The sequence below is a fragment of the Alteromonas sp. W364 genome, assembly GCF_031846205.1.
Classification (GTDB): domain Bacteria; phylum Pseudomonadota; class Gammaproteobacteria; order Enterobacterales; family Alteromonadaceae; genus Glaciecola; species Glaciecola blandensis.
This window is the reverse complement of sequence record NZ_JAVRID010000007.1, coordinates 57672-115342: the sequence shown is the minus strand read 5'-3', so window position 1 is coordinate 115342 and position 57671 is coordinate 57672. Positions and strand designations below refer to the sequence as shown.

Genomic DNA, 57671 nt, shown 5'->3' with positions numbered 1-57671 from the left:
TCGCAAGTGCTCAGCGAAAACCTTCGCGTCCGTTAAAAAAGGAGCGTGTGAAGCATGCTTAAAAATGAGCGTTTGGCTGTTTGGCTGCAAGTGTTGAATTTGATTGATTGCAGAATGTGGAACAAGACTATCGAGGCGACCATAAAGTCGTAAAGTGGGTACAACAATTCGCCCTATATCTTGGCGTAAGTCAGCATGTTGTAATATTTCTAGCCCCGCAGCAAGTGCACTAGGATGAGGCGTAGGCAATGAATCAATAGATGCTGAAATTTGCTTTATCAGCGCCTTAGCATTTTCTACACCCATCATTTGGATCGCTAAAAATCGTGATAGCGTTTTATGGTGATTAAGTGATAACTGTTCCGTAAACATCGATAATACTTCGGGCTTAATACCAGGCCAAGCGTCAGCCATTTGAAACTTAGGAGTCGATGCAATAGTAATTAAAGCCAGCATATTAGGGTGTTGATTCATAGCCAAATACTGAGCGACCAAACCTCCTAGAGACCAGCCAATCAGAACACTGTTTTCAGGAATTTGCGAACCAACACTATCAGCTAAGGTGCTGAGTTCGTAGGGCGAAGGAATGATATCGTGTTGCGCGCCGTGGCCGGGTAAATCTAAGCAGAGATAATCGAATACTACATGAGAGACTGATTCGCTCTCTTCATCGAGAGTTCGCAATGCCTCAATTAATTGCGAAAACACGCCAGAGTTCATTCCCCAACCGTGAATAAAAACAAGAGTGATAACCGTACTTTTGGCCGGCGCGGCAGTGCTCATTTCAGTGGTAACCTTTTACGATAAACAGAATACGTTGGCGCGAAAGTATATGGGTAGTTGGCAAAAAGGACTAGTACAAGGTTTAAAAAAAGCAGGCCTAGGCTATCGCAGACTAGCGTTATCTTTGTCACATCGACATTGTTACTTGTGCCGTCAGTCGAGTAAGGACCTAATTTGTGGCTATTGTGAACATTTCATCTCCCCACTGACTACTCACGACAATTTGCTCACAAGTCCGGATATCCTTAAATACTTAGATACCCCGCAATATGATTATCTTTATGCTATCGGAGACTATGTTTGGCCATTTGACTTCATGGTCAGAGATTTGAAATTTAACAATAAACCAGTAGCTGGCAGGGCATTGGCTTCACTATTTTACCAGCGCGTTTTCATGCTCAAAATAATGGCGGTAAACAATGTGTGTGAAGCGCCGGAGAAATCAGACACAAGTATGTTACCTGAAATATTAATACCTGTACCCTTATCGCTCAGGCGCTACTGGCAACGAGGCTATAATCAATCACAAGTGTTAGCGGACTGGCTTACCACGCACACACATATTCCAAACGCGCCCTTACTTCGCCGAGTGCGACACACCAAAGCACAAGCAAATTTGCAGAAGCAAGACCGCATAGATAATGTTGATCAGGCTTTTGAGTGCCGCCTCAATGGTGATTACAAGCACATTGCAATTATCGATGATGTGTTAACGACAGGGGCAACGATGAATTCCGCTGCACAGGCGGTGCTCAAACAAAATCCACATATGACAATATCGGTCTGGTGTATGGCGGTGACTTTAGTGAGCTAGATAAAGTAGCTGAGCCACAAAGTATTAAATATTGATACCTTAAGTTTTATATCAAAAGCCTTGAATCAATTTTATTGCGTTTAATGCAACGTACTTTAGTATGTTGAACACATATACAACAATTGCCGCAGGCATTAGTTTGGAACTACAAGACACTAAACGAAAGGCATTGAGCGTCCTTATTGAGCAAAACCAGCTCAATGCTCAAAATATCGAAGAAGCGAAATCGGCGATCGAGTTCAATCCATCCACCAGCGAGTGGAAAAGCTTTATTGATCACTTATTACTGTGGGCTGGCGTGCTGGCACTTTCCTGCGGACTGATATTTTTCATTGCAGCTAATTGGCAAGACATCGGTCGTTTCGCAAAGTTTGCGATCGTTGAAGGATTCATCATTATCAGTGTGCTGGCGTATTTGCGGTATCAAAACAATCCATTGATAGCAAACGGGGCACTCTTCTGCAGTATGTTAGCGGTTGGCGCTTTGATGGCCTTGTTCGGTCAAACCTATCAAACGGGTGCCGATCCATGGCAGTTATTCTTCAATTGGGCTTTGGTTGTCACCCCTTGGGTGTTAGTGAGTCGCTTTGCGCCTATTTGGATGTTATGGCTTGCCTTACTCAATGTAGCCTTAGTTCTCTTTTTAACACTTTACTACTCCGACACATTTATTTTAAATGTGATGTGGGCAGCCAGCCTTGGCAGTTTGATTGCTTGGCACTTCGCAGCACAGAAATTGGCTTTTCTTAATAAAGCTTGGGCTATAGGACTACTCGCAGTATATGGCACTTACATTGCCACTTTTGGTGCTGCCGATGCGATATTTGGGGCTTATGTATCAGACGATACTAAGGGTCTCCAATTCGTAGCATGGTTAGCGTGGCTTGGCGTAATTGCTTATTTATTTTACATGCAACAACGTCAGATCTTTGTGCTCGCCTGTGCCTGCTTCAGCATTGTATTTGTGCTTAATATGGTGGTCTTCCGACTTCTCGATAATAATGCATATGAACTCGCCTTATTCATATGTGCAGGGTTAACCATTGGTGGCGGGGCTATGTCGACCTTCTGGTTGAAAAAGCTACACGAAGAAATGAAAGCTGAGGAGACAAGTCATGCTTAGTATAAATCATTGGTTTGAAACACTCAGCACCGCTGGTGTTTGTGCTATGCCACAGCCTGATAAAAGTGAAAAAGAGACGCCTTGGTATATTAGTGCGCTGATGGGCTTTTGCGGCTGGTTGGCATCGCTATTTCTACTAGGGTTCATGGCACTGGCTTTAGGCGCTATGATTGAAAGTGGTATCGCGTCGTCGATTCTTGGCTTAGCGCTCCTTGGTGGTGCCTTCACACTTCAGAAAAACGCGAACTCTGAGTTTTTATCGCAGTTCAGCCTAGCCATTAGTGTTGCCGGTCAAGGTCTGTTAGCAGTCGCAATATTTATTCATCTTGAATTCGATATACAAGCACAGTGGATAGTCTTTGCTTTCATTCAAATGGGTGTTGCACTGATCATGCCTAATCGCATAAACCGCTTCATGTCCGCTCTGTTCTCAGTAATTTGCATATCGATCGCACTACATGAGTCCGGAGTAGCCAGTTTGTTCACGCCATTAATGATGCTCTTAGTCGCTTATCTCTGGTTAAATGAATTTACATTGAGCTCAAAGTTAGCCGCTACTCGCGCCATCACTTACGGTTTAACCATCGGCCTAGTTATTACAAAGGTAAGTTTTGGATACTTTAACTTCGACGAAAATAACGAGCTTGTCATTCTGAGCGGCGTGGGTGCTTGGTTAGAAGAAAGCCTATCTATCGCTGTATTGTTATTTGTATTACATCAGTTGTACACAAAACAAAACCTAAAAATAACAAGCAAAGTGGCTATAAGCCATATTCTGCTGCTCATCACGGTTTGCGTTTTAACGTTTTATGCCAACGGACTCGCCTTAAGCATAATGCTTTTGTTATTGGCCTTTGGTTCAAGAAATCATTTCCTTCTAGCTATTGGCGTTGTAGCGGCTTTGTTTAACTTGTCAGCCTATTACTATTGGCTAGATATTAGCTTATTCAATAAGTCTCTTGTATTAATGGGTGTTGGGGCTGCTTGTCTGGTATTACTTTATGTCAGTAAAAAAACGCAGTACTCACCAACACAAGCCATAGGAGAAAGTCATGATTAAGGAAAGTATGAAGAAATATATTGTTGGTGCAGCGACTCTTATCATTTTATTACTGATCAACTTTTCTATTTGGCAAAAGCAAACCCACATCACTGAGGGCGAAGTCATTAACATCGAATTGGCACCGGTGGATCCACGCTCATTGATGCAGGGAGACTACATGACTTTACGCTTCGATATCGCACGTCAGATTAGAGCTTCATATGATGAATCAAGCCAGACTGAGAAAGATGATTCTGACAACCAAGCTTCCCAGCCACTTTTACCAGAAACAGCTTACGTGATTGTCCAACTTGACGAGAATAAGGTTGCGAGCTTCGTTTCTATTGAAGCAGACAACGCGGAATCTATTCCCTTAGGTCCTCAACAGAGAAAACTGCAATATCGCGTGCGACAAAATAAAGTTAAGTTCGCCACAAATGGTTTCTTTTTTGCTGAAGGGGATGAACCAATATATCGAGATGCTCGGTATGGGCAATTTAGGGTAAACAATAAAGGGGAAGTATTGCTGACTGGATTATTGGATAAGGACTTGGTTCTTTTAGGTGCTGAAATGTTGTAAGAAAAAAGTAGCAGCCCAAACAAGTTGGGCACTGCTACTGAGAGTGTGTAGTTATATCGAGAATATAATTTAGTTAATCAAAGGCGCCATAAAGATACTGTTCGCCATCAGTTTGTTGGTGCCATCCCAATATCCTCTGAAATGAATGTTATCAACGAAACTAATAACAGAACCTCTTCCAGTACGCTTAACGATAATCGCCGGTGTGCTGCCAATCATTTTTTGCAACTCGTCGGCAGTGTAGCCAGCAACCAATGGCTCTTTCAAGTAGGTCGCGACTTCGTCAAACGGGTTGTCGCCTTGAGAAACAATCATGTTATTGGTTTTAAACAAGGGTAATGTTGACTCTTCATAACCAAACATTAATGGGTGAGATAAATCGACGTCAGCTCTGTAAACAGATCCTGCAATCAGCTTTTTAGCTGCTAATGCGCTTTGATCACCAAATCCTAAGTCGTCAGTATCAAAAGCATCGTCGATATCAGCTCTGGAGAATACTTCGTTATCAATCCATTTGTTCTGACTAAACCATCGTACCGCTGACTTCTGGCCAATCAACACACCGCCTTTTTGTACCCACTGTTTCATATTCTCAACGGTCTTTTCATTCACTGATGAATATGAGCCCGACGCGAAAATAATGTGCGTATAGTCAGAGATATCACGCCCATTCAGGTCTGACAAATCAAGTAAGGTTGCTGGTAAACCTAAACGCGTATCTAGGTAATGCCAAATTTCGCCTACTTCATACTGAGACGTACCTTTACCACCAATCAAAAGGACCTTCGGTAAGTTGACTGGCGCAAAACGTCGGCTACCTAAATCGATGCCTTTCGAGGTGAGACCCGATGCGACATTGTAGACAGCCAAGTTGAGAGCACTAGCTTGTTCGCTCAACATTTTTATAAGGTCGGTAGGTTGTTTCAAAGCAGCAGGAATAAGTATCGCTCCACGGCTAAAATCACGTTCAGAGACCTTTCCATTTGCAGACACTTGCGCTGTAAAATCGGCACCTGCCACTCGAACTTGAACATCATTGCTCAATAAAAATTGAAGCAATTTTGGTGCTTCGTAATCGTGCCATTCGAAGGCATAAGCGTAAGCATCTGCTTCAATACCGGTAGACACCGCACTTTTCACATATTCATTACTTGTAGACAATTTGCGAGCTTCAGACCGATTCAACGATGCGTAGTTCAAATTAAAAGCTAATGGTAAATTCCAGTTTGAAACGTCATAGAATGTGTTGTCTGCAAAGCGCTGACGCTCCGAAAATAATGAACGCAACAAGCGGTATTGGGCTTGTTTCGCCGGCACATAAATCGCGTTATTGGCAGCTAGCTCAAGACCTTTCACTTTAGTGCTTTTGCTGACATATTTGAAATCAATCTGATGCGACGCCAAAATCGATGCGACACGCTCGAAACGACTTTCATCTTTATTTCCTTGGATAACAAAACCTTCAATCTTGTCATCTTTCATCAGGTCTTTAGTATCAGCATAGAACTGTTTCTGATACGCCAATATCGCCTTTTTATTTGCTAGGGCGCCCTTAAAGGTAGATAAGGAGGTAGTGACTTGGTTTTGGATAGTATCTGGGAAACTCAACAAGCCATTGATGGAATCTTGCAAATGTCCTCGGCTACTCGCTTGCTCAAACAAAATACCGATGCTGCCATGAGCATCTGGGTAAGTTGAGCCTTTACCATAATAAAAATCATCAAAGCTTTCTTGGGTAAAATAGAGTTGCTTATCATTGTCTAAAGCTTTGGCATGGAAATCGCCCAAAGCTGCCGTTAGCGTTACATTGGTGTCTGGCGTCCAAGGGTTTTTACGCGATGCAATTCCCGGCTGGAAGAAGTAAGTACTGTCTGTACCCATTTCATGGAAATCCGTCAGAATATGAGGTCTCCATGAATGAAACTCGCGAATTCTTGCTTTGCTTTCTGGGTGAGTAAGTAGCAACCAATCACGGTTTAAATCGAACCAATAGTGGTTGGTTCTGCCCGACGGCCAATGTTCTCTATGCTCTCTGTGCAACTTGTCACTCACGAGTGTCTTGCCTTTATGTGAGTTTGCCCACTGAGCAAAACGTGACAGGCCATCAGGATTCAATGAAGGATCAAGCAAAACCACATTTTCATTCAACAGGGTATTGACTTCGTCTCCGTTCGAGGCCGCTAGATAATAAAGCACAAGCATAGAAGCATTTGCACCTGAAGGTTCGTTGCCGTGAACGCTATAACCCATATTGATAATTAAAGGGGCATCTTGTGGTACCGATTCACCGTTCTCAATTTGTTGAATATGCTGCTGACGAATCGCATCTATATTACTGTGATTACTTGGGCTGGTGATCGTCAATAACAATAAAGGCCGATGCTCATGCGTTCTACCTATCTCTTTCACTGTCACTCGGTCAGACGCCTCTGCAACAGCATACATGTAGTTCACTAGTTGGTCATGGCGCACGTGCCACGTTCCTACAGGGTAGCCTAGAATATCGGCAGGCAAAGGAATGGACTTATCGTAGTTTTGATTTTGAGGTAAATAGTCCAAGTCGCTGATTTTTGCAGTTGCACTGCTTACTGCGAACAAACTACAAAATAAGCTCATTGTGATTAAAGCAACAAATTGCCTGCGAATTCGGCTAGAAATGCCGTGTAGGTTCAACATAAAGTGTCCTTTGGTTTCGATTTGCCCGACAGTTTTACAACTTGTGTGCAAAAAATCAAATACTTGACTGTTTTACTCAAGTAATTTTGTTATTATACCGCCATTATCGTTTCGCTATTATAGCACCAATGTATAGAGGTCATCATGATCACCATATCTGAATCAGCACAAAGCCACTTTGGCAAACTACTTTCACAACAAGGTGAAGGCACTAACATTCGTGTCTTCGTTGTTAATCCAGGTACCTCCACTGCCGAGTGCGGCGTTTCTTATTGCCCACCTGATGCAGTTGAAGAGAGCGATATTACGCTACCATTTAACGGTTTCAACGCCGTTGTAGATCAAGAAAGCGCCCCGTATTTAGAAGAAGCGGAAATCGACTTTGTTACCGATCAAATGGGTTCACAGCTAACTCTAAAAGCACCTAACGCAAAAGCTAAAAAACTTTCTGACGACGCCAGCTTAGTCGAAAGAATTAACTACATGATTGAGACTGATATTAATCCAGGCCTTGCCAGTCACGGCGGCCAAGTAATGTTAGTTGAAGTTACCGAAGACGGTACAGCTGTGCTACAATTTGGTGGTGGTTGCAATGGTTGTTCCATGGTCGATGTAACCCTCAAAGACGGTATTGAGAAGCAAATGCTAGCGCAGTTTGAAGGCGAAATTACTGCAGTAAAAGACGCAACGGAGCATGAAGCTGGCGAACATTCTTACTACTAGAGTTTAATTGAACGAGTCTCTGACTCGTTCTATGATACGAGCTAATACTCGTCTAGGTAGGTTGTGAATGAGCAGTTTGATCGACAAAATAACTACCGAGCCCTTGCGCCACTGGCAGCGGTTCATTAAAGGTTTTTGTGTATTTATGGTGGGTGTCGCTATTTGGTATTCAGATATGGGCATAAGCTATTTCAATATCTTTGACGGCATTTCAGACACATTTATAAATAGCACGAAAATTGTCGCTTTAGTATTTCTCACTATTGGGGCTTGTATGTCTATTTATGGCTATGTACAAATCCTCATCTGCCGATTACTTCCAAGCCGGGTGGCAAAACAAAGCGAAGAAGCCTGAATAACTAATAGCTGCAGATACTCTGCAGCTGCTAGATCCACAAACGCTCATCTGGCTTCCGAAGCAAGTAGCCATACCACAAGCCTAAGATCAGGCCTCTAGAAGCAAGAAAGCTCAGTAACGCTAGCCACAAACCATAGTTCTCCATACCAGCGTACGCATCACTTCCCTGTATTAGCGTCGATACCATCCACCAGACTGCGAAAAAACCAACCGCCGCACTCAATATCATACTGTCACGCATTGCTCGACCGTGAGTTAAACCGACAAACACACCATCAAACAAGAAGCACCAATGAGCTATCAAGGGCAAGGCTATCATCAAGCCTAGATAAGACTTGGCATTTTCACGTAGGCTAAGTTGGTCAGTGAGAAGGTTGATGATATCAGACCCGAAAAGCCAGAATACAATGGCATACACCAGCGAAAAAATACTGGACCAAAACAACCCTGTATTCACCTGTCGTTTTAACATACTTAAATTGCGTCGGCCTTTTTGTTCACCAACAAGGGCTTCAACCGCATTCGCGACACCATCTAAACCCAAGGCGATGAGCGCGAAGAACTGCATTAGAATCGCATTTGTAGCAGCAGTTTGGGTACCCAAAGTAGCACCTGTGAACGTGACAAAGGCCAAGGTGAATTGCAACGCAAGGTTTCGAAATAAAATATTAGTATTGAGGTTTAACAAAGCTTTCAACGCCGAAAACTTCAACCATGCTGCCTGATATAAGTTCAGATTGACAATCCGCAATGCGGCATACAGTGAACAAGCCAACAAAGAATATTCTGCCAATACCGTTGCTGCTGCGACTCCTTCAATGCCCCAACCGAAACCAAAGACAAACAGAACGCTAAAAACAATATTAATCAAGTTAACTACCACCTGTAATAACAATATGGTGCGAGTCTTTTGTTGACCAATTAACCAACCCACTAAAGCCAAGTTAATTAATGCGGCAGGTGCGCCCCATACGCGCACTGAAAAGTAAGCTTGTGTACTCAGTGTAAACTCATCGCTTGATTGAGCGAAATAGAGCCCAGCGCTTAAAATCGGCGACTGCAATACGACAAATATCAGGCCTAGAACCAAACCCAAGGTGATTCCCTGTATCAGTACTTTTAAGCGGGCTTCGTCAGCTTTATCTTGACCACCTGCGCTTTGCGCACTTAAGCCAGTTACCGACATTTTAATAAAGCCACAAATCCAATACAGTTGTGTGAGAATTAATGTGCCAATTGACGCACCAGCTAAATAAGCAGCCTCATTCATATGCCCCAAAATCGCTGTATCAACTAAACCTAAGAGCGGCGTAGTTATATTGGCTAAGATTAGAGGAACTGCCAGTATTAATAATTGCCAAGGATGTGAACGGTTTGCATTGTCCTGCGCTACCTTGCTTTGCCCATTTGGCTTAACGTTTTTTGGCATGTCCGTTTATGTTACCTATGAAGTATGTTCTTCGTGAAGAGGAATTAGATGCTATAATTGCACAGAACTAGGGCCAGCAAAAGGAGCGCTAAGATGATTTCAACACGCATACAATCAACAGCTTCAGAATCTATGATTCTGAGCATTATACTGTCCTTTATCTTATTTGTTTGTGCATTTCCCGCCTTTAGTCTTAGTCAAAATACTCAAACCAATCAAACTCATCAAAATCGTAGCTTTGTGATTCTTCAATACCACCATGTGAGCAAAGACACTCCACGAGTCACTTCTATCGCGCCTGCGGAACTAGAAGAACACATGAGCTACCTTGCAGAAAACAATACCGTCATCAGCTTGCAGAAGGCCTTGGACTTACTGAAAAAAGGTGAAGTAATACCTAATAAAGCTGTTGTTATTACCTTTGACGATGGCTATAAAAATATTTTAGAGAATGGTCACCCGATATTAAAAAAGTATGGCTTTCCCTACACAATCTTTATCAATCCATCGCAAATTGGTACCGGTTCTCAGCTTAGCTGGGAAGACCTTGAAACGATGAAAAGCGAGGGTGTTACTTTTGCTAATCACACGCTAGACCATCTTCACTTATTAGATCGTTATGCCAATGAAAGTGATGAACAGTGGCTAGCTAGAATAAAACGCAATATCGAGATGGCTGAGCAGCTACTGACTGAAAAGCTGGGTTATTCTTTGAAGTGGTTAGCTTACCCTTTCGGTGAATTCGACACCAAGGTAAAAGCGCTTCTTAAAGACATGGGTTATATTGGCTTTGGGCAGCAGTCGGGCGCCGTTGGACCATATAGCGACTTACAAGCTCTACCGCGATACCCAGCAGCGGGCAGATACGCGAACTTAGAAACACTCAAGACAAAAATTAACAGCTTAGCCATGCCCGTCACCGATGTGCGTCCGCAACGTTACGTAATGTTGATAGAAGAGCAGCTTGGTACCGTCGAGATAGATGTTAAGTTCGACGACATTTTATTAGCCCGCGTTGCATGCTATTTCAGAGGTGAAACCTTACCTATCAAGGAAACGAAAACCGGCTTTAGTATTAATGTAAAAGCGAAGTTTTACCCTGGCCGCACTCGCATTAACTGCACAGCACCAAGCTTGCGCGATCCATCTCGCTTCTACTGGTATTCGTTGCCTTACTTTACAGCGCAGGATAACGGTACTTATTTGGATTGATAGGTAAGAAGCCCACTGACAAACAGTGGGCTAATTAAGCTTCTATTTTTGTTTCTCACTAACTACAGGCTGGCCATATTTGGGTGAGCGAGGACCATACAACAAACCATTATAGCTTTCCGCATTCAACAAACGTGCGTTTGCAATTGCAGCGATATCAAAACCACGATCGACAACTGTTTCGATAATTTGGTTCACCGCAGCTTCAACAAGCATGCCGATCAATCCACCACCACTGTTACCTCTCGTCTCAGCGCTAGAAGCAGTAGCTGCATTCTGCCAGAGGACTGCTCCAGAGCGTAAATCCACTAATTTTGCAGATACTGTAACGACAGTGTCACTCGATACGATGACGTAGCTGGTCCCGTAATTTTCGATAGTCATATACAGTGCAGTATCAGCACCAAAGATTTCATATAGTTTTTGATACGGAACCGCGTGCACATCATTTGCTACAGTCAAGCCATTGTTCTTAAAGGTTTCATTCACAATGGCAATTGGGAAAGTATAAAAACCAGATTCAGAAATAGGTGCGGCAACTTGTGACATTACGCTGTAGCCAGCGACGACTTCTTGTGAATTGTTAATTGGCGGAAGAACAACAACCGATTTTGGATCTGCAAGTCGAAACTCTGAATAGTCATACGCTGGGGGCGGACTTACACAGCCTGATAAAATAGCTGTACCAATGACCATAATCGCTAAATATAATGTCTTCATTTTGCATCACTTCCTTGTAATTGAGCCAATAGATAATCGAGATATTTGCTTGATTCTGGAAACAAAGATTTTTCGATTTCAAATTGTTCAATACCACCAGAGGTATTGCCTGACTCAAAATACAACATACCTAAATGCGCGTGGAAACCTGGCGCTAGAGGTAAACCTGTCGAACTAGCGTTTTGCATCGTTTGTTCCATAAGTAAAATTTGTTCACTGATACTTAAATCATCAGCTTTTAAATAAGAATAAACAGCCTCAGCTTGTTCACCGTGATAATATAAAGGCTTAGGCGCCGTTACGCAGGCACTGAGCGATGCAGCAGTTGTTAACAATAACAACAGTCGTTGAATTTGTTTCATTTTTACAGGCTCCAATTCCCAGATTCTAATCCATTCACTAGGTTATTGACCGCCTCTCTGACTGCCAAATCTAATACTTTTCCGTTTAAGGTTGAGTCGTAACCAGCTGTGCTACCAAAGCCGATAACTTCTCGCTCTGATAAGCTATATTCACCCGCACCTTGCACTGAATAAACAAGCTCAGAAGTTGTCACATCAACAATATTAAGAGTGATTTTAGCATATGCAATTTGCGATTTTCCCTTGCCTAACAGACCAAACAGTTGCTTGTCACCTATATCCTTTCGGCCAAACTCAGTTACATCACCAGTAACCACAAACTTTGCACCTGAAAGATTTTGCGTGGCGCCAGTCAGTTTTGATTCTGATGCTAATAAAGCCATGTTGTCTCTGTCTAAAACTACAAAGCGATTTGTCTGTTGAAGGTGACCCATCAATGTCGTCTTAGCTTGACTGCCCAGTCGATCGGTTCCAGATGAAAAAATGCCATTTTGAAAGCTAGAACGATTAACAAATGTACCAACAACAATTTTGTTTTTCACGCCACTATAACTAGTGTTGTAACTAGCGACTTTAGGCGTTTCAATCACTTGAGAACTGGTTGATGCACAGCCAGAGGTAACAATAGATATTGCGACAGCCGCACAAACTAGTACTGTTTGTTTTATATATTTATATTCCACGATATTTCCTTGTGTTGTTTTTGAAAATTTCAAAATTCAGTATTCCAGTCGAAAGTCTAGAAGCTAGTATTAAATAAAGCAATCAAAACTAGCTAAAAGGAAGATATGAATTGAAGGCGTGGTGATAAGATAAGGGCTTAACTTTACGCTGCTTCAGCGATAAGCTCGTTGATGATCGCAAAAGCTTGTTCCACTTGAATACTATCCAAACAAGATATGTACATTTTGCTGTTGTCAGAATTTTTCCGTTTTTATAGATAATATCAAGATCGTATCTGCCGCTTTCATACCTCAACAAGCAACTAGATAAAGCGTTAAAACTTAGATCTTGTGCCTTTGGCATTTTTAACACCTTAGCCTCAAGATCAAACAGTAAATATGTTGGGTTAGTCCCTATTTTCCAAGCTTGATACACGAGAAAAGAAATGCCCAGAGGGATAGAAGCTATAGCGAAGATCAATAGTATCCCATCTCGTTTGCTTCCACTAAAAAGCGATTGATTAGCTTGTACTATTAAGCCAACGATGATAACAAATAAGGCAAAATAGATATTTCTCAACAGCGTTTTTTTAAACAACTTTACCTGCTTCGGATTAAAACTCTCGATGTTCAAAATCTCAAAACCCTAGCCATATTAGTTATCCTTCTTATTGATTCAGATATATATTGAATAGATCAGAATGCTCGGTTACTCTTTCTGACCTCGCCGTAAATCGTTTTTAGTATAGCGCTCTTGTTGTCATTAGCAATTGGCTGAGGCATAGACAGGATCTTCTCGGCAAGAATGAATAGCGTAAATTGCAATGTTGTGGAATTTGCCTTAACACGAGTTCGGCAATAGGAGAATTAACCAAAGTGATGTCAGTTTTTCGCACGGTTATCATCTTTATCATTATCTCAAGTGCAATGCTTGCGGGTGAAGTGAGCGCGCATACAAATGAAATAAACACTGATATTAAGCTCGTTAATGAGCAACTCCACCTTTTCTCTGATGCGTCTAGTGAAATGACGATTAACGAAGCAATAATAGCGTTTCAGAAGCAACAATTTTCGCATAATAGCGAGACTCAAGTCAGCTTTGGATTTACTCAAGATACACTATGGGCAGTACTGCCAGTCATTAACACTAGCAAAAATGATGACAGCCTAGTCATTAAAATTGATAACGCTTGGTTGGATGAAGTTGATGTTTATTATGTTCACAATAAGCAAATACTTCAAGAGGCGGCTATTGGAGATTCTGTACCGTTCACTAAACGGCCAATTTCACGACGTATGCCAGCGGTAGCATATGACTTCCCTCCAGGGCAAACAGACGTATATTTTCGCGTTCATTCAAAAGATCCTTTAACGCTTCCTATTTATATTGGTTCGGAACAAAGCCATGTTGGCACAGCATCAATAAACGCCTATTTCTATGGTGCACTTTATGGCATTTTGGGCATTCTGTTTATTTATAACATTGCCTTATTCAGTTATTTAAAAGAATTAAAATACCTATTGTATTCACTTTACTTGCTGGCATTCACAGCTTTTAACTACACTTATACAGGGCATGGGTTTTGGATATTGTGGCCAGAGTCTGTCGGGTTACAGCAGCTTCTTATGCCAACCTTGATGTTTGCCTATTTGTTTTCTGGCGTGCTTTTCACATTGGAATTTCTGAATACTCGCACCTATTTACCATCACTGTATGCATTTAGGTATAAACTTTATGGTGCCCTTTTGATACTGGCGCTTGGCCTCTTGATAATAGATGACCGCTCCATTGCAATAATGGCTCAGTTAATCATCTTAACGACATTATCGATCTGGATGCTGGTTATTGGCTATTATTCCTATAAAAGCGGCAACCCATTGGCAATGTTTTTCGTGCCTGCGGTGATTATGGGTACCGGTGGAGCAACCATCTCCAGCCTTGCTACTTGGGGAGTCATTCCTTATTCACAGTGGGCATTCCGAGGCATTGAAATTGGTATGCTTTTAGAAATGTCACTATTATCAATCTCTCTAGGGTTTAACTTTAAGTTGGCTCAAGAAGCCAGGAAGAGCGCTGAAATTAACGCTCGGCTTGACCAACTGACAAATCTTTACAATCGACGTGCCTTTTCCGATTTAGTTCACCCTTTATGGGAATTAGGTAAACGTAACAAAACACCTATGGCAATTATTCTCATCGACTTAGATTGGTTTAAGCGAATTAACGATGAATATGGCCACGCTACTGGCGATGAAGTTCTTGAAGAGGTTGGTAAAGAGCTAAAGAAACGATTGCGAGAGTCCGATATTCCATTGCGCTGGGGAGGCGAAGAATTTCTCATCTTCTTGCCCAACACAAACACCCGTGAGGCTCATCAACTTGCAGACAAACTGCGCGAACATTTCGATTCAAAGAATATAACGCCAGAGCATAAAGTTACATTGAGTATTGGTGTCGTTAGTGCACTTCCACATTCGGTTGAACTCGACAAACTAATCGGTCTTGCAGATGAAGCTTTGTATCAAGCCAAGCAGAACGGCCGCAACTGTGTAGTTTCATTAGACTAGATTCTGGACACATTGCTAACGCCTTGAGTTTCATGCTGCAAGTAAACCAAATATCTAAGCTTGAATAGGCAACTCCAAACGTAAAAAACACTGCTCAGTGGGCAGAAAATGATTTTCTTTTACAACATTGAAACCCGCATTCAGGTAACAGTTTAGTGCTGCCGTATTACCTTTTTCAACATCTAGCACCAACGCTAACTTTTTCATCTTCTGTGCTTTGCGTTTTGCAAAAGCAATAAGGGAAGTGGCTAAGCCAAGATTTCTAGCACTCGGAATAATGGCTAAGTGCCCTAAGCATAGCTGATCTTTAGTTGGGCTTGTAAAACAGAGGTCTAGTGCTTCTCGATTGATCAGTAGGTGGCCAAGTTGCTTGACATCGAAAAAGCCCTTCAACGCCTCTAAGGTCTGATATTGAAATACGTCAGACATAGGTGAATACCATGTTGTGCATGCACCTAGCAGCACATCAGACTCGTGATTATTTGCATCACTCACTCCCCAATGTCTACTTGCGCTAAATTGGCCATCGGCTCGGGCGCAAGCATAGCGAAGGAATGATAGGCAGTGTTCTTCACCACCGAACAGGTAGCTAAGCAGGATGGGCTCAGATTGAAAAACCAATGCAGCAAGCTGTTCAGCTTCCGCTGGCTTGCAGGGTTGAATAATAAAATCGCAATCAGCCATTGTTAAGTAACAAGGGAACGTCTACTTTCAGTTCTTCCATGTCACTGATGGCGAGTTGGCCAGGTTCCATTTTTGGCTTAAAGCGTCCAACCACGTTGCCGTCAGGATTTATGACCACAATAGATGCACTATGATCGACAAGATAATTTGGATTGTCAGTGCTTTCGCTCATTGAATACATCATTCCCATACTTCTTACCAAGGGAAAAAGTTGGTCGTGAGATCCCGTACTTGCAAGAAAATCAGGATTAAAATAGTTAACGTATTCATTTAACCTTTCAACAGTATCGCGTTTGGGATCAACGGATAGAAACCATATTTGTAGAGAAGTAGACGTCACATTTTCTTGTAATTCAGGATATATTTTATTCACTTCAGCCAAGGTGACAGGACAAATGTCTGGGCAGAAGGTATACCCCACAAATGCTAAGGTCCAAGAGCCCTTTAAGTCGCTATTGGTCATCTTTTCATTTGTGTGACTGGTAAGCTCGAAGTCGGCTAGCGCTCTGGCTTGAGGATACCAACTCATATGTTGAGTTTGCTCGCTCAGCGGCTTTTCCATGCTGGAAGGCGGCGCGATAGTAATCGCTAAATAAATACCGAGAATTAACGACAGGACAGCAACAATGCCAACCAATTTATTTTGGTTCATGAGAATAGTATCCAACACATAATGAAAAGAGGCCTACTCAGTAGACCTAAATATTTAATAGAAGTTTACAAAGGAATGTAGTGATCAGCTAGTAATACCACAAATAAAATCATTAGATGTAAAATGGAAAACTTAAATGTGTCCATTGCAGTAGACGCTTCAGGTCTATATTTCAGCTTAATCGCGAAATACATAAAACCAGCGTTGAGAATAGTAGAGCCAATCAAATAGATGAGCCCGCTCATATCCACTAAATAAGGTAATGCACACACTAAGCAGAGCAAGACCGTATAGAGTAATACACACGTTTTAGTGAATTCGATTCCATGAGTAACAGGCAACATGGGTATCTCTGCTTTTGCATAGTCTTTTTCGCGATGAATAGCCAAAGCCCAGAAATGGGGTGGCGTCCAAGTGAAAACAATCAACACCAACAAGAGTGCATACGCGTGTATCTCACCGGTAACGGCTACCCAACCCAAAAGCGGAGGAGCGGCTCCAGCTAAGCCACCTATGACAATATTTTGTGGCGTTGCACGTTTTAAATAAGACGTATAAATCACTGCATAACCGACTAAACTAGCCAAAGTTAACCAAGCTGTTAGCATATTTACAAATGCAGCTAAGCTCACAAAGCCGATCGCACCAATCACGAAGGCAAACACTAAAGCTCGTTGGGGAGATACTTTCCCTTTCGCCACTGGGCGATTAAAAGTACGTGCCATCACACTATCAATTTTATGGTCAACAACATGATTAATAACAGCTGCTGAAGACGACAATAAACCAATGCCCAACATGCCAAAGATTAAGACCTGCAAGTCTATCCAAGTTGATGTGGCTAAGCACATACCAACCAAGGCGGTCAGTAAAAGTAGCATTACCACGCGGGGCTTTGTCATTTCATAATAGTCACGCCAAGTGGCTTGATTGCGAATAGCTTTCGAAGCGATAGCTTGTTGACCCATGTGCTTCTCCTAGAAAATTTTACTTCATAAATCACTTTTATATTTTTGTTGTGATGAGTGATTTACCACTATGTTTAACTGTTTTAGACAGCCGTCAATACTTGCGATACATGGTGTAAGACATCATTATCATTACCAGCAACAAACATGCAGCCACCGCGTTATGCATTGTCGCCACAACCAATGGCAAGCTATAAACAACGTTACTAACACCAAGAATAATTTGTAAGCCCAGCACTAAAGTCATCGTTACGGCTAGGCGTTTCATCAAACCCGACGAGGATTTTTTGTAAACCGCGATAGCGAACCAACACAGATATAAAAATGTGATAATAGCCCCAATTCTGTGCATAACATGCATCGTGACCTTTTCTTCAGGGCTATGTACACCGAATTCATAGTTTTCAGCTTCGGGAACACTAAAGGCTCCACTGATGTCCATCTGGCTAAACCAATCTCCCTGACAGATTGGAAGTTCGACACAGGACACTGATGCGTAATTTGCACTAGTCCAGCCGCCTAATGCAATCTGCCAAACTAAGATAAGTATTCCAATAAGGCTAAATTTGGCGAGCTTTCTGATTTGCGAGTCACCACCCGGAATACGATATGGAGTGAGGCGCAAATACAATAGAAACAGACAAGAGAGAACGGTAAAACCACCCAACAAATGCCCCATTACCACTACAGGTAATAGATTTAAGGTAACTGTCCACATGCCCAGCGCACCTTGAAAGCACACCAAGCAAAATATCACGAAGGGAAGTTTTATCGGGACATTCTTCCCTCTCAGTCGCTTAACGAGAGCGCTAAGGAAAATGACCAAAATAAGAAAGCCCAAGCCAGCAGCAAAGTAGCGATGGATCATTTCATTCCAAGCTTTCTCAGCTTCAACCGGACGCTCAGGGAACGCTTGATTCGCGCGTTCTACTAACTCTTCCGTTTGCGGAACAAGCAAGGTGCCATAACATCCTGGCCAATCAGGACATCCAAGCCCTGCGTCCGTTAGACGTGTATAAGCGCCTAGGACAATAACAACTAGTGCCAAAAAAATGCTAGCCAGCACTAACTTCTTCATTATTCTTTTATCCTGTTCTAGCCGATGCGCGACAATTTCAGTAATTTGCGTAGGTCTGCCAATATGTCACGGCTGTCCATAATTGCTTGGTCTCGTTCAAGCGTGATGTCGTATCGCAATACTACATTTCCGAGTGTATCTATAATGAAAATACCATCATTGCCGACCTGTTTAAACAATTTATTAACACTTTCTGAATCTAAATTTAACAGCTTGCCATATTCTTTGGAAACTACGTTTGCTACTGCTTTCGTATCGCTGTTTTCCGTAGCGATAAAAACTGCGTCTACCCTATCCATTTCACGCCCAACAGCCTTCCTTACCTGGCTAATACTAAATACCGCATTCTCACAAGCAACATCGCAACTTTCAGGGATGACGTAAGACAAACGCCAATGCGGTTCCTCACTGGTGTCTACAAATACGCTACTAGCATCAATAATAGGGTCGAGTAACTGTCCTCTGTTTGTAGCACCTTTATTAAACCAATCATTATCAAGCGCTAATTTGGCAAGAACAACGGGAAGAATGAAAACGACAATAAGCGCTAGGGCAGTGAATTTCGTTTTCTTCGATGATGAGTTTTTTGCTTGCATCTTATGTCTCTTTATTATTTTTAGAATGGAGGAGTTTCATTAAACTCAATAAGTAAATAGTTAAGGCTGCAATACCTAAACCAAACCATTGAGCGGCATAACCCAAATGTTTTTCTGGTGCCATCACGACCGGTTGCCACTCTCTGACAAACTCGGTTTGCGGGTTTTTATCAATATTGATAATAAACGGAAGCAGACTTTTGTCACCGCTTAATTGCAGGTGTTCTGCAGCTTTTGCTAAGTCTAGTTGCTGTAGTAATGCGGGAAATTCGCCGAATGAGATGTTTGTTTCCGATACCATGGCGTTATTCGACGGGTACTTCACTACGCCGCGAAACACGTTATTTGTACCAGCGATTAACGCTAGATCTGCCTGGGGAATGTTTGGCAACTCTCCTCTGATTCCTGAACCACGTAACCAACCTAAATTAGCTAGAACAAAAGTGGGATCAGACGACGCTCCTTTGCTTATTTGGCTTGAAAGGTCGCTATTAAGCTTTATTGGAACAACAACTTCAAAACCGACTCGGCCTTCGTTAATTTTATTATCGATGTAAAACAGCTTGTCTATGTTTGCTTCGCCGATGACTTGAACAGGGTAATCTTGAATATCTTCTGTTTGTGATGTTGTACTCTCTTCTCCCGCGATCAACATCAATTCAGATAGCGTATAAGCTTCGCTTGTTCGTCGTTCTTCGATTTGGGCAAGACGCACGTCTTTTTCAGCTTTTCTATCCAATTGCCAGATACCTAAGCCAAACATAATGACAACACATACCAAAGTGATTAAGGTAGGTATTATAGGTAATTTACGGAGCCACATATTCGTTAATAAACCTTTGAAAATTCTTTTTGCCCCGCAAAAGAAAGAATAAAAATAATAGGAGCGAGTGCATGTTAGTTGTGAAAATTGTCATTGGTGCTTTGTTGATCTTTATGGTGGTCAGCTTGTTCAAAGCTATGGTGATCATGTTGAAAAACAAACAAGATGAAAATATGAGTAAATATATTGGTAGACGAGTACTTGCTTCGGCGCTCATCATTGGCATTATTTTGCTTGGTGTTGCAACGGGATTGATTAAACCGAATCTTTCACCTTATCAACAGCAGGCTACTCAAACGGAGTAGCCCATTGTTGTTTATTTACTCAACAATGTCAGTAGCTTATATTCTTAAAGAATATAGACAAAAAAGAATAACATTACCCACACTACGTCAACAAAATGCCAATACCAACTACCCGCTTGGAAAGCAAAGTGTTCTTTCGGCGTAAAGTGCCCCTTCAATACTCTAAAAAACAACACAATGAGTATTATTGTTCCCAAGGTAACATGCATTCCATGGAAGCCTGTTAACAAGAAGAAAGTGTTTCCGTAGACGCCTGAATCGAGCGTGAGGTCGAGATCACGATAAGCGTGAATGTATTCTTGCACTTGCAAACCCAAGAAAATACAACCCAATAGGATAGTAATTCCTAACCATACGGTTAGCTGTGTTCTTTTGTCTTTTTCTAGCCCTACGTGTGCAAAGTGCAGTGTTACTGAGGACGCTAGTAATAAGGCCGTATTGATTAATGGCAGTCCAGTCCAAGGCATAGCTTGCGTTGAAGGTTCACCTGTTGTTATCGCATCAGCAGGCGTAACAAGAAGAGGCCATGTGGCTTCGAAACCGTTCCATAACACTTCGTTGGTGCTGACATTATTTGATGCCCCGCCTAGCCATGGGATCGCGATCGCTCTGGCATAAAACAATGCACCAAAGAAAGCCGCAAAGAACATAACTTCAGAGAAAATGAACCAGGCCATACCCTGACGGTAAGATCGGCCCAACTGAGCGCTATACAAGCCACTCATTGATTCGTCGATTTGGTTTTTAAACCAACCTGTGATCATGATAAGCAATAACGCTAAACCGGCTAGCAGAACATAAAAACCAAAGCCTTCCGTTCCATTGCTATTTTCGATTACAAAATTACCAGCGCCAACTGCTATTAGAAACAAAGCCACTGCGCCCACGATGGGCCATATACTTTGTTCGGGCACATAGTATTTTTCGTATTGTTCTTGAGCCATTTTATTCTCCATTAGCTGTATTCATTGCTACTTCAACAGCGGGTTGTACCTTTGCAGATATGTCATAAAGGGTATATTGCAAAGTAAAAACACTTATATCTTTGGGCAATTGTGGGTCAACGTAGAATTTCATCGGCATGATGGCTTCTTCGCCTGATTTCAAAGGTTGATGTTTAAAACAAAAACACTCTGTTTTATTCACGTAGAGCGCAGCCGTACCAGGTGACACGGATGGAATTGCTTGAGCAATAATGTCGCGGTCTGATGGGTTTCGTACGTAAAATTCGACTTCACCCATTTCGCCAGGATGCACACGCACTACAGCTGTTTGTGCTTTGAACTCCCAAGGCATTCCAGAGTGGGTACGGGTAATAAACTCTACCTTAATAGTGCGCGATTCATCGATCACTACCGACTCATACACAGCCGCTTGATCCGATGGCTTACCGTTGATACCGGTTAAGTCACAGAACACATCGTACAGAGGCACTAATGCGAAGCTGAAACCCAACATACAAACAACAACTAATACCAAGCGCTTTACTGTTTTCGCATTTTCAGCTGCCATTTCAGCGCGCGTTTTGGGCGCCGTAGACGCATCAGCACTACTTGCTTCAGCGTCTCTAGCCGTGTCATTAAGCGATTTATCTTCAGGATTCATCGTCTCAACTACCGTTTCTTATTTCACTACCGGCGGCGTTTCAAACGTATGGTAAGGTGCAGGTGACGGGATTTCCCATTCTAAACCTTCAGCCCCTTCCCAAACTTGGTCGCTAACAGGCTCACCTTGTTTCTTACATGCCTTGATAAGCAATACTAAGAAAATAAGCTGAGATAATCCGAAGGCGAAACCACCGATACTGATCCACTTATTGAAATCTGCGAATTGAAGCGCATAGTCAGGAATACGACGAGGCATACCTGCTAGACCCACAAAATGCATAGGGAAAAACAACACGTTTACAGAAATTAGTGAGCACCAGAAATGCCACTTAGCTAAAGTCACGTCAAACATCTTACCCGTCCATTTCGGTAGCCAATAATAGACAGCCGCCATGATAGAGAAGACCGCACCTGTAACCAGTACGTAATGGAAGTGAGCAACAACAAAGTAGGTATCGTGATACTGGAAGTCGACAGGTGTAATGGCCAACATCAAGCCAGACAAGCCGCCAATCGTAAACAGCACGATAAAGGCAATAGCAAACATCATTGGCACTTCAAACGTTAATGAGCCGCGCCACATTGTCGCTACCCAGTTAAAGACTTTCACGCCTGTAGGCACCGATATCAACATGGTCGCGAACATGAAGAACATTTCCGCGGCCACTGGCATTCCGGTGGTAAACATGTGATGCGCCCAAACGATGAACGAAAGAAGCGCGATCGAAGCGGTTGCATACACCATAGAGGCGTAACCAAAAAGTTTTTTACGCGAAAAGGTAGGCACAATCGCGGAGATGATACCGAAAGCAGGTAAAATCATAATGTATACTTCTGGGTGACCAAAGAACCAGAAAATATGCTGGAACATCACTGGGTCACCACCACCGGCAGCGTCAAAGAAGCTTGTTCCGAAGTATTTGTCGGTCAGTACCATCGTAACCGCACCGGCTAAGACTGGCATAACAGCAATAAGTAAAAACGCCGTAATCAACCACGTCCATACGAACAGCGGCATCTTCATGTACGTCATGCCTGGAGCACGCATATTTAAGATGGTAACGACAACGTTAATCGCGCCCATGATTGAGGAAATACCCATAATATGCACAGAGAACACAAACAAGGCAGTGCTGTCGTTACTATATTGAGTAGATAAAGGCGCATAGAAGGTCCAACCGAAGCCAGGGCCACCGCCTTCCATAAATAGCGATGAAAGCAGAATTAAAAAGGCAAATGGCAGTATCCAGAAGCTCCAGTTATTCATGCGAGGTAAAGCCATATCCGGCGCACCTATCATCATTGGTACCAACCAGTTTGCAAGGCCGGTAAAGGCAGGCATAACTGCACCAAAGACCATAATTAACCCATGCACTGTTGTCATTTGGTTGAAGAAATCAGGTGAAACAATTTGCTGTCCTGGTTGGAAGAGCTCTGCGCGAATAACCATCGCCATTGCACCACCCACGAGGAACATAATGAATGCGAACCACAAATACAATGTACCTATGTCTTTGTGGTTAGTCGTAAACAACCAACGGGTTATCCCTGTTGGAATATGATGCTCATGATGATGGTCGTCGTGTGCGCCATCACTAGCAGCGTGAGTGTCTTGGCTATCTTTTACTGTATCTGTACTCATCGTGATGACCTCCTATTGACCGTTTATCACAGCGTTGACGTCTTTAGCTTGCACCATGTCGCCAGTGTTGTTGCCCCAAGCATTACGCTCGTAAGTCACTACCGCCGCAATCTCAGACATACTCAACTGCTTACCAAACGCAGGCATGTTGTTTTTGCCGTTGATGATGTAATCAATGTGCGCTGGAATGTTTTGCTTCTCTAATGCAATCGCGCTGCCTTTCAAAGCAGGGAATGTGGGTGGAAGACCTTCACCGTTTGGTTGGTGGCAAGCGACACAGGCAATGTTGTAAACCTTCTCACCTTGGGTCATTAGCTCTTCCATACTCATATTCATCGCAAGTAAACGTTGTTCTTCTTCTTTTGCACGTATGGCAGCTAACTCTTGCTCTTTTATCCACGCGTCGTATTCTGCCGGCTCTTTTGCAATGACTACCACCGGCATAAAGCCATGGTCTTTTCCGCATAGCTCTGCACATGCACCACGGTAAATACCAGGTTCGTTAACATTCGCCCATGCTTCATTGATAAAACCAGGGTTAGCATCTTTCTTAATTGCAAAATCAGGCACAAACCATGAATGAATTACATCATCTGAAGTAATTAGGAATCTCACTTTTTTGCCCGTAGGGATGACTAAAGGTCGGTCAACTTCAAGAAGATAATTTTCACCTTTAGGAAACTTATTTTGAATTTGCTCTCGCTGAGTGGCCAGCAAAGAAAAGAATTCAACATCTGGGTTTTCTTGGTACTTGTAATGCCACTTCCACTGGGAGCCAGTGACTAGTATAGTAATATCTGCTTCGCTGGTATCCTCCATCGCCATTAAGGTTTTCGCCGCGGGCCAAGCCATAGCAATAAGGATAATGAAAGGGATTACTGTCCAAAGCACCTCAACCTTTACATTCTCGTGAAAGTTCGCTGGCTTAGCGCCCACTGACTTGCGATGAACTATCATGGAATAGAACATAACGCCGAATACCAAGGCACCAATGACTACACAAATCCAGAACATTAGCATATGTAAATCATATACTTGTGCACTGATATCGGTAACGCCTTCGCGTAAGTTAATATCTGATCGTTCCGCAGCAGTCGTCGCGATTGCCGGATTGCTAAGCGCCAGCATAGCGCCTACTAGCAACGTTGAAATTCGCTTCACTCTGATACTCCTTTGCATAACAACATTAGAGCGCTCAATTTTTACACTCCAATGTAAAGGTTTTGTTATTATTTTTAATGATATGTAAATCAATGCCTAATGATTAAACAAAGTCCCTACTTAGTCTAGTGTTTTTTTGCAATTTGAATGAATATGGTTATTCCCTATTTGCTTAATGCGCAATAAATAAACAATAAAGAATTGATAAGTAACTCAAGCAGAGACGGAATTAATGAAGAGGGAAGAAGCGATTGATTTATTTAAAAAAACCCAAGAACCGGCTGAAAGCGGTGCTTGGGTTAGTTGGGTATATGTCGAGTAGAAAGAAGAGTTAACTCATGTTTACATCCAATCAGAGTTACGAATAACACCAACTGCAATACCTTCTATATTGAATGGTTGTGAAGCTAAATCGACTTTAATCGGTGAGAAAGCGTCGTTTTCTGCATGTAGTAGTACTTGGCTTCCGCGTTTTTCAAACCGTTTTACCGTAACATCCTCATCAACACGAGCGACGACAACCTGACCGTTATGAATATCAGTTGTTCTGTGAACCGCTAATATATCGCCGTCGAGAATACCGATGTCTTTCATACTCATGCCATCGACTCTAAGCAAAAAGTCGGCGCTTGGCTTGAACAAATCTGGGTCGACTTTGTAATGACACTCTACATGTTCTGTTGCTAGGATGGGTTCACCCGCTGCAACACGACCAATTAACGGTAAACCTTCTTCCACTTCATCTTCAAGTGCACAATTCAGTTTAATACCGCGCGAAGTACCCGGCATAATTTCAATCACGCCTTTTTTCGCCAGTGCTTTTAGATGCTCTTCCGCTGCGTTAGCAGATTTAAAGCCTAAATTTCGTGCAATTTCTGCGCGAGTTGGGGGCATACCCGTGTCGATCATGGTGCTTTTGATTAGGTCGAGCACTTCTTGTTGTCTTGGAGTTAGTGGACGCATAAACAGCCTGTTTTTCTATACAGTTAGGTGTAAGTATATACAGGATCGAATAAATGGCAATCATCAATTTGTCTTTTGTTACGTTTGTTTTTCAAGGAATTAATATAAATTATCGCTGTCATGTTATTATTGTCAGGTTAATTTTTATATTAGGAAGAATACATGAGTGGCGTACGCGCTTTTTTGCGAAAGCTTTTTACACTGCCAATTCGCTGGCTAATTTCAGTGAAGAGTGTGCCTACTAACATCGAGTCAGAGCTCGGTATTGATAAAAAGAAGCCCCTTTTATACTTAATTCAAACTGAATCGATTACCGATTTAGTTGCCTTGCAATTGTCAGCTGCAGGCTTAGGTTTACCCAATCCCATATCGCCCATAGGGTTCTTAGGTGAGGAGCATAAGCGCTGCTATTATATCAATCGTCCTCAAAGCCTATTTTCCCGAAAAGTAAAGAAAACATCTATTGAAGACGTATTTACAAAAATGTTTCTATTACATAGAGAAAATCCCGAACTAGACTTGCAGGTTGTGCCTGTATCAATATCTTGGGGTCGCTCAGCAGGCAAAGAGTCCTCCGGATTCGCGCAATTACTTGCTGATAGAGCATCGCCAAGCTGGTTACGAAAGCTATTCATTTTACTATTCTTAGGTCGTGACAACATCGTTAGTTACAGTAAAGCTGTGTCCACTAAACAGATGGCCCAATTACATGGCTCTAACCAAAAGATATCTCAGAAGCTAGTACGAGTAGCGAGGACTCACTTTCAGCGAAAACGTCAAGCAATGTCAGGCCCAACGCTTTTAGAACGCTCGACTCTATACAATTCACTTCTCGGTGCCGACTCTATTCAATTGGCCATGCAAGAAGAAGTCAGACAAAAAAACATCAGCCCTGATGAAGCAAAGAAAAAAGCCTTAGCTTATATTGATGAAGTTGCGGCCGACTATCGCGAAGGTCTCATTCGTATAGGCGATAGAGTGCTTGGGCGTATCTGGAATAAAATATATAACGGCATACATGTCGGACACGCTCATCGCGTGCGAGAACTGGCTCAAAACGGCCACGAGATCATTTATGTACCGTGTCATCGCTCACATATGGATTACCTATTATTAACCTATGTTATTTATCATGAGGGCCTAGTGACTCCGCATATCGCTGCAGGTATTAATCTAAACTTTTGGCCAGTGGGTAAGATATTTAGACGTTGTGGTGCGTTTTTTCTACGTCGCAGTTTTGCCGGTAACAAACTCTATACCGCTGTGTTTAGAGAATACCTAGAATTGCTATTTAACAAAGGCTATTCAGTTAAGTACTACCCGGAGGGCGGGCGCTCGAGAACAGGTCGCTTGCTACCACCAAAGACCGGCATGCTTGCAATGACCTTACAAGCCGCCTTAAAAGGTATCAATCGTCCAGTCTCAATTGTCCCTGTTTATCTGGGCTATGAGCACGTTATGGAAGTAAAAAGTTACCAAAAAGAATTGAAAGGCAAGTCGAAGAAAAAAGAATCGCCAACACAAGTTTTCTCTGCCATTCGTAAGTTGAAAAATTATGGTCAGGGCTTCGTAAACTTCGGCGAGCCACTACTTATTAATCAATTCTTAGATGAGAACGTGAAAGAGTGGCGCGATGTTAATGTGGATGATCCAGATAAAAAACCAACGTGGTTAACGCCTGCCGTGAACAAGCTTGCAGATACTATTATGACGCGAATCAATCGTGCCGCGGCATTGAATGGTACAGCTTTAGTAGCGCTATGTTTGCTATCGTCAAAAACCCAGATCATGAGCGAGTCAGAATTAACTCGCGCTATCAGTGACTACCTCGAACTTCTTAAAAACGCACCGTTTAGCGGCGACTTCACCATGCCAGACGAAGACGCTATCGAGTTGGTTCAAACAACACTGGCCCTAAAGCGTTTTGAACAGTCGGAAGATGAGTACGGCAAACTCGTTGCGACAAAGCCTGACAATGCAGTATTACTCACCTATTACCGTAATAACATCATGCATGTTTTTGCTTTGCCTAGTTTAATTATGGCGGTTATTTTCAGTGCTAAGAAAAAAGAAAAAGCCGCAATCATATCAATCGTTGAACGCATGTATCCCTTGCTGAAACGCGAGTTCTTCATGCATTTGTCATTAGAGCAAGCGAGTGAGTATGCCGACACATTGATATCACAGATGAAAGCCCAAGGCTTGTTAGTACAAAGTGGCCGCTACTTAGCGCCACCAGCTTCCAGCGACGATAGTTTCCATTCTGCGTGGTTACTCAGCCGAGCAATGCAAGAAACTTGGCAACGCTACGCAGTTGTACTCAGTGTGCTTGAGAAAGAGAAGTCACTCGGCCGTACTCAACTTGAGAAACAGAGCTGTGTTATTGCCGAACGTCTTTCAACCCTTTATGGCATGAGTTCACCTGAGTTCTACGACAAGAACGTATTGGGAAGTTTCGTGAATGCCCTACGAGAAAATAAGCTGCTCACCACACTTGATGATGGCACGCTTGAATTCTCAGAAGACAGTTTAGCCATGAAAGAAGTGATTAACGAGTTGGTTTGGCCGGAAATAGTGCAGCATTTGGAAAAGATCTGAGGCTTGTCATTCCTGCGAAGGTATGTCATTCCTGCGAAGGTATGTCATTCCTGCGAAGCTTTGTCATTCCTGCGAAGCTTTGTCATTCCTGCGAAGGTATGTCATTCCTGCGAAGGCAGGAATCTAGGTCCCCGCCTTCGCGGGAATGACGGTAGTAAGCGGGAATGACAGTAGTAAGTGGGAGTGACCATAGTGGGCAGGGATCTAGGTCCCCGCCTTCGCGGGGACGACGGTAGTAAGCGGGGACGACGGCAGTAGGCTGGAATGACGGTAGTAGGCTGGAATGACGGAAAGACAATAAGGCTAGGAATGACCCACAAATTTGACAAAATAAAGCCATTTAGTAATGCCGAATTAAGCACTGTGTTGCAAAGGCTAGCGAATAAGAAAGACTTCATCATGACCTTGGTTAAATTCAAGTTTGCGAAATGGCCAAGGGCAAGCTACCCATTGCTAAGCCTGATAACGAAAATGTTTATCAAGCGTAAATTCGCAGATATAAATTCGCTCTCAGAATTTCAAATTCTAGTCGAACCATACATGCGTCGTATGATAAAAAAGACGTGCGCAGAGCTCACGGTCTCGGGCTTAGATACGCTCGGTTTAAGCAAACCCTGTCTATTTGTCAGTAACCACCGAGACATCGCTTTAGATCCTGCTTTCGTTAATTGGGTTTTACATATTAATGGTCAAGATACCGTGCGCATTGCTGTTGGCGATAATTTACTACACAAAGACTGGGTTGCTGACCTCATCAGACTGAATAAATGCTTTGTTGTTGAGCGGTCAGTGGAGGGCAGGCGTGAGAAACTCGCAGCCGCAAAACTGCTCAGTGAGTATATTGAACACACCCTTAAAAATGACCGCCAACATATCTGGATTGCTCAGCGTGAGGGAAGAGCTAAAGACGGTATCGACCTAACTAATCCCGCTATCGTCTCAATGCTGAGTTTAAATAAGCCAAAGGATATGTCATTTGGTGATTATATTAGAGACTTGAGAATTGTGCCTGTGTCACTCTCCTATGAATTTGATCCTTGCGATATTCACAAAGCGAAAGAGCTGTATCAAGCAGAGCAAGAAGGGAAATATGACAAGCCAGATAATGAGGACATGCAAAGTATTGTAAGTGGTATTACTGGTCAAAAAGGTAAAGTACATGTCCACTTTGGTAAGCTCGTTGGCGGCGACTTTGAGAATGCGAAACAAGTCGCTAGCTATATCGATAAGGAAGTACTACATGGCCTACGTATTTATCCAACATCGATAGAAGCAGCGCGATTACTCGGTCGCCAAGATATGAGGGCTTCCAGTCAAAACGCTGAAATGGCGCATGCATATTTATTAGAGAGACTTGCAAGATTGAGCGACGCCGAGCAACGTAAACTATTATTGATGTACGCTAACCCTCTCATCCGCAAACAGGAACAAAACACTGAAACAGCTTAGGAAAGTCTTTGCGTAAACTACCACTCGACACTATCGCACTTATCGCTGTTTGCGCAGGTTATTTGATAGCACCTATGGGTATGGCTGCGGTAAACGTCGCCATACCAGCACTTGCCGAAGACCTTCAAGCAAATGCGATAAAGGTAGCATGGCTGCCTACTCTATATATTTTAAGCAATGTAGCTTTAATGCTTCCCTTCGGCAAAATTGCCGACAATTACGGCCGTAAACGAATATATGTATGGGGACTTGCACTTAACGCCATAGCGGCGGGAATGTGCGCAATTGCTACGAATATCGATTGGATTTTGTTTTGGCGTTTCATACAGGGCGCTTCTGGCGCAATGATATTTGGAACCGGAGTCGCAATTATCACAGCCGTTGCGCCCTCAAACAAACGGGGAACGGCACTGGGCATTGTTGCTTCATGTGTATATATCGGCCTTACTTTGGCACCCGCATTGGGTGGTTGGTTGACCGAACTGCTAGGCTGGCGTTCGGTATTTTATTTCCAAATTCCTTTGGTTGTTGCTCTTCTAGTGTATATCAAAGTTTATTTGCCTGGTGATTGGAAGAATGACCACCACTCTCGCTTTGATTGGATCGGTTCGGCCATATTCATTCTATTTTCTTGCTCTCTGGTTTACGGGTTCAGCAAGCTTCCGAGTGTCTTAGGCATTGGACTGCTGGGTGTTGCTGTTTTAAGTTTATTAGGCTTTATTCAACACCAGCGCTATGTAAAGCAGCCGCTTATTCGCGTACAAATGTTCAAAGAGAGCCGTGTATTTAGCCTTTCACTCTCAACCTCACTACTCATGTATGCTAGCAACTTCGCCATCATCTTCTTGCTAAGCTTATATCTACAATATGTGAACGGTTTAAGCCCTGCCGAAGCTGGCCAGATACTTCTATTGCAAGCGCTTTGCATGGCAATCGTTGCGCCTTTTGCAGGCAAGCTTTCAGACCGATTCCAGCCCCGTATCGTCGCTACTTCTGGTTGTTTTATAGTGGCGTGTGGCTTCATTATGCTTAATCAAATTGACGTGAATAGCCAGCCTGCATTTATTGGCGCAGGTTTAGCGTTGGTAGGCTTAGGTTTTGGCTTATTCTCCACCCCAAATAACAGTGCAATTATGGGTGCAGTCAACGAGCAAGAAGTGGGTGTTGCATCCGCCTCTATGAACCTATCTCGCACTATTGGGAACTTAGTGGGAATGAGCCTAGTGAACCTGATGATGCACCATTACATCGGTGACGCAACTTTCACCCCAGAACAAAACCCAGCATTAATGCTGACGGTTTCCTTAGCACTCAAAATGTCTTTAAGTTTTGTCGTCATTGCGTGCTTATTTTCGGCGGTGCGGGGAAGACAATAAAGTTTGTATGGATGGAGAAGAAAAGGCCTACGACGCTTAGTTTGCATGATAGGCCTTATTTTATTTGCTATTTTTTGATTCTACGCACTAATAATACGCCAAAACCTAACACCAAAAGCGCAAATACAGATGGCGCTGAAACATCTTGAGTTAGAGTCAATGAACCTCGTATTGCAGAGTTGCTATCAAAATTGTCTCCACCAAAAGTGAAACTAATTACGTCTCCCGCATTTACGTTATCGAATGTATAAACGCCGGAATAATCGAACCCATTGGAAGGCGTCGAGCAACAATTACTTGGGCCTGCATTTACCAACACGTCGCTTAAGCTGGTTCTTAGGAAAGCTGTAACATTGAAGAATGCGTGGAATCCCTTAAAGTTCCAATCAAACGTATAATCTCCGCTATCTACTACTGTAGCAGAAGCAATGAATGTTACTGGATCTCCAGCTAATCTAGTGCTGTTATACGCTAAATTCCACGAGTTAAACTGTGTCTGAGTAGCAGTAGGAGAGTCCGGACCCGAAACGGTCCAACCTGTGATGAGTGACGCATTTGCTCCCGCACTAATTAATAATAACGCAAAGGATGCACAAATTAATTTAAATTTAGTCATAATTATCTCTTTTTTGTTGGCCCTAACTGGGTACGTTTAACATTTATGCAACATTCAAGCCTTTAGTATTTATAGCCTAAAGTTCATATACTTAGTGAGAGTAACTCAAATTTTCCTATCTAAAATTTCAAAAAGTGTAAAAAAACTTGTCACCGTAATCGAAAGTTATCCAGCAATTGGTATATGTTTTGCTACGCTTATTAGATACAAAAACCAACTGTCCATATCTAGGTAGCCAACATGACAATACAGAAAAAGTTTTTCTACTACGTAGCATCTGTTATTTGTATTTTTACAATTATACTGGCGGTGATTAGTGCTATAGAACAAGCTAGTCAGACGCGAGCAGATATAGACTCAGAGGTTTCAAAGCAAACCAAACATGTACTTGATGTACTAGATACCACTGACGAAATTATGGCGAAGCGCGTGCAGAATAGCATGCGACTGCTCCAAAAAATGGGCAAAGAGCTAGGTGCGGCTACCCAACAAGGACAGGTTCAGGTGAACGGAGTGGTAGCAAACAACTTATTTTTGGGTGATAGCGGCCAAGGCAACAACTTTACTCTCGTTGATGAACTGACAAATATTATGGATGGTACGGCAACAATCTTCAGTAAGACCGGAAGCGACTACATAAGAATTGCCACCAATGTAATAAAAGATGACCAGCGAGCAATTGGCACAAAGCTCAGTCCAAGCGGCAAAGCAATTGTGAATATCAACGGAGGTAAACCTTTTTATGGACAAGTAGATATTCTAGGCAAACCCTATTTGACAGGGTATGCGCCTTTACAAAACCCAAATGGAGACACCATTGGGATTTGGTATGTTGGTTACTCAGCCGACCTCAAAGTGATTCAAAGTATCATTGAATCAGGCCGAATATTGGAACAAGGATTTGTCGTTTTACTTGACGCAAAAAGGCAAGTTCGTGCCCATTCAAACCACATGAAAATTGATTCTGTTAAACAAGCAATGTCTAGTCCTGATGATTGGGAACTAACGACTATTGACTACAAGAAATGGGGTTATCAGGTAATTATTGGAGCAAGCAAATCAGAAATTTCTTCTAATGTATTATCAAGTGTCTTTGGGGCAATTTTAAGGCAACTCATTTTAGGGCTCCTCGTCTTAGGAACAGTATATTTACTGCTAAATAAAATTGTCGGACAGCGAATAGCAAATTACATCGACTCTATAAACGAGATAGCTTCAGGACGCAGTGACTTGAGCCTCAGATTCAGTGAGGATGAAAAGGACGAGTTTGGTGAGATGGCCAAAGGTCTCAATCGCTTATTTGAGAAAGTACAGTTGACCATCACGGAAGTACAAACCATTTCAAATTCACTCATTGAAAAAACACTAGCACTAAATGAATTAGCTACGGCTACTCACTCTTCTGTAAAAACACTAAGTACTGAGGCTGTCAACATGGCTGACTCAGCAACTGAGTTAGAGCGACAAGCAGTTATCGTTGAGGAGAACACCAATAAAGCTGACGAAGCCGCTATTAGCGCCGATAAAGAAACGAATTTAAGCGTTAGTACCCTCGCAAAAACCATTGCAGATATTCAAACACAAGCGTCCAATACTGAAAGTTCTGTTTCTGTCATTGAAGAGTTGGCTCGCTCCAGTGAAGAAATAAGTGGCGTAATGGATGTCATTAGAAACATTGCTGAGCAGACTAACCTGCTCGCGTTAAATGCTGCTATTGAGGCAGCAAGAGCGGGTGAGCAAGGAAGAGGCTTTGCTGTTGTTGCTGATGAAGTTCGTTCGTTAGCAAGCAGAACACAAACATCAACAGAAGAAATACGGGTAATGATCGAAAAACTTCAAGCTGGCAGCAAAGAAGCCTCAACTGCAATGGCTGCCAACAAAACATCAGCCATGGAAACCGTAGAATCGACAACCAAAACAGGTGAAGTACTGCAACAAGCCCTAAAAGCCGTTGATGAAATCAAGTTATTGAATAGCGCAACAGCTGAAATGACAAGTCGGCAAAAACAAGTCTCAATTGACATCAAACAAGGCATCGACCGAGTTAATGTCATTAGCAATCAAAACAACGTAAGTGCTAATGAAATGAAGATTATGTGTGATGAGCTCTCTAGTCTCGTTGGCGATATGCGTAACTTATTGGATGTTTATAAGGTGTAACAATTTGCCTTGATTTGAGTTTGGGATTCCTGCCTTCGCAGGAATGACGAATTTCGCAGGAATGACGAATTTCGCAGGAATGACGAATTTCGCAGGAATGACGCTGTAGTGTTGGAATGACGAGCAACACTGCAATGAAGAACATCGTAGGATTAAGCCTACTCTTGCCCTGATAAGAAAAGTTTATAAGCTAAGTTATCTTGGTGTTCATGCACATCAAAACCTAGTTCCGCCACATGCCCATCAAACAAACTACGCTTGTTATCGTCAATATCGAACCCTGCTAATACTAAGCCTTCTGCAGCCCCATGATTTCGATAGTGAAACAACGTAATATTCCACTCTTCCCCTAACCCCTCTAAGAATCGCATTAGTGCGCCTGGATACTCTGGGAAAGCGAATGAAAAAATATGCTCATTAATCTGGCTTTGTGGTTTACCACCCACCATATGTCGAACATGCAATTTGGCAAGTTCGTTATCTGACATATCAAAACACTCGTAACCGTTTTTATTGAGCTTCTTCAATAAGCTTTGTAACTCAGCATTGCCTCTTTTTAACTTCACACCTACAAAAATATTAGCCTGTTCGCCCTTTGCATAGCGGTAGTTGAACTCTGTAATGGTGATACCACCTAACATGGCACAAAAAGCCTTAAATGCGCCTTTTGTTTCTGGGATTTTTACAGCGAAAACAGCCTCTTTTTGCTCACCTAACTCACAACGTTCAGACACATAACGCAAGGTATGGAAGTTAATATTCGCGCCACACAATATACCGCCAATGACTGCACCTTGAAGCTTGTACTGTTTGGTGTACTTGCGAATAGCCGCAATGGATAGAGCGCCAGCAGGTTCAGCAATCACTCTTGTATCATCAAAAATATCTTTAATAGCCGCGCAAATTTCATCGTTGCTTACCGTTATGACATCATCAAGATGCTCTTGGCAGATGCGAAAAGGTTCGCTGCCAATCGTTTTTACCGCCACACCGTCAGCAAAAATTCCCACGGTTGGCAGAGTGACAGGCTCACCTTTTTCCAACGCTGCACTTAAACAGGCAGATTCCACTGATTCGACACCAATAATTTTGATATCCGGACGAAGCTGCTTGATATAAATTGCAACGCCAGCCGCAAGTCCACCGCCACCGACAGCAACAAATAAGTATTCAAGGTTGGGGTTTTTCTCAAGCATTTCTTTAGCAATAGTGCCTTGCCCTGCAATCACGTCAGGATGGTCGAATGGCGGGATCATAGAATATCCATGCTCCTTGCATAACACCTTCGCCATATCGCTTGCTTGGTCGAAGCTCGTTCCATACTGCACTACGTTAACGTTTGCGCCACCAAAGCGTTTTACCGCATCCACTTTGATATCGGGTGTTGTTTCTGGCATTACGATCGTTGCTTTAATCTTTAGTGCTCGAGCGGCATATGCTACGCCTTGAGCATGATTGCCAGCTGATGCGGCTACCACTCCCGCTTGCTTTTTCTCATCGCTAAGCTGGCGAATACAATTATAAGCACCGCGAATCTTAAACGACTTCACTGGCTGCTGATCTTCTCGCTTTAAATAAACACGATTTTTCAGCTCACTGGAAAGCTTTGTCATGTAGTCTAAGTCACTGTTTACAGCGGCTTCGTATACGGGTGCTGACAAGATCTTAGTGAGATATTGATACGCATTTTGGTCAACTTCAGTCACAAAGGCTCCCTAGATCTTGGCATGATTTAACGGTAAAACAATTCTGCATTAGTATTCCAATTTTGAAGGATCGCGAACTGCGCCTTTGTCAGCACTGGTCGCTAACATAGCGAAGACTTTCAAAGCGGTTGTGACTTCGCGCTTGCGATCAACTGGTTTCCATGGGTTTGCCGACGCGTTCATAGCGTCACGACGTGCTGTTAATTCAGCTTCATCAACGACCAAGTTCATTGAGCGATTAGGAATATCAATAGCAATTGTGTCACCATTTTCAACTAAGCCTAAGCCACCACCCGAAGCGGCTTCTGGTGAGCAGTGACCAATAGATAAACCCGATGTGCCACCAGAGAAGCGCCCATCGGTGATCAGAGCGCACTCTTTCCCCAAGCCTTTGGACTTCAAATAAGAGGTCGGGTACAACATCTCTTGCATACCCGGTCCACCTTTTGGTCCTTCATAGCGAATCACCACTACTTCGCCAGACTTCACTTCATCATTTAGAATCCCTGCCACAGCATCATCTTGGCTTTCATAAACTCGAGCAGGCCCCGTAAACTGATGAATAGACTCGTCAACGCCGGCCGTTTTCACGATACATCCGTCTTCGGCTAAATTACCAAACAACACTGCTAGACCACCTTCTTGGCTATAGGCATTATCGATATTGCGAATACAGCCAGCTTCTCTGTCTATATCCGCGCTTGGGTAGCGGCAATCTTGGCTAAATGCTTTGGTTGTGCGAATACCTGCCGGGCCTGCCTTATAAAACTCCAGTGCCTTTTGGTTCTTCTCGTCGGTAATATCCCAGTCACTGATGACTTCAGACATTGTTTTACCTAAGACATGTGGGTTGTCCCCATGCAGCAAACCCGCTTTGTTCAACTCATTTAAAATGCCCATCACACCACCGGCCCGATGCACATCTTCCATATGATACTGCGGTGTAGCCGGAGCAACTTTGCATAAATGTGGTACTTTGCGAGATAAACGGTCAATGTCGTCCATCGTGAATTCAACTTCACCTTCAATTGCAGCCGCTAGCAAATGCAGAATAGTATTGGTAGAGCCGCCCATCGCAATGTCAAGACTCATGGCATTTTCGAAGGCATTGAAATTTGCAATATTACGCGGAAGAGCTAATGGATCGTTATCACCGTACCAGCGTTTACATAGCTCGACAATTTCAACCCCCGCCTGTTTAAACAAACCCTCACGATCAGCATGTGTTGCTAACATTGAACCATTGCCTGGCAAGGATAAGCCGAGCGCTTCGGTTAAGCAGTTCATTGAATTGGCAGTGAACATGCCTGAACAGGAACCGCAAGTCGGGCAAGCAGAACGTTCAATTTCATCAGAATCTTCCTGTGACACTTTGTCATCCGCAGCCGCCACCATGGCATCAACCAAGTCTAGCTTGATAATTTGATCGCTTAGCTTTGTTTTACCGGCTTCCATTGGGCCACCAGATACAAATACGACTGGAATATTCAGACGCATAGCAGCCATCAGCATTCCGGGGGTGATCTTGTCGCAATTTGAAATACATACGAGTGCATCTGCACAATGAGCATTCGCCATATACTCAACAGAATCTGCAATAATCTCTCGTGATGGCAGACTGTAGAGCATGCCACTGTGACCCATTGCAATGCCATCATCAACAGCGATGGTGTTGAATTCTTTCGCTACACCACCCGCAGCTTCGATACTACGAGCAACTAATTGCCCCATGTCTTTTAGGTGAACATGCCCCGGCACGAATTGGGTGAACGAATTGGAAACGGCAATAATTGGCTTTCCAAAATCACTATCTTTCATTCCCGTCGCTCGCCACAATGCGCGAGCGCCTGCCATATTGCGACCTTGTGTCGTGGTTGCTGAGCGTAACTTAGGCATGTTTGTATCCTCAATCTTTTAGCTAACTAATTTAAAATTTGGTGGGCTTTAAAACAAAAAAACCCTCGCATCAGGAGGGTGATAGGTGCTTGTTAAAAAAGTGTTTGCCACTATTTTAACAACGCGCTGCGCCCTCGCTCTGGCTACCTTCGGCGGTTTAACACAGCCAAAAGGGAAACTACGAAGATGCTTAAAAATTTGATTCAGATTGTCGTCACTCGACAAATGTGCCTTATTTTATCTAGCTTCGCAAGCTCTTATTAAAGAAAACGTCCTTGGGTTCAGCTTCAATCCTTCCCTTTAAACGCTATCATTCTCACATTATCCTATTATGCAAAGGACTGCATATGTCATTATCTGTCGTCTACACGAGAGCCAACTTAGGCGTTGAGGCTCCATTGGTGACTATCGAAGTTCATCTTTCGAATGGTTTACCCGCTTTTAATTTGGTTGGTTTACCTGAAACTACTGTGAAGGAATCACGTGACCGTGTGCGCAGCGCTTTGATCAATGCTGACTTCGAATTTCCAGCTAAGAGAATCACTGTAAACATGGCCCCAGCAGATCTGCCAAAAGGTGGTAGTCGATTCGATCTTGCCATCGCGATTGGCATTATCGCCGCTAGCGACCAACTCAAAAGAGTAGATTTGAGTCAATTCGAGTTTATTGGTGAGCTTGCACTGTCGGGCAAATTGCGTCCCATTCAAGGTGCCTTACCGATGGCATTTGCCGCTTCAAAATCGGATCGCCAACTTATTTTGCCCAAGGATAATGGCAATGAAGCTAGTTTGGTAAGCAAAGCACATATCATTGCTGCAGGGTCCCTCGTAGACGTGTACTTGCATCTAACGGGTAAACAAAAACTTCAGGCACATATTGTTCAGGCCAGCACAAGCAAGAGTATTGAAGAAGCCAATATGCTAAGTACCGAGCACGCAAACAACGATATCGCCGATATTATCGACCAGCAACATGCGAAAAGGGCGCTAGAAATAGCGGCGGCTGGCGGGCACAACCTTCTATTTTTTGGTCCAGCTGGCACGGGCAAGAGCATGTTAGCAAATCGCTTACTTTCAATTACACCAGAGCTAGACGAGGAATCGGCATTGGCATCCGCAGCTATTCGCTCTATTTCTGGCGAAGCTATTTGCCCAGACACTTGGCGTCAACGCACCTTCCGTCAGCCTCATCATACTAGTTCTGCAACAGCCTTAGTTGGCGGTGGTAGCTACCCTAAACCCGGAGAAATATCGTTAGCCCATAACGGTATATTATTCTTAGATGAGTTACCTGAGTTTGGCCGGCACATATTAGACGTGTTGCGCGAACCGATGGAAACCGGTGAAATTAATATTTCGCGGGCAGCACAAAAAGTGGTGTATCCAGCTGATTTTCAGTTAGTAGCAGCAATGAATCCAAGCCCTACCGGTGATATCGACGACAATCGAGCTAGCCCTGATCAAGTACTAAAATACCTCAATCGTATTTCAGGGCCCTTTCTAGACCGTATCGATTTACAGGTAAATGTGCCTAAAGTCGATTTAGGCAAAACACTAAGAAGCAAACCTGTAGAAGGTGGAAAACAGAATGGAAGCCTTAAAGTAGAAAACAGTGCGCAGGTTCTCGCAAGAGTAATAAAGGCCCAAGCAGCGCAACTACAGCGACAAGGTCGCTTGAATAAAGCCTTGAATACGAATGAAATTAATCAATATTGCCCCCTTACTGAATTGGAAGGCGTATTTTTGGCTAAGGCCATGGAGACCATGCAACTGTCGATGCGTGCATACCACCGGACTATGCGAGTTGCTCGAACCATAGCAGATCTGGAGGGAGCAGAACGGGTGAATCAACAACACTTGGCCGAAGCCCTTAGCTTCAGAAGCTTCGACCGTATGTTAAATGAATTAACCGAAATCTAGTAACGCTATAAAACTCGCTTTACTCCTCGGCTTGGAATATATCCTCAACAGTCATACTAAATAGTTTCGCGGCTTTAAAGGCCAGAGACAAACTAGGGTCATACTTCCCTTTTTCTATCGCGATGATCGTTTGCCTTGAAACATCTAGCGCATCAGCAAGATCGGCTTGTGTCCAATCTCGCTCTGCTCGCAGTACTTTAAATCGATTTTTCATGCGTACTTCCTTGTAGAGAACAGTACGCCTACAAAATAAGTAATGCCCATGACGAATAAAATTGCTGAAGGATTAGGTGAAAATGTCACTAGTCGAATGCCTTCGATTAAGCCAAATATCGCGCCAAAAACCATGCTAATGCCTAATGACAAAGCCATCGCTTCTAGCTGAATGCGCTGTTGCAATTCATCCAAATCTTGGAGGTGTTGCTTATTCGCCATGATCATTTTGTAACCCATTACCAGGTTGGTGATCACGGTACAAACAGTAACGACGGTATGAAAGTCCCATAAAAACTTTGGACCGAAGGCAACTAGCGCCAAACTCACTAACCAAAGACCTGTCCACAGGGCGAGTTGCTTAGTATTGCGACGTGTCTTCGACTTCATGCTTTCACCAGGAGTATTTTTGTTCATTTCTTGTGTAGTCATATTTTGCTCACTTTATACATTGTTAATGGATATGCTGTCAGACACTTGTTCTGCTTAAACAAAACAGATAGTGCAAAGTGCAGACAGCATTCAAACAAAAAGTAAAGCGTCCTTTACTTAATGACAAGATAGCTTTGCTTTTACTTAAAGTCAAGCATGCTTTACATTTTGTTTCGAAAAGCAAACAATGTGAGAAAGGGGGATAGATAAAAAATCGATTGATACCAAAGTGAACTGTAGAAAGCTACGTGTTTATAAAGAGCGATAAGAGTGCTTTTAAAACAGATTCATTTGCTCGCTCTCTAAGATAGCAAAGACCTAGTGAGTAAGGCTCAATGCTTGGCACCTCAATACTGCTTACTTTGCTTTTTGCTACTGAGTTATCGAGTACGATCTTTGGAACAAAGCCAACACCTAGGCCCAGCGCAACCATACTAACAATGGCTTCGTTACCCGAAACGCTGGCGTAAACCCGAGGCTTTACACCCAACTCTGTAAACCAATGGTGAATTATCCTTTTCGATGGCCCAGTGCCTGGCATAACCACTTTATGATCACGCCAAACAATGTCACTGATTTTTGTGGCATTCACGGCCTTAGGTACAATTAAGACTAAAGGAACGCTATCTATTTTTTGGAAGCCAACGTGTTGAGGAAAATCTGGTGTGTGAATGGCAATCGCCATATCCGCCTTATGTTGTTGCACGTAATCAAGGGCCAATGCATGATCACCCGTATCTAATTTAAGCTCAATTTGTGGATAGCGGGCGTCAAGTTTATCCAATAAGTCAGGTAAGTGACTTTGGCTGGCGGTTACCGAACAATAGAATGCCAATGAGCCACTCAGCTGTGTTTGTTGATAACCTATATCTGTTCGTACTTGTAACCAAGCTTCATGAGTTTGTTCAGCAAACGCCAAAAAGCGCTCTCCTGCAGCAGTGAGTTTAACACTACGATTATTCCGCACAAACAGCGTCGCTCCGCACTCTTCCTCTAAACGAGAAATAGCCCTCGATAAAGTGGGTGGTGATACAAACATAGCTTCTGCCGTCTTTCCAAAGTGCAAACTCTTGGCCAGGTGCCGGTACATTTGTAAGGCCTTTAACTCCATTTCATACTTACCTTATTATAACTATTAGCGCTGAAAAACCTGCTTCGTTTCATTATTTGAAACATTACATTTCAAATATATCACTTTATAAAACAACTTTCATAAAATAAGATTCAAGCATGTCGTCACGGACACAAAAATAAGACGCGGAACAGTGCATTCATTTTCTTGTTCGCGTTAGATGCTTAAAAAGCAGATTCAGAATTATATAGAGTATTAAATGACTAATTATTTCAACACATTACCATTGCGCAAACAGCTCGACCAACTAGGTCGCTGCCGTTTCATGCACAGAGATGAGTTCGCAGAAGGCTGCGATTACTTGAAAGGTAAATCGATCGTGATAGTAGGTTGCGGCGCACAAGGTTTAAACCAAGGTTTGAACATGAGAGATTCTGGCTTGAACGTCAGTTATGCGCTTCGCCAAGCAGCTATAGATGAAAAGCGTGAGTCATATCAACGGGCTTCATCTAACGGCTTTACAGTCGGAACATACCAAGATCTTATCCCAGAAGCCGATTTAGTTTACAACCTTACGCCTGACAAGCAGCATTCAAGCGTTGTTGAAGCGGTTATGCCTTTAATGAAAAAAGGCGCAACCTTAGGTTATTCACATGGTTTCAATATCGTTGAAGAAGGCCAACAAATTCGCGAAGACATCACTGTTGTGATGTGTGCACCAAAGTGCCCAGGTACGGAAGTGAGAGAAGAATACAAGCGTGGGTTCGGCGTGCCAACCTTGATTGCTGTTCACCCAGAGAACGATCCCGAAAGCAAAGGTTGGGCGATTGCTAAAGCACTTGCATCAGCAACTGGCGGCGACCGTGCAGGTGTGCTCGAAAGCTCATTCGTTGCTGAAGTGAAGTCTGATCTTATGGGCGAGCAAACCATTTTATGTGGTATGCAGCAAGCAGGAGCAATCCTAGCCTACGATAAGATGATTGCCGACGGCGTTGACGCGGCTTATGCCGGTGCCTTGGTTCAGTATGGCCTTGAAGCAATTACCGAAGCATTAAAGATTGGTGGTGTAAGCAACATGATGGACAGGTTGTCAAACCCTGCAAAAATCATTGCGCATGACCTCTCTGAAGAAATGAAAACAATTCTTCGTCCTTTGTTTGAAAAACATCAAGACGACATCATTGGTGGCGAATTTAGCAAGACAATGATGGAAGATTGGGCAAATGACGACGCGAACTTATTGAAGTGGCGCGAAGAAACTGGGCAAAGTGCATTCGAAAATGCGCCTGAGTTCAGTGGCAAAATCTCAGACCAAGAATTTTTCGATAAAGGCATTTTGTTGGTCGCAATGATAAAAGCAGGTGTTGAGTTAGCGTTTGATGTCATGGTTGAAGCCGGCATCCTACCAGAATCAGCGTACTACGAATCGTTGCATGAAACACCTTTGATTTCTAACACCATTGCAAGAAAGCGTTTGTATGAAATGAACGTCGTGATTTCTGACACTGCAGAATATGGTAACTATTTGTTTGCGAACGCAGCAGTGCCATTATTGTCAGAGAAAGTGATGCCAAAGATTACTGCTGAACACATTGGTGGCGGTTTAGCAAATCAGTCCATGGGCGTGGACAATATGAAACTAGTTGAAGTGAACAAAGCAATTCGTTCTCATGGCGTGGAAAGTATAGGCGAAGAACTTCGCGGATACATGACCGATATGAAAGCTATTGTGGAAAGTGCATAGATTCGACCATCCATCACATTTTTTAATCCCTAGTGTGATGGATGGTTAATCGATGTAAAGCTTAAGTAGTTTCACACCTTTTCTGTCGTTAGGTGCTTTAATTAGCTCCTTTTGCCCGGCCTTTTTGGTCGGGCTTTTTATTTTCTAGAGCGTAATTATTTTATGTCGTCGTTTGTTGTTTCCGACTCTTCAGCAGGCGGTAGCTGCATACGGGCACGCTCGACCAAGTGTTGATTGCGCGTGCGCTCCATCATTTTTACACGATGGTGCATGGCCGCCTTTGCTAAAATATGAGCAGTCACTGGCGCAGTAATTACTAAAAATAAAGTAATGAGTAACTCATTAACGCTTATATAACCATTCTGGGTGTACATGTAAACCATTGAACCAATAAGGATACCGCCTAAACCGAGAGTCGTCGCTTTAGTCGGTGCATGCAAGCGCACGTAAAGGTCTTGTAGTCGCAACAAGCCAATAGAGCCGATAAGCACAAAAAGGCCACCTAAGACTAGGAGTATCGAGATGGTAAGTTCCGCTATAAAACTCATGGGTGTCTCCTATTCAATGATATCGCCGCGCAACAAATACTTAGCAAACGCTACACTGCTCACAAAGCCAAGCATGGCTATCAGTAACGCAGCTTCGAAATACAAGGGTGTCTCATTAAAAATACCGTACAACAAGATAAGAGCAATGCTGTTGATGTACATAGTATCAAGCGCAAGTATGCGATCAATAACGTGAGGCCCTATCACCAAACGCCACAAATTCAGCACCAAGGCAATACATAACATAACTGCCACAATTACAACGGCAATATCTAGCATCCGAAAATCTCCTTTACGCGCGCCTCATAACGGTTCTTCACCAAGTCAATGACATCTTGTTCGTTGTCAGGCATATCTAATACATGAACATAGAGCCACTTTTTATCGCTAGAAAGTTCGCCGCTAACCGTACCTGGGGTCATGGTTACTGTGCTAGCAAGAACGGTAATGGGTAACACATCAGTTAAATCTAAGGGAATTGCTACAAATCCTGGTTTGATTTTCCTTTGCGGGCCAACAACTAATAAGGCTACCTGCACGTTAGCAACAACAATGTCTGTTAATACCACTAGAACATATAACATCGCCTTAAAAGGTCGCTTAATCTTAGGCTGTGGCACTCGCAACGGCGCACAAATAAGCGGGATGACAATGGCAAGAACACTGCCTAAGAGAATATGACCTAAACTTAGCGTGGTGTTTAACATTAACCAGACTATTAGCAACATTAGACTGTGAGATGGCATGGGGAATAAACGAGCTAACATAATTATTTGCCCCCTGTGTCGAGTTTCATGATGTTGATGATGTAATCAATATCATGCAGCTGGATAGCCGCGCTATTGGTGTATTCAATCACACTAGCACCAAAAATACTCAGCATTGGCGATGCACCCAGAAGTAATAAGGCGCCACTTAATTGCCATTTTGACACGCCAGCACCATCATCGTTGTCGTTACTTGGCGTAGACCGCCAAAATAATGTAGTACCTGCCCGAGAGAGCGCAATAATCGTCATAAGGCTCGATAGTAAAATAACGCTCCATACCCACACTCTCTCGTCAGCTAAGGTAACGGATTGTAATATCACAAGCTTGCCTAGGAACCCAGAAAACGGAGGTAAGCCCGCGACAGCCATAGCGGCGACGATGAAGATAATGCCTAAGAGGGCCTGTTGCTTTATTTTTCTTGAAATCACAAAGTAATCTAAGGCTTTGCCTCTTTGTTTACTCAACATGTCAGCAATTAAAAATAGGGCGGCGGTAACAAGTGTACTGTGTACCAAATATAAAAGCCCAGCAGCAGTTGCCTCAGGCGTGCCCAGGGCAAAGGAAATCAGCAATGTGCCTACCGATACAATCACCAGGTTACCGATTAACATGCGCAAATTAGCACTCGCTAGCGCACCAATTGTGCCCGCAATAATCGAAAGAATCGCTAATGGCCAAATCCAATCATGAAAAACATTGGCTAACTGGCCCGCTTGATCTCCATAAATCACGGTATACACACGGAAAATACAATACACACCAACTTTGGTCATTATTGCAAACAAGGCAGCGATGGGTGCACTCGCAACGGAATAAGTTTGAGGCAGCCAGAAATGCATCGGTAACATAGCGGACTTCAAACCAAAAACGATCAACATGAGCGCGCCACCCGCTTGTGCGATGAGCGCCTCGCTTTGATTTAGTTCGCTTATGCGCATCGCCATATCGGCAATATTCAAGGTACCTGTAACACCATAAAGTGTACCAAGCGCAAACAAGAAAATACTCGAGCCGATGAGGTTTAAAATCACATAATGTACATTTGCAGCCGTTTTTTGCTTGCCTCCGCCATGAATCAGTAAGGTATAGGAGGCTATCAATAAGACTTCAAAGAATACAAATAGATTGAACAGGTCATTTGTTAAAAACGCGCCATAAATGCCTAATAGCTGGAATTGGACCAGAGGATGAAAGTACTTCCCTTCTCTGTCACTACCTGCAAACGAGTATAAGGTAACCCCTAGACCCAATACGCTACCTAATGCTATCAGCATCACCGAAAGCTTATCAGCATACAAAATAATACCAAAAGGTGGCTGCCAGTCACCCACTGCATACATGATCGCGCCATTCTTGACCACGCTAAGCATGAGCACTATCGCACAAGCCAGTTGCGCCATCACCAGTATTAAGGCTGCGGCACGTCTGAGCTGATACCTTTTGACACCAGCAAAAGGTGGCAACAACATCAGTAAGCCACCAATCATAGGAATTAAAATAGGCAGGATTGCCAAATGTAGAGTCATGCCTTTTCCTCTTCCTTTTTCACCAGTTTGTCGGTGTCAGGAGGGTTAGTACCATCCACAAAGTCGTTACCTAAGTCAGCGCGAGCTCTTATTGCCAGAATCACCACAAAAGCAATCATGGCGAAACCGATCACGATCGCTGTGAGAGTAAGTGCTTGGGGTAAGGGATCTGCATATTCATCAGCCATCCCCAGAATGGCAGCACCATCTAAGCTTAAGCGTCCGCTTGAAAACAAAAATAAGTTAACCGCATAAGAGAGCATAGTTAGGCCCACAACGACTGAAAATGTGCGACCACGAAGGCATAAAAACACCCCACAAAATGTCAGCACACCCACACAAATGACGTATACAGTTTCCATTATTCCTCCGCAGTTGGGCGATGAACCGAGGTGAGCTTACCTAGGTTGGCTAAAATCAGTAGGGTGGCACCTACTACGGTTAAGTAAACACCCAAATCAAATATGAGGGCGCTAGCAAGCTCAATTTCACCAATGAATGGGATATCAAAGTAATCAAACCAAGTCGTCATAAATGGTCTATCAAAGAACCAAGACCCTACACCGGTGAGCGCAGCGATTAATACACCCAAAGATATTAGGGTTTGATAATCGACTTTAATGCGTGGTTTCACCCATTCCACCCCATGAGCAATATATTGTTGAATGATGGCGACAGAGGTGATTAGCCCTGCGATGAACCCACCACCTGGCATGTTGTGCCCGCGCAAAAAGATATAAAACGATACAAGTAGAGCAAGAGGTAACAAGCTCTGCGAAATCATGGTGAGGATTGGAGGATGGCGATCTTCAGACCAAGCCAAACCGTTCTCATTAGCCGATGGCATCGATAAGCGCACACGAGCTAATAATTTAAATATACCTAAGGCCGCGATACCTAGCACCAAAATCTCGCCAAGAGTATCAAGCCCTCTAAAATCAACCAAAATCACGTTCACGGCGTTGGTGCCGCCACCACCTGTTTTACTATTCGCTAAGAAAAACTCAGAAATAGTGTCCAGTGGTTGTGTAATAAAGGCGTAATTAATTGTCGCCACTAAGCCTGCAACCGACGCAGCTATTGCGAGATCTCTAACAACGCGAGACGGAGATGATTCTGTCGCCGTCTTCTGTGGTAAAAAGTAGAGTGCGAGCATGAGCAAAATAACCGTAACTACTTCAACAGATAGTTGGGTTAGCGCTAAATCTGGTGCGGAAAAGCGTGCAAATGCGATAGACGTGATTAGGCCCACGACTGAAATGGTGACCAATGCGAGCATCCGCTTGCGATGATATATAACGGTCGCAATTGCGCTTAAGCATAAAATAATAGCCGCGGTAATTTCGACGCCACTAATGTCTTGATCAGGTAAATGTTGATTGACTGTGTTTAAGTTAATTAGAGGTACAGCGGTAATCGCAATAGTAAAAAATAACATTGCCGCCACATAACGTTGTAGCGAACCATTGCTGAAGTACTCATGAATTTTGGTTGCTTTGTTGACCATTCGCTGCACATAAGCTTCAAAAATTAGCTTTTCGTCGGGCTCTTTAAATTTGGCTTGGAATCTATATAGATGGCGTCGGTAAGCGTATATCAACAAGCCACCAACAATCGCAATTGCACTCATAAGTAAGGGAATATTAAACCCATGCCAAATAGCTAAACTGTAATAAGGCAAATCACCAATGACGACTGAAGACGCTGCCGATGCAAGTAAATCGCCGACTATGTACTCTGGGAATATTCCCACCAATAGACAAAGTACAACCAAGACTTCAATTGGAATCTTCATATACCGAGGCGGCTCATGAGGTGTTTTCGGCAAGTCTTTAGGTTCACCGTTGAAGAAGACATCGTGAATAAATCGCATAGAGTAAGCGACAGCGAATACGCCTGCCAAGGTAGCGAGTACCGGAATAACCCAAGACAAGAAGCCGAGCGCTGAAGAATGCAAGGTTTCCGCTAAGAACATTTCTTTAGATAAAAAGCCATTAAATAAGGGCACGCCAGCCATCGATGCAGCTGCCACCATCGCCAGTGTCGCGGTATATGGCATAAACTGCCACAAACCATTCAACTTACGCATATCGCGCGTCCCCGACTCATGGTCGATAATACCCGCGGCCATAAATAACGACGCTTTAAACACTGCATGATTCATAATATGGAACAAGGCAGCAACAGCAGCGAGTTTTGTATCCAGGCCGAGTAGCAAAGTAATCAATCCCAAATGACTGATCGTCGAGTACGCCAGTAGACCTTTCAAGTCATGCTTAAACAGCGCGATATAAGCGCCAATTAACAAGGTGATTAGGCCTGTCATACTGACAATCAAGAACCACATCTCAGTGCCTGACAATACTGGATACATCCGAGCTAATAAGAAAATGCCTGCTTTTACCATTGTCGCTGAGTGCAGGTAAGCACTGACCGGTGTTGGTGCTGCCATCGCATGGGGCAACCAAAAATGGAAAGGAAATTGGGCTGACTTAGTAAATGCACCCAATAAAATAAGGATAAGCGCAACAGGATATAAGGCGTGCTCTCTAATTAAATCGCCACTGGCTAAAATGACGCTAAGTTCATAACTACCGACCATATCCGACACAAGTAACAAGCCTGCGAGTAAAGCTAAACCACCAGCGCCCGTTACCGTGAGGGCCATCCGAGCACCTTTACGTGACTCTGATTTTGTTGACCAAAAGCTGATAAGTAAGAACGAGCTGATGCTAGTTACTTCCCATGCCATCCAAAGCTGCAAAACATTGTTGGACAATACAATCGACAGCATGGCCGTCATAAATAATATCAAGTAGGCGAAAAATCGGCCAACGGCTTCTTTTTCTGACAGATAATAGCGGGCATATAAAATTATCAGTAGGCCAATACCCAGTATGAGTAAGGCAAACATAAGCGCTAGGCCATCAAGCCGCATTGATAGCGTTAGGCCGACAGAAGGAATCCATGCTAAATGTTCAGTGACGGTGTTGCCTGCCAATACACTGGGCAGCAGGCTTAGAATATAAATAAGACCAATGGCTGGAGCGACCATTGTACATAAAGTGTTGATCCTACGACCGAAGCGCTCTGTGACTACCGGCACTAATACACCAACCAGCAATATTGCTGTTATCCAAAATAAGCTCATCGTTGTTTGTTGCTCCAATTTTTATTTTTCGCTTATTAAGCTTTATTTAGTGAACATACTTTACTGTGAATGTATCTTTAAGGTCGAGTATTTCTTACGATTTTTCACCCTTTTGGGATCTCAATAATGCTAAGTGTAGATGCCTGAGCCCGTAATGCCAATATGTTTCACTTTGTTAAGCTATATTGGTGGCATAGTCAGTCTTTCTATTGGCTGGCGAGATAAATGTGCGTTTGCTGGTGTATTGTTGTTCTCTTTTTGATCGAGTTTTATTTTTACACGTTCGCCTTTTCATGTTTCTTGCCGAATTGCACCGCAAAAAAGGACAAGACTGAAAATACTAGAAACCCCAAAGCAATTGGCGTCAAATCTTTATCTAAGAACTGATTGATGAATGTTGCTATAGGCACCGCTAACAAACTAGTAAAAGAGCCAATAAAAGCAGCACCTAAACCAGCAATATGGCCTACTGGTAGCATCGCCATGGCATTCAGGTTGCCAAAGAGCATACCGATAAAAAAGAAACCAAAAAACATAATCCCAATGAACAAGCCCATGGGAGGAATACCGTCATACAGCACTGTGACAACAGTTAAGCTTATACCGAACACCATCGAGAAAAATACCGCTTTATCACACAGCGATTGCATGCCCCACTTCATTACCATCATCCCGTTAAATAAGGATGCAAGGCCGATTGAAAAAGCCAATGTTGCAAACACAAGTGGAAACCATGTTCCAGTGTCATATATTTCTTGGAAGATAGTCTGAGAACCGCTTAAATAGGCGAGGAATGAACCAAAAATAAAACCCATGGCTACTGAATATCCCATCACCTGTCGTTGCTTTAACAACCACCAACAAGAACGGAAAAACTGATGCCAAGCAAAGCGCTTCCGCTCAACCCTTGGCAAGGTTTCGCCTTGACGAAGAAAAAACCATAAGCCTGAAATAACAGCCACTATCCAAAATACAGTGAAAATTTCACGCCAATGAAACTGCTCCATTACTGCTTGTCCTACCAATGGCGCTATCATAGGTACTAAGATAAAAATTACCGTGATAAACGACATGACTCTTGCCATGGCATCACCAGCATATTGGTCTCGGATTACCGCCATTGATGCAATACGTGGCCCTGATACGCCGAAAGCCTGAACTAAACGCCCAAACAGAAGCACTTCAATTGACTGTGCAAAGTAACAAATAAAAGTACCCATTATAAAAATGATTAATCCGACTAGAATCGTGAGTCGCCGACCTCGAGCATCAGAGAAAGGTCCGAAGAATATTTGCCCAAGCGCCATGCCACCGAAGAATAAGGAAATGACCAAATACGTTTGCTGTGTGCTCTGACTGTTGAGATCTTGACCTATAATATCTAAGGCAGGCAACATTGCATCGATGCTCAAGGCAACGAGAGAGGTCAACAACGCCATAAGGGCGATGAATTCTAGTAGGGGCAATTGCTTTTTGGAGGCTACGCTAACCGCGGCTTGGCTCATTTATACAGGTTCACAAATAATGGTGGTACAAAAAATAGGCGCGAATTGTTCCACAATTCAAGTACAAAGTCATGCCCTACTTGACTAATTACGTGCCTTTACGCTTGTCAAAAAAATTTGCTTTCGTCGAATCTTCCGTCAGTCTTTTTATTATACTTTAGTTTATAGTTATTTTGTCGATAGAAATTAGGGCGGATGACGTTTTGCAAACTCACTTTCTATCCGTATTTTCTTTAGAGCCATGGACCTTCCGCTTCTGGATGTATTTAGGATAATCGTTTTCGGTATTTTATATGTTTAATTTTGGTGATTCAGCTTCTAAACAAGCCCTCAAACAATCAATTGTGGCCGTTGTTAGTATCGACGAAAAAAACAATATTACGTTTTACAATGCGGCCGCTGAAAAACTTTGGGGGTACCATCCTAAGGAAGTCTTAGGTCAGAATATTAGGAAGTTAGTCCCAGAGGAGCATAAGTCAAACCATGATGATTATATTGATACTCACCGCGCAACAGGAAAAGATAAAATAGTAGGAAGCTCTCGTGAAGTTGAGCTACAACGTAAAGACGGAGTAAGGCTGTGGGTTCAGCTTTCTTTGTCTCAAGTTATGGTTAACATTATACGGCCTTTGTGCGTGACGTAACGAGTGAAAGAGAAGCTAGAGAAACTGTAGAGCAGATATTGCAGCAAGCCCTAGATGCCGTTGTATCGATAGATGAAAACAACCATATTACCTTCTACAATGCTGCCGCTGAAGAACTGTGGGGCTATCGTCACGGCGAGGTTATCGGTAAAAACGTCAAAATGCTCGTGCCTAAGATGTTGCAAGCGGAACATGACAACCTAGTGAATGCTAATCGACAAACAGGGCAAGATAAAATTGTTGGCACAAGTCGTGAAGTCAAGATTGAACGCAAAGACGGCTCCACCATTTGGGGCCGGCTATCATTATCAAAAATAAAACTTCAAGGACGAACCATTTATACGGCTTTCATCCGCGATGTGACACAAGAAGTTGAGCAGCGGGAAATGCAGCGAATGCTGTCGCTGGTAGCCAATGAAACAGATAACGCCGTCATTATTAGTGATGCCAAGGGTTTAATTGAATATGTAAACAGTGGGTTTGAGCGCTTGACCGGTTATGCATTGACGGAAGTAAAAGGTAAGAAACCTGGCAGCTTTTTGCAAGGGCCCGAAACTGACCCCGATGCCGTTGCGAAGATACGCCATCACTTGCACGAAAGAACCCCATTTTATGATGAAATTTTAAACTATAAAAAAGACGGTAGCCCATATTGGACATCACTGTCTATTAACCCGGTTATTAAAGACGGTGTTTTACTCAACTATATTGCTGTGCAAGCTGATATCACCAAAGTGAAACAAATGGCCTTAGATTTTACCAATCGACTTAACGCCATAGGTGAAGCTTTATGTATGATGGAGCTTGAGCCTGATGGCTCTTTGATAGAGGCAAAAGATTTATTACGCAATATTTTAAAACCTAGCTATACAGTTGAAAGCTTCAGTAAGGAAGTGTTTAGGAACTTATCTTCTATAGAAAAAGATAGGCTTGCCAGCGATGGCTTTTTATCAAAATTAATTGAGGTAGGCCAAGCTGAACAGCTAAAAGCATTTGATGCACGCTTATGCGTATTGCGCAGTTTCTCGGGTGATATTAGTCGATATGTTTTCTTTGCAACCGACGTTAGCGAACGCAAGAAGGCTGTTAATCAAACGCAAACTTCAATGGATAGTCTGGTGGGTACCAGCCAAACCATTAGTCAGATTGTGGCAACGATTAATGGAATATCAGAACAAACCAACTTGTTAGCATTAAACGCTGCAATTGAAGCTGCGCGCGCAGGAGAAGTTGGTAGAGGCTTTGCTGTTGTTGCTGACGAGGTAAGAACACTTGCGGGTAATTCAAAAGACTCATCAAACGAAATAAACACCTTGGTAAAAGAAACGGTTTCACAAATTGAGCAATTAGCAGACATGATAAAACGTATAGACAACTAAGCTACCGATTCTGCAATACCGCAAATATAAATGGTGAGGACCACGGCTGAGTTAGCGAGACTAAAACAGCATAGAAGTGTTTTTGATGAGCTTCTTAGGCGGTATCGAGACATTTCCGACCAAAGTCGGAAATGACGAGTTCACCTAAGGTTGGCTAGCAGAAGAGCTATTTTAGGTGTTCTGCTAAAAACGCGTCCATTGCCCTGAAGAAAGCTTGACGATTCTTAGAGTTAGACAAGTAATGGTCGCCGTCTTTCAGCTCAAGGTATTCCACATCTTTACCTAAATTTTCGAGTGTCGACGCGTAGATACGCGACTGCTCAATGTTCACGACATCATCGTACTCGCCATGTGCTAGCAAGGTGCTCGCAGTTATTTTCTCGGCATTGTGCAAAGGAGAGCGTTTTTTTAAATCACTTGTATCGTCACCAATTTGATTTTTAGCAATAAGCTCGCCACCAAGGAAGTCGTTTCTTTGTCTTTTGACTCTTTTGAACAAGTCGGTAACACCGGCAAAGCTCACGGCACATTTAAATAAATTAGGCGTTTTTACGGTTGCCATTGTGGCGGCATAACCACCATAACTCGCACCAGCAATACACATCTTGTTCTTGTCAGCATAGCCTTCCGCTATCATCCAATTTGCCGCATCGCTCAAATCATCCTGCATCTGCAAACCCCATGCGCGCATTTGTGCCTCTGAAAAATCAAGACCAAAGCCGCTAGAACCTCTGAAATTTGGCTGAATGACCGCATACCCCCGACTAGCAAAGAATTGTGCCCAATAATCGAAGCCACCAGTATCTCTAGCGCCTGGTCCACCGTGCGGATGAACAATTAAGGGATAGGGTGCCTTGCCAGCTTTTGGCAGGGTAATAAAGGCTTCAATTTCTAATCCATCCCGCGCTTTGTAAACGACGCGTTTAGACGTAGATAAAACATTCGGATCAATCTTGGCATATTCGCCAAACAAGTAATTCAAACTTCCTTTGTCGCGGTCACCGATGTAGAAGCGACCTGGCGTATTAGATGATTGGCTATACATCAAATACTTTCGCTGATCTATGCTGGTATTGAGTAAATAATTAGACTGATCTGGTATGGCATTGGCCAGGGCATCATGCAAGGCATAATCTTTTGTATCAAAGAAGTGGATACCATGCCTCGCACTGCGATGATTTACACCAATCACTTCACCTGTAAGAGTAGATCGCACCAGGCTGCCATCAACGTCATATTCGTCGTGACTGTAGACCAGCGTTTCTTGCATCGTATCTAACGCAACTTTATACAATGCCAAGTGGTAGCCCTTGTATTTAGTGATATATAGAACGTTCGGGTCAAGACCGAAGCCTTGAACATAAATCACTTTTGATGGGTCTTCTATCGGCCGAAATGTATAAATTTTACGCCAGCTGTCATCGTTTGTTTTACGCTCATAAATGATCGACTCGCCGGTTTCATAGTCAAATGCTTCGCCAATTCGAAGCCTGCCTTGTTGGTCAGTCGTCCAGTCACGAATATTGTGCTTGCCCATCTCAACAGTGCTGCTTTTGCCCGTTTTGAGATTTACTTTGTACACCGACGGCATACCAAAAGTATGATTATCAATCGCGGCAAGAATGTGGTCAGCGTCGCTCTTTAGCATATCAACAACAATGTCACCAATTTGGCTATCTCGCTGGCGCTGACCTCTTGCTTCACGATTACGCTTTGGCGCAAGTAAAAAGACAGGATCTTGGTCGGCTTCATCATACTTCAACGACATCATACGTGTGTGAGTATAGCGAGAAGAACCTTTGCGCGTTAGAAACCGAAGGCTGACCAGTAAAGTATCCTCGTTCGCCCATTGAAACCAGCGAAAACCAACCGTTTCGTTATCTGAACTAAACAACAAGGTTTGCTTACCGGTTTTGAAATCATAGGTTGCTAATAACGAGCGATGCTCTGGGTGCGTCACATTTTTTATGAAGGCTATCTTGGTGCCCGAAGGTGACAGCTGTGGACCTTCATATTCAGGCAAAGCACCGAATACTTCAGCTGGGATCTGTTGAGCTTGTGCAAAGCTATTAGCGCTAAATAGCGCACTAGAACTCAACACTAATAAGAATAAAAAAGAAAGGATGACTTTGTTAGTCATAATTAACAATCCTTGTTAAATAAGTGGACACTTTTGATAGAGCTCATCATATCCCAAGGACTTTGCAAAGTCATTATAAGGTAAACTCAATGTGTCTATTTGCATTTACGCTAACTCACAAATCGTCTTGCACAACAGGCTCACGTGTTTAATTGCCTGACACGACTAAATAACTTTGCTTTGTAAAGTAGCGTTTTGCGATGGTAAAAATTGTCGTCGATATGCACCGGATCTTCGGTTCTAAAGTCTCCGCCCCATCGCAAGTGTTCATCAGCTCGAATATCGTCAATGAAGGCACCTATCGCGGGAGGAAGATTGGTAATATTATTTCGGCGAAGCGCCCTAGAGTTGAATAACTTCCCATCTAACATCAAGTTCATATCAATTGCATGACCAATGAAATGGCAGCTTCGGGTTGCAGGTGGCACAATCGCACCTTGAACTTGTTGATTAATACTGCGCGTGGAAGAGGTGACATAAATCTTCAAGTCACGCGCTTTCGCGAACTCGTTGACCTTATTCAAATGAGCAGCAAAATCGCGGTCTACCTTCACTGCGCTGCCAACGAACTGTGACGCTGTATACTCCATCAATTCAAATTCATCAGACGGTGAGTCAATGCTGGCTTGAAGCTTCTCACCATCGGTTTCAACAAACTGTCGAGTGTCAGGCAAACTCTCTACATAATCACCATGCACAAAGCCGAGTTTTCCAGTCGAGGTTTTCACTCGATAGAAAGTGACTTCATCAATAATATCCAGGATATCGTTATGCTTGAGCAAACCCACTTTTTCACCGTTCGGTTTTTCTCTCAGATTCAAACCAGAGTTTGACTTAACTCTACCTCGCTTCATGTCATCTACCCTTTTGGTTCTTGATCGACAGCTGAAATCAGGCCTTTCAGACGTGAAGGTTCATTCTTTGATGCACGAATCTTTTGAATTTTCTCTAAGCCACGAGAGCCAAAATAGAAACCGTAAATGGTTAGCATGATGGTTTGGAAGAAGGGTATCCAGGCTTTAATAGTTTCGTTTTGTTCAGCGGTAAAAGAGGATGTAAAAATGGTTGAAAATGCTAGCAAGGTAACGACTAAGGTCATGAATATGAGGGTCATCGGGCGAATATTTTTAGACAGCCAACTGTCGCTTTTCATGTCGATTTTATGCCGCTCGGTCAGCGACCGTTCAAGATTCTCTTCATATTCTAGGGCACGTTGGTCGACCTCCATTAGAATTTCTTGCATGCGCACTTTATAAGCCGTCGTCACCTTTTGCTTTTGAATTTCGGTGAGTGCTAACTCTTCATCGCTGGTAATAAGATCATCTACGGCTTTTCCTACTGACGCCACTACATCTACGCCGGTTGAGCTAAATATTCTGCTGAGCCACCCCATCTCATATCTCCTTATACTGTGTATAGAAATAGTTTTAGGGAACTCTAAGCTGCAAAAAAGACTGAATGATGCGAGGGACTACTTCCCTTTGTCTTCTCTATCTTTTGCCATATTGCTCAATTTTTCAACTGTTTTGTGAGATTTTACGCTTCAGGGGGTGAAAGAACTTTGATTTTGCCGTTGCGCAGACTATAGATCCAACTGTGAATTTTTACATCTTGATTGCGTTTCATTGCGTCTTTAAAAACACTGGTTCTACGCACGTTTTCAGCTTGTTGTAGTACATTTAACTCACACAATTTTGCCGCACGTTCACTTTTATCTAAGCCTTCTAATAGTGCGCTATTTTCATCGGCTGTATCTTTAATATGTGCTAACCAATTATCAATGAGACCCAAACTGCCTTGCTCCATTGCCGCCTCAACGCCACCGCAACCATAATGACCACAAACAATGACGTGTTTCACTTTCAGCACGTCAATGGCATATTGCAGCACAGACAAGCAATTAAAGTCGGTATGAATAACCATATTCGCTACATTACGATGGACAAAGATATCGCCGGGTAGAAGATCAACAATTTGGTTTGCGGGCACGCGACTATCTGAACAACCGATCCACAAATACATCGGGGTTTGTTGTTCAGATAACTTATTGAAGAAATGTGGATCTGCTTGCTGTGTTTGCTCAGCCCAGCGAATATTGTTGTCTAGCAGCTTCTTAATTTCAGGCATGCGATCTCAGTATTTATGAATGATTAACGCGCATCTATTTTGAACTGAAGTATTACTTCGAGTCCTTTTGCAATTACCGCATTTCCATTGATTGTTTTAGGTGCAAACCGCCATTTCCCTATTGCTACCGCAGCAGGCTCTTCAAAATGTGAGTCTGAACTCGTAATAACTTTTACATTCTCTGCAAAGCCATCTTCGGCAATATCATAACGCACTTTCACCCAACCGTCTTTGCGGGCTTTTAACATTGCTGGCGGGTACATCGGGTTTATTCTAAATAAGGGAGTTTGCTCTTTATTATTGTCCCAAGGCCTCAAACACCCCACTGCACGACAATGTTGGGTCGCAAGATCATGCTCGCCTTGCTCTTGAAACAAGACCACTAACCTTGCATGTGAAGCTAGGGTAAAAGGGTTGGAATAATCAGGCGCATCTTCAAACTCTTGCACTACTTGCTCAAGTTGTTCGATAGCTTTACCGTACTTTCCTTCATGACTGTAAATTTTACTTAAGAAGAAACGTGCTTCGGCCGTACTTGCAGACATTTCACCGTACACCTTCAAAGACTCTTTTAATTGCTTTTCAGCGAGTTTTTTTATTAGCGATGGTTTTATTAATAAGGAGTTTGAAACAGCCGTTTTGACCGTTTGTGCGCGAAATAGCATTGCGCTCTCGGGCATCATGGCAATAATATCTGGGGTGATTTCAATTAGTCTGTCGACGGCTAGGTGATCAGAAAAAACGCCAAGGCTTAAGTCTTTGGGCTCAAGTCCGTCTAACTTACGTGCTATTTTTAATAAATTGATGATATCAAGTAACGCGAAATAGTATGATTGGGAATCATCCCCAAGCGTATTTTCGTAGTAATCAAGAATGCTTTTATAGTGCGAGGCGGCTAATTGAAATTCTCCTGCATCCAAGTAGGCGTGGGCTAGGTTTTGGCGCAGCAAATAGCTCGTCAGGTGGCGCTCACCATATTTTTTTCTACCAAGTTCATAGCTCAAGGTCGCAAGCTCAAGAATGGTATCTGGTGATGCTTTCGCAGAATTAAGTTGTGTTTTATAGGCAGCAAAAGCCGTAGCGAAGGTTAGCGGTTCAGCTACTTCACTTGAGGCCGACTCAGAGCCAATAAACAGGGTCGCTAAAGCAACAGCCAGCACTTTTTGATG

The 57671-nt window shown here is 43.1% G+C and carries 53 protein-coding genes (2 of these 53 cut by a window edge); 17 read left to right on the top strand and 36 right to left on the bottom strand.

All coding sequences use genetic code 11. The features are described from left to right. A protein-coding gene (gene bioH / locus RM556_RS12540; RefSeq protein ID WP_311374742.1) for a pimeloyl-ACP methyl ester esterase BioH crosses the window boundary here: on the bottom strand, positions 1–783 show its 5' portion. It extends 33 nt beyond the left edge of the window; only the first 783 of its 816 coding nucleotides appear in the window; its start codon is at positions 781–783; its stop codon lies beyond the left edge, outside the window. Between the two features lie 49 nt (positions 784–832). Here bioH and RM556_RS12535 point away from each other — a divergent pair, with 49 nt between their 5' ends. From RM556_RS12535 to RM556_RS12520, 4 genes are all read left to right on the top strand, one after another. Continuing rightward, on the top strand, positions 833–1597 hold the full coding sequence (locus tag RM556_RS12535; RefSeq protein ID WP_311374741.1) for a ComF family protein: 765 nt from the start codon (positions 833–835) through the stop codon (positions 1595–1597). 100 nt (positions 1598–1697) lie between these two features. After that, positions 1698–2720: a DUF2157 domain-containing protein gene (locus tag RM556_RS12530; protein ID WP_311374740.1), complete on the top strand. Its 1023-nt coding sequence runs from the start codon at positions 1698–1700 to the stop codon at positions 2718–2720. After that, positions 2713–3780, top strand: coding sequence for a DUF4401 domain-containing protein (locus RM556_RS12525; protein WP_311374739.1), 1068 nt, complete (start codon positions 2713–2715; stop codon positions 3778–3780). Before RM556_RS12530 ends, RM556_RS12525 begins: the two co-directional genes overlap by 8 nt. Next, positions 3773–4342, top strand: coding sequence for a GDYXXLXY domain-containing protein (locus tag RM556_RS12520; protein ID WP_311374738.1), 570 nt, complete (start codon positions 3773–3775; stop codon positions 4340–4342). The genes RM556_RS12525 and RM556_RS12520 overlap by 8 nt, the downstream gene beginning before the upstream one ends. A 69-nt stretch (positions 4343–4411) precedes the next feature. On the opposite strand, the gene RM556_RS12515 is transcribed toward RM556_RS12520, so the two are convergent. Next, entirely contained in the window at positions 4412–7018 is a 2607-nt protein-coding gene (locus RM556_RS12515) for a M14 family metallopeptidase (protein WP_311374737.1), read from the bottom strand. Between the two features lie 144 nt (positions 7019–7162). Between RM556_RS12515 and nfuA the strand changes: the two genes are divergently transcribed. Then, on the top strand, positions 7163–7741 hold the full coding sequence (gene nfuA, locus RM556_RS12510; protein WP_311362476.1) for a Fe-S biogenesis protein NfuA: 579 nt from the start codon (positions 7163–7165) through the stop codon (positions 7739–7741). Between the two features lie 67 nt (positions 7742–7808). After that, positions 7809–8096 carry a hypothetical protein gene (locus RM556_RS12505; RefSeq protein ID WP_311362477.1) on the top strand — a complete coding sequence of 96 codons (288 nt, stop codon included), beginning with the start codon at positions 7809–7811 and terminating at the stop codon, positions 8094–8096. Between the two features lie 31 nt (positions 8097–8127). Here RM556_RS12505 and RM556_RS12500 read toward each other — a convergent pair whose 3' ends face one another. Beyond that, the gene (locus RM556_RS12500) at positions 8128–9528 is read right to left on the bottom strand and encodes an MATE family efflux transporter (protein ID WP_311374736.1); all 1401 of its coding nucleotides are present in this window, start codon (positions 9526–9528) and stop codon (positions 8128–8130) included. Between the two features lie 93 nt (positions 9529–9621). On the opposite strand from RM556_RS12500, the gene RM556_RS12495 reads away from it, so the two are divergent. Beyond that, positions 9622–10740, top strand: coding sequence for a polysaccharide deacetylase family protein (locus RM556_RS12495; protein WP_311374735.1), 1119 nt, complete (start codon positions 9622–9624; stop codon positions 10738–10740). A gap of 42 nt (positions 10741–10782) precedes the next feature. Here the strand turns inward: RM556_RS12495 and RM556_RS12490 are convergent, their stop codons facing one another. The 4 genes from RM556_RS12490 to RM556_RS12475 form a co-directional block, all read right to left on the bottom strand. Continuing rightward, entirely contained in the window at positions 10783–11460 is a 678-nt protein-coding gene (locus tag RM556_RS12490; protein WP_311362480.1) for a DUF799 domain-containing protein, read from the bottom strand. After that, entirely contained in the window at positions 11457–11822 is a 366-nt protein-coding gene (locus RM556_RS12485; RefSeq protein WP_311374734.1) for a DUF4810 domain-containing protein, read from the bottom strand. Before RM556_RS12485 ends, RM556_RS12490 begins: the two co-directional genes overlap by 4 nt. A 2-nt stretch (positions 11823–11824) precedes the next feature. Next, positions 11825–12490 carry a CsgG/HfaB family protein gene (locus RM556_RS12480; RefSeq protein ID WP_311362647.1) on the bottom strand — a complete coding sequence of 222 codons (666 nt, stop codon included), beginning with the start codon at positions 12488–12490 and terminating at the stop codon, positions 11825–11827. 103 nt (positions 12491–12593) lie between these two features. After that, on the bottom strand, positions 12594–13082 hold the full coding sequence (locus RM556_RS12475) for a hypothetical protein (protein WP_311374733.1): 489 nt from the start codon (positions 13080–13082) through the stop codon (positions 12594–12596). Positions 13083–13363: 281 nt separating this feature from the next. Between RM556_RS12475 and RM556_RS12470 the strand changes: the two genes are divergently transcribed. Continuing rightward, positions 13364–15052, top strand: a complete 1689-nt coding sequence (locus RM556_RS12470) for a diguanylate cyclase (RefSeq protein ID WP_311374808.1) — start codon at positions 13364–13366, stop codon at positions 15050–15052. Between the two features lie 54 nt (positions 15053–15106). Here RM556_RS12470 and RM556_RS12465 read toward each other — a convergent pair whose 3' ends face one another. The 6 genes from RM556_RS12465 to RM556_RS12440 form a co-directional block, all read right to left on the bottom strand. Further along, the gene (locus RM556_RS12465; protein ID WP_311374732.1) at positions 15107–15736 is read right to left on the bottom strand and encodes a GNAT family N-acetyltransferase; all 630 of its coding nucleotides are present in this window, start codon (positions 15734–15736) and stop codon (positions 15107–15109) included. Then, positions 15729–16388, bottom strand: coding sequence for an SCO family protein (locus RM556_RS12460; RefSeq protein ID WP_311374731.1), 660 nt, complete (start codon positions 16386–16388; stop codon positions 15729–15731). The genes RM556_RS12465 and RM556_RS12460 overlap by 8 nt, the downstream gene beginning before the upstream one ends. A 65-nt stretch (positions 16389–16453) precedes the next feature. Further along, positions 16454–17356 (bottom strand): heme o synthase, encoded by a 903-nt coding sequence (cyoE, locus tag RM556_RS12455; protein ID WP_311362486.1) that lies wholly within the window; start codon positions 17354–17356, stop codon positions 16454–16456. A gap of 94 nt (positions 17357–17450) precedes the next feature. Next, positions 17451–18434: a COX15/CtaA family protein gene (locus RM556_RS12450; RefSeq protein ID WP_311362487.1), complete on the bottom strand. Its 984-nt coding sequence runs from the start codon at positions 18432–18434 to the stop codon at positions 17451–17453. A 17-nt stretch (positions 18435–18451) separates the two neighbouring features. Then, positions 18452–19030 (bottom strand): hypothetical protein, encoded by a 579-nt coding sequence (locus RM556_RS12445; RefSeq protein WP_311362488.1) that lies wholly within the window; start codon positions 19028–19030, stop codon positions 18452–18454. Position 19031: 1 nt separating this feature from the next. Beyond that, complete coding sequence (locus RM556_RS12440) at positions 19032–19853, bottom strand: SURF1 family protein (protein WP_311362489.1); 822 nt, start codon at positions 19851–19853, stop codon at positions 19032–19034. Between the two features lie 71 nt (positions 19854–19924). Here RM556_RS12440 and RM556_RS12435 point away from each other — a divergent pair, with 71 nt between their 5' ends. Continuing rightward, entirely contained in the window at positions 19925–20158 is a 234-nt protein-coding gene (locus RM556_RS12435; protein WP_311374730.1) for a DUF2909 domain-containing protein, read from the top strand. Between the two features lie 44 nt (positions 20159–20202). Here the strand turns inward: RM556_RS12435 and RM556_RS12430 are convergent, their stop codons facing one another. The 5 genes from RM556_RS12430 to lexA all read right to left on the bottom strand — a co-directional run bounded on the left by RM556_RS12430 (position 20203) and on the right by lexA (position 25531). Further along, the gene (locus tag RM556_RS12430) at positions 20203–21102 is read right to left on the bottom strand and encodes a cytochrome c oxidase subunit 3 (protein ID WP_311362491.1); all 900 of its coding nucleotides are present in this window, start codon (positions 21100–21102) and stop codon (positions 20203–20205) included. A 1-nt stretch (position 21103) separates the two neighbouring features. After that, positions 21104–21670 carry a cytochrome c oxidase assembly protein gene (locus RM556_RS12425; RefSeq protein WP_311362648.1) on the bottom strand — a complete coding sequence of 189 codons (567 nt, stop codon included), beginning with the start codon at positions 21668–21670 and terminating at the stop codon, positions 21104–21106. 111 nt (positions 21671–21781) lie between these two features. After that, positions 21782–23407 carry a cytochrome c oxidase subunit I gene (ctaD, locus tag RM556_RS12420; protein WP_311362492.1) on the bottom strand — a complete coding sequence of 542 codons (1626 nt, stop codon included), beginning with the start codon at positions 23405–23407 and terminating at the stop codon, positions 21782–21784. Positions 23408–23419: 12 nt separating this feature from the next. Beyond that, complete coding sequence (gene coxB, locus RM556_RS12415) at positions 23420–24535, bottom strand: cytochrome c oxidase subunit II (RefSeq protein WP_311362649.1); 1116 nt, start codon at positions 24533–24535, stop codon at positions 23420–23422. Between the two features lie 375 nt (positions 24536–24910). Further along, a complete protein-coding gene (gene lexA / locus RM556_RS12410; protein ID WP_311362493.1) occupies positions 24911–25531 on the bottom strand; it encodes a transcriptional repressor LexA in 621 nt (206 codons plus the stop codon). Positions 25532–25693: 162 nt separating this feature from the next. On the opposite strand from lexA, the gene plsB reads away from it, so the two are divergent. The 3 genes from plsB to RM556_RS12395 all read left to right on the top strand — a co-directional run bounded on the left by plsB (position 25694) and on the right by RM556_RS12395 (position 30954). Next, positions 25694–28129 carry a glycerol-3-phosphate 1-O-acyltransferase PlsB gene (plsB, locus tag RM556_RS12405; protein ID WP_311362494.1) on the top strand — a complete coding sequence of 812 codons (2436 nt, stop codon included), beginning with the start codon at positions 25694–25696 and terminating at the stop codon, positions 28127–28129. A gap of 309 nt (positions 28130–28438) precedes the next feature. After that, on the top strand, positions 28439–29578 hold the full coding sequence (locus tag RM556_RS12400; protein WP_311374729.1) for a 1-acyl-sn-glycerol-3-phosphate acyltransferase: 1140 nt from the start codon (positions 28439–28441) through the stop codon (positions 29576–29578). Between the two features lie 8 nt (positions 29579–29586). Continuing rightward, a complete protein-coding gene (locus RM556_RS12395) occupies positions 29587–30954 on the top strand; it encodes an MFS transporter (protein WP_311362496.1) in 1368 nt (455 codons plus the stop codon). 67 nt (positions 30955–31021) lie between these two features. Here RM556_RS12395 and RM556_RS12390 read toward each other — a convergent pair whose 3' ends face one another. Then, positions 31022–31570: a hypothetical protein gene (locus RM556_RS12390; protein WP_311362497.1), complete on the bottom strand. Its 549-nt coding sequence runs from the start codon at positions 31568–31570 to the stop codon at positions 31022–31024. A 240-nt stretch (positions 31571–31810) separates the two neighbouring features. Between RM556_RS12390 and RM556_RS12385 the strand changes: the two genes are divergently transcribed. Beyond that, positions 31811–33730: a Cache 3/Cache 2 fusion domain-containing protein gene (locus RM556_RS12385; protein WP_311374728.1), complete on the top strand. Its 1920-nt coding sequence runs from the start codon at positions 31811–31813 to the stop codon at positions 33728–33730. Positions 33731–33888: 158 nt separating this feature from the next. On the opposite strand, the gene ilvA is transcribed toward RM556_RS12385, so the two are convergent. Next, a complete protein-coding gene (gene ilvA, locus RM556_RS12380) occupies positions 33889–35436 on the bottom strand; it encodes a threonine ammonia-lyase, biosynthetic (protein WP_311374727.1) in 1548 nt (515 codons plus the stop codon). Between the two features lie 48 nt (positions 35437–35484). After that, positions 35485–37332, bottom strand: coding sequence for a dihydroxy-acid dehydratase (ilvD, locus tag RM556_RS12375; RefSeq protein WP_311374726.1), 1848 nt, complete (start codon positions 37330–37332; stop codon positions 35485–35487). 347 nt (positions 37333–37679) lie between these two features. Here ilvD and RM556_RS12370 point away from each other — a divergent pair, with 347 nt between their 5' ends. Next, positions 37680–39251, top strand: coding sequence for a YifB family Mg chelatase-like AAA ATPase (locus RM556_RS12370; RefSeq protein WP_311374725.1), 1572 nt, complete (start codon positions 37680–37682; stop codon positions 39249–39251). Between the two features lie 19 nt (positions 39252–39270). Here the strand turns inward: RM556_RS12370 and RM556_RS12365 are convergent, their stop codons facing one another. The 3 genes from RM556_RS12365 to ilvY all read right to left on the bottom strand — a co-directional run bounded on the left by RM556_RS12365 (position 39271) and on the right by ilvY (position 41007). Further along, positions 39271–39465 (bottom strand): helix-turn-helix transcriptional regulator, encoded by a 195-nt coding sequence (locus RM556_RS12365; RefSeq protein WP_311362502.1) that lies wholly within the window; start codon positions 39463–39465, stop codon positions 39271–39273. Next, positions 39462–39896: a hypothetical protein gene (locus tag RM556_RS12360; protein WP_311362503.1), complete on the bottom strand. Its 435-nt coding sequence runs from the start codon at positions 39894–39896 to the stop codon at positions 39462–39464. The genes RM556_RS12365 and RM556_RS12360 overlap by 4 nt, the downstream gene beginning before the upstream one ends. Before the next feature lie 244 nt (positions 39897–40140). Then, complete coding sequence (gene ilvY, locus RM556_RS12355) at positions 40141–41007, bottom strand: HTH-type transcriptional activator IlvY (RefSeq protein ID WP_311362504.1); 867 nt, start codon at positions 41005–41007, stop codon at positions 40141–40143. A 220-nt stretch (positions 41008–41227) separates the two neighbouring features. Between ilvY and ilvC the strand changes: the two genes are divergently transcribed. Continuing rightward, positions 41228–42712, top strand: a complete 1485-nt coding sequence (gene ilvC / locus RM556_RS12350; protein ID WP_311374724.1) for a ketol-acid reductoisomerase — start codon at positions 41228–41230, stop codon at positions 42710–42712. A 155-nt stretch (positions 42713–42867) separates the two neighbouring features. Here ilvC and RM556_RS12345 read toward each other — a convergent pair whose 3' ends face one another. From RM556_RS12345 to RM556_RS12315, 7 genes are all read right to left on the bottom strand, one after another. After that, the gene (locus RM556_RS12345) at positions 42868–43260 is read right to left on the bottom strand and encodes a Na+/H+ antiporter subunit G (RefSeq protein WP_311362506.1); all 393 of its coding nucleotides are present in this window, start codon (positions 43258–43260) and stop codon (positions 42868–42870) included. Positions 43261–43269: 9 nt separating this feature from the next. Next, positions 43270–43539, bottom strand: a complete 270-nt coding sequence (locus tag RM556_RS12340) for a K+/H+ antiporter subunit F (protein ID WP_311362507.1) — start codon at positions 43537–43539, stop codon at positions 43270–43272. Continuing rightward, a complete protein-coding gene (locus RM556_RS12335) occupies positions 43533–44027 on the bottom strand; it encodes a Na+/H+ antiporter subunit E (protein WP_311362508.1) in 495 nt (164 codons plus the stop codon). The genes RM556_RS12340 and RM556_RS12335 overlap by 7 nt, the downstream gene beginning before the upstream one ends. 2 nt (positions 44028–44029) lie before the next feature. After that, positions 44030–45556: a monovalent cation/H+ antiporter subunit D gene (locus RM556_RS12330; RefSeq protein ID WP_311374723.1), complete on the bottom strand. Its 1527-nt coding sequence runs from the start codon at positions 45554–45556 to the stop codon at positions 44030–44032. Further along, a complete protein-coding gene (locus tag RM556_RS12325; RefSeq protein WP_311362510.1) occupies positions 45553–45918 on the bottom strand; it encodes a Na+/H+ antiporter subunit C in 366 nt (121 codons plus the stop codon). The genes RM556_RS12330 and RM556_RS12325 overlap by 4 nt, the downstream gene beginning before the upstream one ends. Next, positions 45918–48707 carry a monovalent cation/H+ antiporter subunit A gene (locus RM556_RS12320; protein ID WP_311374722.1) on the bottom strand — a complete coding sequence of 930 codons (2790 nt, stop codon included), beginning with the start codon at positions 48705–48707 and terminating at the stop codon, positions 45918–45920. Before RM556_RS12320 ends, RM556_RS12325 begins: the two co-directional genes overlap by 1 nt. 275 nt (positions 48708–48982) lie before the next feature. Next, positions 48983–50212, bottom strand: coding sequence for a multidrug effflux MFS transporter (locus tag RM556_RS12315; RefSeq protein WP_311374721.1), 1230 nt, complete (start codon positions 50210–50212; stop codon positions 48983–48985). Positions 50213–50505: 293 nt separating this feature from the next. On the opposite strand from RM556_RS12315, the gene RM556_RS12310 reads away from it, so the two are divergent. After that, a complete protein-coding gene (locus RM556_RS12310) occupies positions 50506–50856 on the top strand; it encodes a PAS domain S-box protein (RefSeq protein WP_311362513.1) in 351 nt (116 codons plus the stop codon). Then, positions 50844–52235: a PAS domain S-box protein gene (locus RM556_RS12305; protein ID WP_311374720.1), complete on the top strand. Its 1392-nt coding sequence runs from the start codon at positions 50844–50846 to the stop codon at positions 52233–52235. Before RM556_RS12310 ends, RM556_RS12305 begins: the two co-directional genes overlap by 13 nt. Before the next feature lie 166 nt (positions 52236–52401). Here RM556_RS12305 and RM556_RS12300 read toward each other — a convergent pair whose 3' ends face one another. The 5 genes from RM556_RS12300 to RM556_RS12280 all read right to left on the bottom strand — a co-directional run. Next, positions 52402–54375, bottom strand: a complete 1974-nt coding sequence (locus RM556_RS12300) for a S9 family peptidase (RefSeq protein ID WP_311362515.1) — start codon at positions 54373–54375, stop codon at positions 52402–52404. 140 nt (positions 54376–54515) lie between these two features. Then, a complete protein-coding gene (locus RM556_RS12295) occupies positions 54516–55229 on the bottom strand; it encodes an SH3 domain-containing protein (RefSeq protein WP_311362516.1) in 714 nt (237 codons plus the stop codon). Between the two features lie 5 nt (positions 55230–55234). Further along, a complete protein-coding gene (locus tag RM556_RS12290) occupies positions 55235–55768 on the bottom strand; it encodes a hypothetical protein (protein ID WP_311362517.1) in 534 nt (177 codons plus the stop codon). Positions 55769–55911: 143 nt separating this feature from the next. After that, a complete protein-coding gene (can, locus tag RM556_RS12285; RefSeq protein ID WP_311362518.1) occupies positions 55912–56502 on the bottom strand; it encodes a carbonate dehydratase in 591 nt (196 codons plus the stop codon). A gap of 23 nt (positions 56503–56525) precedes the next feature. Continuing rightward, on the bottom strand, positions 56526–57671 hold the 3' portion of the coding sequence (locus RM556_RS12280) for a TonB family protein (protein ID WP_311374719.1). The gene runs 54 nt beyond the window's last position; only the last 1146 of its 1200 coding nucleotides appear in the window; the start codon falls outside the window, past its right edge; it ends in the stop codon at positions 56526–56528.

What these genes read in the sequence shown, in the direction of transcription:
- RM556_RS12495 (WP_311374735.1), top strand. Translation starts at nt 9,622, where the DNA reads ATGATTTCAACACGCATACAATCAACAGCTTCAGAATCTATGATTCTG.
- lexA (WP_311362493.1), bottom strand. Translation starts at nt 25,531, where the DNA reads ATGCGTCCACTAACTCCAAGACAACAAGAAGTGCTCGACCTAATCAAA.
- RM556_RS12345 (WP_311362506.1), bottom strand. Translation starts at nt 43,260, where the DNA reads ATGAGTTTTATAGCGGAACTTACCATCTCGATACTCCTAGTCTTAGGT.
- RM556_RS12365 (WP_311362502.1), bottom strand. Translation starts at nt 39,465, where the DNA reads ATGAAAAATCGATTTAAAGTACTGCGAGCAGAGCGAGATTGGACACAA.
- RM556_RS12390 (WP_311362497.1), bottom strand. Translation starts at nt 31,570, where the DNA reads ATGACTAAATTTAAATTAATTTGTGCATCCTTTGCGTTATTATTAATT.
- RM556_RS12325 (WP_311362510.1), bottom strand. Translation starts at nt 45,918, where the DNA reads ATGGAAACTGTATACGTCATTTGTGTGGGTGTGCTGACATTTTGTGGG.
- RM556_RS12535 (WP_311374741.1), top strand. Translation starts at nt 833, where the DNA reads ATGGGTAGTTGGCAAAAAGGACTAGTACAAGGTTTAAAAAAAGCAGGC.
- RM556_RS12440 (WP_311362489.1), bottom strand. Translation starts at nt 19,853, where the DNA reads ATGTGGCTCCGTAAATTACCTATAATACCTACCTTAATCACTTTGGTA.
- RM556_RS12490 (WP_311362480.1), bottom strand. Translation starts at nt 11,460, where the DNA reads ATGAAGACATTATATTTAGCGATTATGGTCATTGGTACAGCTATTTTA.
- RM556_RS12400 (WP_311374729.1), top strand. Translation starts at nt 28,439, where the DNA reads ATGACCCACAAATTTGACAAAATAAAGCCATTTAGTAATGCCGAATTA.
- RM556_RS12470 (WP_311374808.1), top strand. Translation starts at nt 13,364, where the DNA reads ATGTCAGTTTTTCGCACGGTTATCATCTTTATCATTATCTCAAGTGCA.
- RM556_RS12300 (WP_311362515.1), bottom strand. Translation starts at nt 54,375, where the DNA reads ATGACTAACAAAGTCATCCTTTCTTTTTTATTCTTATTAGTGTTGAGT.
- RM556_RS12505 (WP_311362477.1), top strand. Translation starts at nt 7,809, where the DNA reads ATGAGCAGTTTGATCGACAAAATAACTACCGAGCCCTTGCGCCACTGG.
- RM556_RS12340 (WP_311362507.1), bottom strand. Translation starts at nt 43,539, where the DNA reads ATGCTAGATATTGCCGTTGTAATTGTGGCAGTTATGTTATGTATTGCC.
- RM556_RS12295 (WP_311362516.1), bottom strand. Translation starts at nt 55,229, where the DNA reads ATGAAGCGAGGTAGAGTTAAGTCAAACTCTGGTTTGAATCTGAGAGAA.
- ilvY (WP_311362504.1), bottom strand. Translation starts at nt 41,007, where the DNA reads ATGGAGTTAAAGGCCTTACAAATGTACCGGCACCTGGCCAAGAGTTTG.
- coxB (WP_311362649.1), bottom strand. Translation starts at nt 24,535, where the DNA reads ATGCTGGCGCTTAGCAATCCGGCAATCGCGACGACTGCTGCGGAACGA.
- RM556_RS12435 (WP_311374730.1), top strand. Translation starts at nt 19,925, where the DNA reads ATGTTAGTTGTGAAAATTGTCATTGGTGCTTTGTTGATCTTTATGGTG.
- RM556_RS12335 (WP_311362508.1), bottom strand. Translation starts at nt 44,027, where the DNA reads ATGTTAGCTCGTTTATTCCCCATGCCATCTCACAGTCTAATGTTGCTA.
- ilvD (WP_311374726.1), bottom strand. Translation starts at nt 37,332, where the DNA reads ATGCCTAAGTTACGCTCAGCAACCACGACACAAGGTCGCAATATGGCA.
- nfuA (WP_311362476.1), top strand. Translation starts at nt 7,163, where the DNA reads ATGATCACCATATCTGAATCAGCACAAAGCCACTTTGGCAAACTACTT.
- RM556_RS12485 (WP_311374734.1), bottom strand. Translation starts at nt 11,822, where the DNA reads ATGAAACAAATTCAACGACTGTTGTTATTGTTAACAACTGCTGCATCG.
- RM556_RS12445 (WP_311362488.1), bottom strand. Translation starts at nt 19,030, where the DNA reads ATGCAAGCAAAAAACTCATCATCGAAGAAAACGAAATTCACTGCCCTA.
- RM556_RS12500 (WP_311374736.1), bottom strand. Translation starts at nt 9,528, where the DNA reads ATGCCAAAAAACGTTAAGCCAAATGGGCAAAGCAAGGTAGCGCAGGAC.
- RM556_RS12530 (WP_311374740.1), top strand. Translation starts at nt 1,698, where the DNA reads ATGTTGAACACATATACAACAATTGCCGCAGGCATTAGTTTGGAACTA.
- RM556_RS12310 (WP_311362513.1), top strand. Translation starts at nt 50,506, where the DNA reads ATGTTTAATTTTGGTGATTCAGCTTCTAAACAAGCCCTCAAACAATCA.
- RM556_RS12320 (WP_311374722.1), bottom strand. Translation starts at nt 48,707, where the DNA reads ATGAGCTTATTTTGGATAACAGCAATATTGCTGGTTGGTGTATTAGTG.
- RM556_RS12370 (WP_311374725.1), top strand. Translation starts at nt 37,680, where the DNA reads ATGTCATTATCTGTCGTCTACACGAGAGCCAACTTAGGCGTTGAGGCT.
- RM556_RS12520 (WP_311374738.1), top strand. Translation starts at nt 3,773, where the DNA reads ATGATTAAGGAAAGTATGAAGAAATATATTGTTGGTGCAGCGACTCTT.
- RM556_RS12450 (WP_311362487.1), bottom strand. Translation starts at nt 18,434, where the DNA reads ATGAAGAAGTTAGTGCTGGCTAGCATTTTTTTGGCACTAGTTGTTATT.
- RM556_RS12525 (WP_311374739.1), top strand. Translation starts at nt 2,713, where the DNA reads ATGCTTAGTATAAATCATTGGTTTGAAACACTCAGCACCGCTGGTGTT.
- RM556_RS12515 (WP_311374737.1), bottom strand. Translation starts at nt 7,018, where the DNA reads ATGTTGAACCTACACGGCATTTCTAGCCGAATTCGCAGGCAATTTGTT.
- ilvC (WP_311374724.1), top strand. Translation starts at nt 41,228, where the DNA reads ATGACTAATTATTTCAACACATTACCATTGCGCAAACAGCTCGACCAA.
- RM556_RS12330 (WP_311374723.1), bottom strand. Translation starts at nt 45,556, where the DNA reads ATGACTCTACATTTGGCAATCCTGCCTATTTTAATTCCTATGATTGGT.
- RM556_RS12430 (WP_311362491.1), bottom strand. Translation starts at nt 21,102, where the DNA reads ATGGCTCAAGAACAATACGAAAAATACTATGTGCCCGAACAAAGTATA.
- can (WP_311362518.1), bottom strand. Translation starts at nt 56,502, where the DNA reads ATGCCTGAAATTAAGAAGCTGCTAGACAACAATATTCGCTGGGCTGAG.
- RM556_RS12385 (WP_311374728.1), top strand. Translation starts at nt 31,811, where the DNA reads ATGACAATACAGAAAAAGTTTTTCTACTACGTAGCATCTGTTATTTGT.
- RM556_RS12465 (WP_311374732.1), bottom strand. Translation starts at nt 15,736, where the DNA reads ATGGCTGATTGCGATTTTATTATTCAACCCTGCAAGCCAGCGGAAGCT.
- RM556_RS12315 (WP_311374721.1), bottom strand. Translation starts at nt 50,212, where the DNA reads ATGAGCCAAGCCGCGGTTAGCGTAGCCTCCAAAAAGCAATTGCCCCTA.
- cyoE (WP_311362486.1), bottom strand. Translation starts at nt 17,356, where the DNA reads ATGGGTCAACAAGCTATCGCTTCGAAAGCTATTCGCAATCAAGCCACT.
- RM556_RS12460 (WP_311374731.1), bottom strand. Translation starts at nt 16,388, where the DNA reads ATGAACCAAAATAAATTGGTTGGCATTGTTGCTGTCCTGTCGTTAATT.
- plsB (WP_311362494.1), top strand. Translation starts at nt 25,694, where the DNA reads ATGAGTGGCGTACGCGCTTTTTTGCGAAAGCTTTTTACACTGCCAATT.
- RM556_RS12425 (WP_311362648.1), bottom strand. Translation starts at nt 21,670, where the DNA reads ATGGCAGCTGAAAATGCGAAAACAGTAAAGCGCTTGGTATTAGTTGTT.
- ctaD (WP_311362492.1), bottom strand. Translation starts at nt 23,407, where the DNA reads ATGAGTACAGATACAGTAAAAGATAGCCAAGACACTCACGCTGCTAGT.
- RM556_RS12360 (WP_311362503.1), bottom strand. Translation starts at nt 39,896, where the DNA reads ATGACTACACAAGAAATGAACAAAAATACTCCTGGTGAAAGCATGAAG.
- RM556_RS12290 (WP_311362517.1), bottom strand. Translation starts at nt 55,768, where the DNA reads ATGGGGTGGCTCAGCAGAATATTTAGCTCAACCGGCGTAGATGTAGTG.